This is a genomic window from Clostridium vincentii (assembly GCF_002995745.1).
Lineage (GTDB): Bacteria > Bacillota > Clostridia > Clostridiales > Clostridiaceae > Clostridium > Clostridium vincentii.
Window position 1 is genome coordinate 1 of the sequence record NZ_PVXQ01000008.1, and the last position, 57,671, is coordinate 57,671.

The window sequence follows — 57,671 nt, forward strand, 5'->3', positions numbered from 1 at the left end:
TTTTACAAGTATCATCCATTCTTCTTTAGATCTTCTTTCTGCCATGCAAATTACCTCCTACTAAGTATAGGAGTATTATCACATTAATTTACTGCCAGTCCTAGGTGATGAGTTATTTGACGCTTACGATATATACTACTACATAGATTAGGAGTAAATGTGGAAAAAGATTTTTCGAAGGTTGTTTCTTCAGAAGTTGAAGATATCTTACAAGGAGATGTACCGTATTTTTATTCTTATATAGACTCAAATAAGATAAAAAACTCAAAGGATGAAAACACTGATATATTTCTTGATGAATCTCCTTTAGATAAAGTTCTTATGAAGATAAATAACTTAAGTGGTAAAGATAAGGAAAGGCAACTATATTTTATCCATATGTCATTTTTAGCTAAGACAACAAATTCCCATAAGGATGAAACTAATACGCTTTTTTCTAACAATATAGTAGATAATACTATAAATAATAATGAACTTAGGGAATTAGCTGTACAAATTGGAGACTATATCATTGATAAAAGCATTAGTGGATACAGTGAAAATAGATTAGATAGAACATGGATAAGCACTATATTAATAGGTAGAGATGAATGTAATTGGTCTTTAGCTCCTGTTGGGAATAGCCTTTATGATGGAAATTCAGGTATAGCTCTTTTTCTTGGGCACTTAAATAAAGTAACAGGGAAAAATCGGTTTATACAGGCAGCTAGCGAAGCTATAGAGGGAGTAATACATGAGATAGAGGTGTTAGATACTAAATATCCATTTTTAATAGGTCCTTATAACGGTATTTCAGGTTATTTATATTCTATTTATCAGATTTATAAAATTACAGAAGAACCTAGATTTTTAAATGTTATAAAAGAAAAGATACATTTACTTTATGAATTAATACCAAAAGATAAAAATATTGACGTTATTAGTGGTGTATCTGGAACTATAGGAGTTTTATTATCTATATATAATGATTCTAATGATGAAGATCTTAAAGAAAAACTACTTCATGCATGTAAGTTATGTTTTAAGCATATTAAAGAGTCTAAGATAGAGTTTTTTGGTGATTCTATTGCTTGGGGTAGTGGAGGAATATATGTTCCTTGTACTGGTTTTGCTCATGGTAATGCAGGCATTATTTCTTATCTTATAAAGCTATATAAAATAGTAAAGGATGAGGACATACTAGATATTATAAAGAAAGCATTAAATTATGAAAGACATTTTTATGCTCATGAACATAAAAATTGGTATTCTAGCGAAGAAAATAAGCACGTTAGTTTAGCTTGGTGTCATGGGGCTCCTGGTATACTTTTGAGTAGATTAATACTTAAAGAAAGTGGATATAATGATGACTATATAGACCATGAAATTAAAATAGCATTGGAAACAACTATGGAACAGGGCTTTGGTAACAATCCTAGCTTCTGTCATGGTGACTTAGGAAATCTTTCTATAGTTGAATATGCAGCAAAAGTATTGAAGGATAAAGACCTTCTGAATAGATGCACAAATACTTTTAATTTTATGTTTAATAATGTTTTAAAAGATAGATGGGGTAATGGAGTATTTAGTGGAACTGAATCTATGGGCCTTATGATAGGACTAGCTTCTTTTGGTTATGGATTATTAAGAGAAATAGATAAATCCTCAGTTCCAGAAATATTATGGTTTTAATAATAATTGCAAATTTTTGATGCGTAAATAATTATTTAGGAGGAGTTTTTATGACAAAGGTTCTAGAATTAAAGAATATAAGTAAAAAATATAAAGATTATTCGGCTTTAAATAAGGTGTCATTTTCATTAGATGAAGGAGAAATAATAGGACTTGTAGGACCAAATGGTTCAGGAAAAACAACACTTATGAGAATAATCGTAGGTCTTACTAAGAATTTTGAAGGGGAAGTTCTATTAGAAGATGGCACTGCTATAGGATGTGTAATAGAAACACCAAGTTTTTATCCATTTATGACAGGCTATGAAAATTTAAAGTACTTTGCAAGTATAAATGATGTAAGTATAGAAAAGGTAATGGAGACTACCGAGTTATTGGGATTAAAGGATGCTTTAAATAAGAAGGTTAAAGACTATTCTTTAGGGATGAAACAAAGATTAGGTATATTAGCAGCGCTTCTTAGGGATCCGAAGCTTCTTATTTTAGATGAACCGACTAATGGATTAGACCCAACTGGAATACATGAACTTAGAGAATATATAAAGGGAATAGCAAGAAAGAAGAAAATAACTGTTCTAATATCAAGTCATATATTATCTGAGTTAGAAAAGATATGTGATAAGGCTGTAATAATAAAGCATGGTGAAATAGTAGATGTATTAAAGATTGATGACTTTAAAAATTCAAGTGAAGTTATATTAACTATAGGAATTGAGAATGTAATAGATGCTTCAAAAATATTTAAAGATAATAATATTGCTATTTTCAAGAGTGATAAAGATAGTATATCTATATCGGTAAACAAGGAAGAATCAAATGGAATAGTAAATTTTTTAAATAATAATAATATAAAGTTTAATAGTTTATATGAGCAAAAGAGAACATTAGAAGATAAGTTCCTTGACTTAATGGAAGAAAATAACATTAAATAAAGTTTAAAATAGCCTTAGCATAATATGCTAAGGCTATTTTTATAGTACGTCCATCATCGACGGACTATAATGGGTAGAAAGTCACCAGTGCTTAAGATCAAACACATACATGAACACTAAGGGTGTCTATTAGGCGGTGAAATTTAAAGTCCAGTGTAGGTAAATTTCTGGCCTGACGGACATAAAATCTGATACACGGATTGGCGTGTATCAGACGGCGGGTAGTCACCGTCTCCTACTTGATTAAACATATATAAGTAGAAGAAATTATTACCTTTCAAAAACTACATATTTTTTGAGTTTATTAGAGTACATTAGTTCACAAATTACTTTTATTTAATAGTTAAGTATATAAATGATTTCTACCTTACAGATGAATATATAATTTAATCAATGAATGAGTTAGACAAAAGTAATTCATTAAATATTAAAAACAAAGGGGAAAAATCACATGAATAATAAGTTAATAAAGGATCCCGTATTAAGAGAAAAGATTAAAAACATAGAAGAAGATCCATCAGGAGATGCTATAGCGGAGTTAACTGAACAAGATTTAAATTCTTTAGCAGGGACAGGCTATTTATCTTACCTAAGTGTTTACCTTGGAAATAAAGGCGCGTACTGTACTTTAACTTTAGAATGCGGTTGTAGGCGTTAGAGTATTGAAAGATCAGTAATGTAATATTACTGATTTTTTTGTTTGTATCTGTAAATCATACTTTCAAAAATTACGTATTTAGTGATTAAATTTCTTATATGAAACTCAAAAATTATATAAATATAACATATAACTACATAGACCAAAATTTGAGGTTTATATGTTTTATAATTTAACTATAAATAGAATTAGTTAAAATAATAGATTAAAAGGAGGGAAAGTAATGCTAGATATAAACGCTTTTCTTGAAAATTCAAAAAGATTAGATAATAGTATAAATGATGATGTATTAACTGAATTGAGTAACGAAGAAGTTGATATGATTATGGCAGTAGGTAATTCAATTGAAGGTGGCAAATGGTTTTTAAATGAAGATATGAATTACCTAATTAATAAAAATATGATTTGAAGGGAGGAATAACTTTGATTAAGTTATTTAAATTATCAGTATTAGAATTACAAAAAATATTTAAGACTAAAGGTATATATTTGGGTATAGTAATAGCTATGCTTTTTTCAATAGCTATTGGTATTCAAGCTAAAATAGCACCTGAATCATTTAATAGTAAACATGTAATGAGTTTTTTCTCAACTATTTCAAATTTAGTTTTTATGGTATATGCTTCAAAATCTTTAGGGGATGAATTTCAACTTAAGACATCCACACAATTATTTACAAGTAAGCAATCAAGAGTAACAATAATACTTTCAAAAATCTTAAGTATTATATTATTATCATTAGTTATGGCCATTATAAGTGCTGTAATAATTATACTATTCAAATTTGTACTAAAAGAGCAACTAACAGTTACAATAGTTTTAAGCGATTTATGGGTTCAAATATATACTTTTGCAGTATATGCATTTGTTGTAAGTACTTTTGCTATTTTAGTAACTACGATTACTTTAAATACAACATCTACTATAGTAACGACATTAGGAGCATTTTTTATTGCCCCAAGTATAATTGCTATGATTATAGATAAGTTCCCAGAATTTGAAAATGAACTAAAGTTAATTCCATTTTATTCAGCAGATAGTCTTACAGCTTATCACAACGTAGGACTATTTGGAGTTATATTAATTATAGCTTTTGGAATTATAGTTCTTATTTCAAATATTATGCTTATTAAAAACATGGATTTAAGATAAAAATATACCTTGAAAGGGTTGGGAAAATGAAAGAACTTAAATATAAAGAATTTATAAATGAAATACTAAAAAATGATTATTCTAATCATTTATATGTGGAACAGGGTGTATTTGATAACTTTTATGTGCCTTTTCTAAGTTATATGGAAAATAAAGTGTTTGAGTTTCTACAACATAATATTTCTAATTTAAAGGTTAAGGAAGATACAGTACTTGAAAGTATACTATGTTCAAGTAAAGAAAGTTTAATAGAAGTAGCTTTAAAAACACTTATAACTGAATTTTATCAGAAGAAGTCAAATGAACGTTTAGGTGGGACTAGTTCTAAAGAAATTTATGAATCTTATAACTTATCCCTTAAAAATGTAGCTAATATAAAAGAGATTTTAAATAAGTATGAAGTTTTAAGTTATCTTATATATCAAAGAATTACAGCTAAGTATAATCTTATAGAAGAATCTATAACAAACTTAGTTAAAGATATAAGTAAACTAAGAATTAAGTTTAATAAAAAGTTTAGTAGTCTTGAAAGTATAAGCTTAAATAATGGAGACACTCATAATGGGGGCAAAAGTGTTCTGATATTTAATTTTGATAATGAAGAAAAGTTAGTGTATAAACCACATGGTCTTGAAGGTGATGAGGCCTTAAATAATATATATGAGTATATAAATGATAAGAAAACTTTAAAGACAAAGCTTTATAATACAAATATAATAAATAAAGGAATTTATGGATGGCAAGAGTTTATAAAATATGAATGTTGCTTGAATAGGGAAGAGCCTTCAAATTACTATTATAAAATAGGAGCTATCTTAGCTATATTTAATATATTAAAAACTGGAGATATACATTCTGAGAATATAATAGCTTCAAAGGATAATCCTGCATTAATAGATCTTGAAACCTTACTTACCAATGATAATACAGAAGGTTTAGAAGATAATTTGCTTTTAGCATACTTTTTAGAAATAAACGATTCTGTTTTAGGTTGTTATATTCTACCTCAAAATCTTGAATACTCAACAATCGATATAGATTTAAGTGGACTTTCTGGCGATGCTGGAAAAAAATCGAGTAAGATTACTTACTTAGAATTAAAGGATGCAGGTACTGATAAAATACGATTTGAAAAAGAGTTTGTAGTATCAACTGAAAATAATAATAAGCCTATAATGAATGGAAAAAAGTTAAATGCGTTAGAATTTACTTCCGAAATAGAGAGTGGATTTAAAGAGGTCTATTCCTTAATAAAGAATAATAAGCAAGAATTTTTAACGTTATTATATAGAGTTTTAAATAGAGGGGTATATCGTCAAGTTCTTAGACCAACATTTATATATAGTAAGTATCTTCAAGCTTCATACCATCCAAAGTATCTTAAGACATTTGAAGCTAGACTTAATTTATTTAATATTATAAAAGATAGTGATGCTAGAACCTTTAATAATAATAAGATAAAAAATGAAAAATGTCTTAAAGAAATTGAAAGCCTTATGGAAGATGATATTCCATACTTTGCTTCCGATTTTTCATCTAAGGCGTTATATGTAAATAGCAGTAGTATAATAGATAATTATTTTGTAACAACAATAAAAGACATAATAACAAAGAGAGATATTAATGATTTAACTATGAAAAAGCAAGTCGCTTATATTAGAAATTCTTTATTAACTACTAAAGAAGACATATTTCATAATGATTCATATAAAGGTGAACGCATAGCTATATCAAAGGATAATATAGATTTTTCTTTAAGATCTATCGGTGATTATATATATGATAGAGCCATATTTAATACAAATAAAACATCATGTACTTATCCTAATTTAAATATGCATGGAAATAAGATGTTAATAGGACCAATTAATTATTCATTGTATGATGGTGGCGGTCTTATACTTTTCTTATATGCCCTAGGAAAAGAACTTAAAAGTGATAAATACTTATCTTTAGCAAAGGCATCTTTAAAAGGGGTAGAAGAACTTACTATACAGGATAGTAATACACCTATGGCATCATCAGCATTTTCAGGAATAGGCTCATTAATATACATTTACTTCAATCTTAGTCATTTAATGAATGATGATAGCTTTCATGAGAAGTATATAAAATATATTAATGAATTTAATAATTATGAAATAGGTAAAATTGATAGTTTTGATTTGATTGGAGGAGCATCAGGCATTGTAATCTTAGCTTTAAATATATATAAGCAGTCAAAAGATGAAGTAGCTTTATCTGTAGCAAAGAAGTATGTTACATACCTTTATGATCATCTAAAATATAGTGAAAGATGGAATTATCTATCAGGATTTGCTCATGGATATAGCGGGTTTGCATTAGCTTTATTAAAGGCAGCATCTATATTAAAAAATGAAGATTATTATAATCTTTCGTTAAAAATAATTAAAAAAGAAGATTCTTTATATAGAGAAGATATTAAAAATTGGATAGATTTAAGAAGTAAAGATAATTCAGCTTTAAATTATTGGTGTCATGGAGCTGCTGGAATACTTTTAGCAAGAGTAAAGATGTCTAATTATATAAAAGAAGAACATAAGGAAATTGTAATGTGTAAAATTCCTGAAGCTTTAGAAGCATTTATAGCTAATGGATTTAAGAAATCATCAAATCATAGTTTATGTCATGGTACATTAGGCAATATAGATATATTAAGGACTATAGCCAAAGAACTTAATTTGCCAGAATTAGAAAATAAAAGTGAAAAAATATTTAAAGAGTGCATAAATTATATGGCAGAAGATGGTGTGAAGTATGGACTGTACGGTGCTTTAGGAATGGTAAACTTTATGACAGGGATTTCTGGTATAGGCTATAGTATTCTTCGCAAAAAAAATCCAACACTCCCGTCTGTATTAGCGCTTGAAGTTGTACGTAGGGAGATGATTAATAGATGAATATAAAACATCAAAAGAAAGTGCCTTATATTGAGCAAATGCAACAAACAGAATGTGGTTTATGTTGTGCTGCTATGATTTTAAGGTATTATGAAAGTAATGAATCATTATCTGAATTTAGAGAATATCTTGAAGCTGGAAGAGATGGCCTTAAAATCTCTCAAATAAGTGATTATCTTAAGAATAGGTCATTTGAGACACATATTTATAAAGCAAGCGTGAATAACTTAAAAAAACTTCCTATGCCATCTGTGGTATTTTGGAACAATGAGCACTTTGTAGTATTAGAAAAAACTACAAATTCTTATTTTGTAATAGTAGACCCTGCCTTTGGTAGAAGAAATATTAATATAACTGATTTTAAAGAACAATATTCTAATATAATTTTAACTATAACTCCTACAAAAGAGTTTGTTCCAAAAACAAAGAAACAAAATATATGGAAACCTATATTAAAGAACTTGTTAGAAAAAAAAATATTGTTTTTAAAAGTAATGTTACTTTCGGTAGTGACTTATTTTATAAGTATATCGATTCCTATGATGGTTCAATATCTAATAGATGAAATTGCATTGAAAAATAATCCTGCATTATTAAGTAAATATATTTTAATGGTTGTAGGGATAATTTCAATATTTGGAGTATTAACTTTAGTAAGAGGAAATAATCTTATAAAACTTCAAGTGGATTTTGATAAATATCTTAATAAGAGTACTATAAAAAAATTGCTTAAATTACCATATAAGTATTTTGAAGTTAGATCTAATGGTGATTTGTTATTTAGGTTAAATAGTTTGCATGTAATTAGAGATATTATGTCAGAGCAAGTGCTTCAAGGGGTACTAAATATAGGTGCATTAGTCTTCATATTAGTATATATGTCTCAACAATCAATAATACTTACTTTAGTAGCCATCGGTTTATTTTTAATAACGGGCCTTTTTATCCTTTATATGAGACCCATTATGATGGAAGCAAACCAATATGAGATAGTTGAAAGTACAAAGCTTCAATCACTTCAAGTAGAAACAGTTTATTCTATCCTTGGAATAAAAACTACAGCTATTGAAAAAGAAATATATAAAAATTGGGAAAATAAATATGAAAACGCTGTGGATAAATATAGTTATAGATGTAAAACTTTAAATATCTATAGTACAGTACTTTCGTTAACACAAACCATAAATCCTTTTATACTATTAACGCTCGGTATATATGAATATTTTATTGGTAAAGTTAGCGTAGGTGAGGTTATTGCCTTTTATTCACTAGCTAATACCTTCTTCTCAGCAGGAGTATCATTATTTCAAACATGGAATAACTTCCTTTTATCAACATCTTATCTAGAAAGATTAAAGGATATTACAGATGCAGAATCTGAATATAACCCTGAAAACCCACAAGAGTTAAAAGTATCTGGTGATATAAAGCTAGATAATGTTTCTTTTGCTTATACTAATACATCGGAGAATGTGATAAAAGATTTAAGTCTTCATATAAAGAAGGGACAAAAAGTTGCTATTGTAGGCGCATCAGGCTCTGGTAAGAGTACCTTAAGTAAGATTCTTTTAGGTCTTTATGAGACTTCAAAAGGAGATATTTATTATGATGATATTAACTTTAAATGTTTAAATAAACAAGCTATAAGAAGGCAATTAGGTGTAGTTCCACAAGATATATCTTTATTTAATAAATCTATATATGAAAATATAAAGATGAATAAAGAAAATGTAACTATGGATAATATAAAACATGCAGCAAATATTGCTCAAATAGCAGATGAAATAGAAAGTATGCCTATGGGATATCATACATTAGTTTCTGATATGGGACTTAACCTTTCAGGAGGACAAAGACAAAGAATAGCTTTAGCTAGAGCCATTTTAAGTAACCCTAAGATTATAATTTTAGATGAATCTACAAGTTCTTTAGACTCTGTAAATGAAATGAAAGTATCGAATTACTTTAAAGATATAGGATGTACACGTATAGTAATAGCTCATAGATTATCAACAATTATTGATTCAGATGTTATATATGTTATGAATAAAGGAAGAATAGTTGAATCAGGTACACATGGAGAATTAATGCTTTTAAATGGATTATATACAAATCTATATAGAGCTAAAGAAGAAAAAAAGGTAAGTTAAAAATAGAAGGTTAGATGTTAAAATCATTATTTTAACATCTAACCTTCTTTAAATATAATCCTTAATAGCAGATTTAATATATCCTGTTTTCTTTATTAAAAATTTCATCTAATAAAAGACTAACCACATTAGTAGGCTTTCTATTGGATTCATTAACTAGAACTGCTATATTATCATTAACTACTTTTCTAATACTAATAGTTGTACAAGGTATTCTTTTCTAGTTAATTTACTAGCCTTAAATAATCCATATTTATATTAGTTCTATAAATGTCTATATTGTTTGTAAGCTCTTTTTAAAAAAGTATCTATTTAAATTAGAAGATTTCTAAGGACTCTATTAGAAAATACTGAGGCTTCCATAGGTGTTAGTATAACATCTGCTAATCCAGTAGTAACTAAGGTACTATGACCTTGACGGTAATTATCTACTAGTAGTACCTTTTGAAAGACAAAGACTACTACTAGTGAATGTGTAAAGTTAACATAAAAAAAACCACCTATAAAAATAGGTGGTTTTTTGTTCTAAAGAATTAGCACTTAGAAGAACATTTAGTTGTTGGACAGAATGAAGCTGATACTGCTATTGAGATTGCTACTGTTACTGTTGGAGAAATTCCTCCTGTAGCATCTTTAACTTCAGTAACTTCCTTTAATTCATCTTCGTTAATTTCTCCTGCTGGATCTATAATCTTCTTTATATCTGACATATTATTTTTCCTCCTTAAAAATTAAAAATATTAGTTGCAATTTGCTTGACATTCTTTAGTTATAGTACAGAATGCACCTTTATTTCCAAGGTAAGCACTTATTGCAGAATATATACCTGCACCTGCTAAAGAGTTTAAATCTTGTTCATTTAACTCTGCTATAGCATCTCCTGATGGATTTTCTGCTATATTTTTAATCTTTGCTCTTAATACTGGGTCTTTTAATAACGTGTTATACATGTAGTTTTCCCCCTTACTTTTTATAATTAATGAATTATTTTTGTTTAACTCATTCATTAATTAAATTATAGATTAATATGTAAGGCAAAAAGCATTTATATACTGAACCATAAAATAAAGGTAATTTATGAAGAGAAGTGCTGAACTTGATGCGAAAAATATGTAGTTTTTGGAAGAAATTTTATTTTTCTATGGGCTAACATAGATTTAAATATTAGAATTGTTTTATTATACATATAAAAAGATAAGAATGCTTGCTACTAAGTTTAGCAACAAGCATTTAATTAACCTATTAAATTTTTTATACCCCTAGTAGAGATAAGACATTCTTCTCCATTTATCATATAAGCAATACGCTTTTTTCTATCTATTTCTTTAACGTTATCTTTATTAACTATAAAGGAATTATGACACCTACAAAATCGATTATCTAGCCTATCTTCTAATTCTTTCATGTTACTATAAAACTCTACTTGTCTATTTTTAGAACATAAGATTACTTTATGAATAGTTGAAGATGTTTCAAAAAAGATAATTTCATTAAAATCAACATTAATTATCTTATCTTGAACTTTAATAGAAAATACTTTTTGAAGCTCAGATGACTTAGTTTTATATTTTTCATGAGCATTTTTTATACATTCACTTATTCTTTGTTGTATATTATTATAATTATCTTTTATAATATAGTCCATAGCTTCAACTTTATATAGAAAAGTTAAATAACTCATTTCAGCATGGGTAGTTACAAAAACTATAAATCCTCTAGGATCATAATTTCTTATCTTTTCAGCTAAGGTAATTCCATTAAGATCAGAATGTAAATCAACATCTAAAAAGTATAAACCTGAAATGTTATTATACTCTATTCTATTTAGTATTTCATAAGGATCATTAGTACTTAACTCTAGTTCCATATCATAATTTTCGATTAGTATAATATCTTGTACAATATGTTCTAATTTTTCTTTTTGAGCTGCATTATCTTCACAAATAAAAATTTTCAGCATGCTTGTCCCCTTTTATTACTATATTTTTATGAAAATTTATCATAGATAAAATTTTGCTTTATTAAAATATTGTACCATAAACAATCTATATATTTTCAATTTTTATGCAAAAATAGCCAGTTTTTACTTATATCAGATTAAATATAACATTTTTTAGGTAAATGAAGGATATTTTTATTTTTTTATAAAAATAACTGTGGACGACGGTATACTGAATACATACAAAACAAATTTATTTTATAAAAGGTGGTTTTAATTATGAAGACTTCAGAGAAAGATAGTGTATTTTTAAAAAAGTTAGCTACAGGGTTCATAAAATTAGGGGATATTCATGCAAATAAATTCTCTACTTTGAGCTTTTTTTATGAACCTAAGATACCTACAAATTTATTGAAAAGTAATAAATAATATAATTACACGTATAGGGCGGATATTATTTATTATAAGCGGAGGATAATATGAAAATACAAATTCAACTATATTTTGATTTTTATGAATTTATAACAAGTAAATTATTAAATTACTTTAAAAATCATTTGATTTTAAAGTCATCAGAAATTGAAAAACTATATTTAGGCCTTATGGTTATATTGATAAATGTATTCAAGTTGATCTTTATAGCTACAGTGGCATTTCTTATAGGGACTATAAAAGAAGTACTTATATTATTTGTTATGTTTGGAGCATTAAGATTAACTGCAGCAGGTATACATTTAAAAAGCAATTTCGGATGTACTATTGCAAGTTTAGTTGCTTTTATTGGTAGTGCATATATAGCTGTAAATTATCCCTTAAGTCTTTCTTTAACATGTATAATAAGTATTATTTGTACAGTTTTTTTATATAAATATTCTCCAGCTGATACAGAAAATCGTCCTATATTAGGAAAAGAACATAGAAAAAAACTTAGAATTAAAGCAACAGCAACAGCAACAGCAACAGCAACAGCAACAGCAACAGCAACAGCTTTAACTTTTATATTTATAAATCTATTGTTATTAAATAAGGGGTTATTTAATTTAACAATGTTCACGTTAATCCTTCAAAGTATATGTGTTTTACCTTGTACTTATAAATTACTCAAAATAAGTTACAATAATTATGAAAAAAATGATTTTATTTAGTTTTAAGTACACATAATCTGGAATTATTCCTAATATTATGTGTATTTTTAATTTATTTTAATGTAATTTATATCTATTTTATACTATAATTAAAATAGAAGGGTGGGGAGAGAGTGAATGAATTTTTTTTGTTTCTATTATCAGTAATTCTAATGTTAATTACATTTAGAAATATTAGTCCATATAAATTTAACATTAAAGAATATATTATTATGGGGTTAACTATAGTATTTATTAATAGACTAATATTAATGTTTTATCCTAGACTAGCTTCTATATCGATGTATTTCACACCTATATATTTTCTTTGCAAAAAAAGTAACAAGATAATAAGAAGTTTTATGATTCAAATATTTGTATGTTTAGTAATTGTATTTATAGATAGTTTTACTTCAATCATACTCTTAAATATATTGGGAATAGAGTATTCTTCCTCTACTTTAGGATACTATACTATTTTTGCTAGTATAGCATTACTACTGTATTTCTTCAGTAAATTTATAGGTAAATTACTAATTAAATATAATGGTTTCATATTTGAAAATTGGAAGTCTAAATATATTATTTTAATTAATCTACTGTTAGTACTTACCTTCGGTTCATTTTATATAACTTATAATTGGAATGAATTAACTGACAATAGTTATCTATCACAAGAAAATGGAGTTATTTTTACAATATATGGGTTTGTGATAATGGTTATATGTGGTTCTCTATTTTTTATGTCAAAGAAAGAAGAAAAATTCAAGTATAAGCAACTGCAATTAGATAATCTTGAAGAATATACTGAAAACTTAGAAAAGTTATATATGGATATGCGTAAATTTAGACATGACTATATAAATATAATTTCATCTATGGCAGGATTTATTGAAGAAAGAGATATAGATTCTCTAGAAGATCATTTTAATAAGCACATATATCCTTTAAATAACAAAATGAATAAAAATAATTATAAACTAGATCTATTAAAAAACATAAAATTATCTCAAATTAAAGGGCTAATATCAGGGAAAGTAATTAGGGCTCAAGAATTAGGGGTAGAGACTATAATTGATATAGTAGAACCTATAACAATTATTAAGATGGATATAATAGATATAAGTAGATGCGTAGGAATAATTTTGGATAATGCTATTGAAGCAGCATTAGAAAGTGAAAAGAAAGTAATGGATATTGCATTAATAAATAAAAACAATTCTGTAATCATAGTTGTAGCAAATACCTTTAAAGGAGAGATCCCTTCTTTATCTAAATTATTTAAAGATGGATTCTCTACTAAAGGTGAAAATAGGGGATTAGGATTAAGTAATTGTAAAGATATAATAGGTAGATATAAGAATATTTCATTAGATACAGCTATAACGGATGTACAATTTATTCAAGAAATTACTGTAAGTAATAAATAAGTATTAAAATAAAACTAGATTGGAAATTTAATATTAAAAATCACTTCGTATAAGAAGTGATTCTACGAACTTCGTTTCTTCAAATCGTTTGACGACGATTCGAGTGAACTTAAAGGTATAGAAGTACCAAGAAGCTAAGAATGAACCCAACCAAAGGCTCATAATAAATATACGGGTACAGTCATATAAGTACAAAAATCAGCCGCCTTATGGATAATATTTCCTTGAGGTGGCTTTTTAAGCGTATGCGGTCTGTACCAGGATTAGTAAACGATAATAGCTTAATTGATCAATACATGAATAGAGAGAGTGAACTTCAAGTTGGAGTAATAGGATTTAATTTAATGATTCCAATTCTTGCAGGACTTATTGTATTTTCAATTGTAGGAGTTTTAGGTGCAACAAATAATTTATTAGTTCTGTGTTTTTAAAGAATCCAAATCACTACTATCATTTAATATAATAATTAATTTTTTACCATCCTTAAAACTTATTTCTTTAACGGATTTATCGGGTTTAGTAAATTTATTTATTAACTTAGATAAAATATAAATTAATCCTATAGATAAAAATGATGATAATAAAAAGGTAAGAGTACTATTAGTAAAAGATTCTAGAACTATGAATATCGGAATTAAACCTCCAGTATAAACTACATATCTTAATTTAACTTTTTTCTTATCTTCAAAATCATCAATATTTACAATATCCTCTCTATTATAGATTTTATAAGAAAGAATTAGATTAAATGAATTCATATTACCTATAAAGACTCGTTTATTAGTTATAACAAATGAATACTTAAATGAATAATCGTAAGTCATTATAAAAGAGTGGGGACCTACTGTAAGATCTGGGATTCTCTCGATCATATCATAGTTTTTTGAGACGAAACTTTTTTCAATTATTTCATCCGATTCTAATTTAGAATTCACTTCAGAACTAAAATTTTCAATCATTCTTACCCTCTTTTCAAAGAAATACTTTACAAAATTATACCACTTAGCTTGTTTTCTTACAACGTTTACAGTATTTATTAATTCAAAGTAGATACTACATTACATAAATATTTATCAGAAAATTTTTCTTTTTAGGTTTACAATAAGAACATATGTTTGGTTATTGGTTGTATACTTTACTTTAAAGGGGGAAGTTTTTCTTATGAAGTTGAATGAATTGTTAATATGCTCTGAGGATAGTAATAAAAACTTTGAAGACATCTATCTTAAATTCAAGAAAAAAATAAATTTTTTAGTAATGAGTTTTAATATTGAGTTATATAAAAATGATATTTTATTATTTCTTTGGCAACTTATTAAAAAAACTGATATTTTAAATTTTAAATCTGAACAAGCTTTATATGCTTATATATCAATAGCTTTGAAAAATCACTGTATAAGTATTTATCATAATCAATCTAAAAACAGTAAAATTTGTTATAATTCAATACTTACAAATATTGAGATGGATAAAAATTGTTCTTATAACTATATAGATAATTCTATATTTGTTTTTAGTGATTTGATTTCTAGCTTATCAGCTTATCAGAAAAAAATAATAACTATGAGATATAAAGACTGCTTATCTGATTTTGAAATAGCTACTTATCTAAATATCTCAAGACAAGCTGTTTTTAAAAATAGAAAGGCTGCTTTAAATAAGTTGCAGGAAACATATAAATATTTTCTTGATAATGGAGGTGATTTACATGAGTACGCAAATTATTGAACTAATTTCTTCTCAGGGGATATGGGCTTTATTAAGTTTTATTCTTATTTCTTATATTCTAAAAGCTCAAGAGAAAAGAGATTTGAAACAAGGCGAAAGAGAAGATAAATACCAAACTATAATTTCACATTTAACTATGGAATTTGAATTAATCAACTTATCTGTAACTGAGATAAGAAATAAATTAAAAAAAAGATAAGTCTCCATTTATAAAAGTTACACTTTCACTTAATTTATTCACAACAAACTATCATTAGCATAAATTATTAATAAGTATGAATAGGAAAAAAACTTAAGAACTATGATAAATACATGATTTACAGGGATATAACAAGGAGGAAACTTTATATGAATTTAGGGGATGCAAAAGTATTATCAACTGTTAAGGTTGTTAATATAAATGCACAGGGTGAACTTAGAAGGAGATTTTTTGATTTAGGAATAATAGATGGGACTCAGATAGAAGTATTATTTAGAAGCCCTTTTGGAGATCCAACAGCTTATATGATAAGAGGAGCTGTAATCGCAATAAGGAAAGAAGATGGGGCGAAAATTGAAGTAGCAAGTGGTAACTAGGAGGGGGTAATGGGCTTAAATAAAAACTCAACAGGTAGAAATATTTTAGCTTCAGATAAGGGGGTGAGTGGCAAGAAAGTAGAGTATGAAATCGCCTTAGCCGGAAATCCTAACGTGGGAAAAAGTACTGTATTTAATGCGCTTACTGGGCTTAATCAACATACAGGAAATTGGCCAGGAAAGACAGTAGGTAGTGCACAAGGGTATTATGAATACCAGGGTTCTAAAATAAAGGTTGTTGATTTACCAGGAACCTACTCTTTATTATCTAATTCAGAAGAAGAGGAAATAGCTAGAGACTATATATGCTTTAATAATCCTGATTTGGTTGTAGTTATAGCGGATGCTACAAATTTAGAAAGAAATCTAAATCTGTTTTTTCAAATAGCAGAAATTACAGAGAAGGTAATTCTTTGTGTAAATTTAATAGATGAGGCTAAGAAAAAAGATATTGTAATTGAATATAATGAAATTATACAACAAATCGGACATTGTGTAGTATTAGCAACTGCAAGAGATAATATAGGAATTGAAGAATTGAAGGCTAAAGTGGATAGAGAAATAAAGGGCAAGAGAAGTTGCCTTAGCCATATTAAATATGATTTAGATATAGAAGAAGGAATTTATGCAATAAAAGATATTTTAAGGGCTGAATTATCCATAGATGATGCGAAACTTACATGGATAGCATTAAGATTTGTAGAGGGAAATAAAAATATAGTTAATAGAATAAAAGAAAAATTATCTATACGTAATGAAATTATGCAAAAAGTAGAGGAGATTCAAGTTCAGATTAGCTCTAGAGAAAGGGAGAAGCCTGTAGAGGATGCAATTACTGAAACTTTAGTTAACACGGCTGAGGATATAGCTAGCAAAGTGGTAAAGAAAGGTAGCAAAGAAAGTAAAAAAAACGATTTAAATACAAAGATAGATAAGATTTTAGTATCAAAGATAACAGGAATACCAATAATGATACTCTCCTTATTATTTATATTATGGGTGACTATTACTTTAGCCAATTATCCGTCTCAATTATTAACAATTATTTTTAAAAGCATAGAAGAGTGGCTTAGGGTAGCATTTAGTTTAACTTCTATGCCAACTTGGGTTAATGGAATATTATTGGATGGATTATATGTTACTGTAGCCTGGGTAATCGCAGTAATGCTACCCCCTATGGCAATATTTTTTCCAATGTTTACTTTACTTGAAGATTTAGGGTATCTACCAAGGATAGCCTTTAATTTAGATAACTGCTTTAAAAAAAGCTGCTCCTGTGGTAAGCAAGCTTTAACTATGTGCATGGGGTTAGGCTGCAATGCAGCGGGAGTTGTTGGATGTAGAATAATTAATTCGCCAAGAGAAAAACTTATAGCTATAATAACAAATGTGTTTATGCCCTGTAATGGGAGATTTCCGACTCTTATTGCTGTAGCGAGTATATTTATAGGTGGAAGTGTGCTTGGGGGAGCAAAGGGAGGATTAATATCAGCTTTAGCTGTAACCTGTATTATAATTTTAGGAGTATTTATGACCTTACTAACATCAAGAATATTGTCAAAGACAATATTAAAGGGAGTACAATCTGGATTTATTTTAGAATTGCCACCATATAGAAAACCTCAAATACGAAAGGTATTAGTAAGATCTATATTCGATAGAACATTGTTTGTTCTAGGGCGAGCCATTTCAGTGGCAGCACCAGCGGGTATTGTTATATGGATATTTGCAAACGTACAAGTAACAGGAGGCACCTTACTAAGCGTATGTGCAGAGTTTCTAACACCTTTTGCAGGGACTATTGGCTTAGATGGATATATATTAATGGCATTTATTTTGGGATTTCCTGCTAATGAGATTGTTTTACCTATTATTATAATGAGCTATTTAAGAGCAGGTACAATTGTAGGAATGGACAGTTTGGCTGATTTAAAAGAACTATTGATCTCAAATGGATGGACATTACTGACAGCAATCAATATGATGATTTTATGCTTAATGCACTATCCATGCGGAACTACATTATGGACTATTAAAAAGGAAACTGGAAGTTTTAAATGGACTGCTATAGCATTTATAATTCCAACTATTGCTGGAATAGGAATGTGTTTTATAATAACTCAGATCTGGAGAATAGTTTTTTAATTAATTAATAAAATGAGCAGTATAGAGATTATTTATTCTGCTTATTCTATTTATAATAAAGTTACTTTGTTATAATTAAGATATTATAATAAAAGAGGATTGATATTATGGACAATAAATATACCCTAATTACAGGGGGAACTGAAGGTATTGGACTTGAAATAGCCAAACTATTTGCAAAGGATAAACATAATTTGTTTATTGTAGCAAGGAATAGGGATAAGCTAGAAGCAGCTAGGAATTTTTTAGAAAGAGAATATAAAATAATAGTCTTTATTTTAGATATAGATTTAACTGTGGATAACTCCTGTGAAAAGATATATGAATTTGTGGATAAAAATAATTTGATTGTGGATAATTTAATTAATAATGCTGGAATTGGGTCCTTTGGACTTTTTAATGAAGAGAAAGAGGGCTTTGAAGAGAAAATTATAAAAATAAATATAATATCATTAACCAAGTTAACCAAGCATTTTATAAAAGATATGATAAGAAGAGGTGAGGGTGGAATTCTTAATGTTGCTTCTACTGCAGCTTTTGTGTCAGGGCCAAAAATGGCTATGTATTATTCTACTAAAGCTTATGTATTATCTTTAACTGAGTCTCTTCATGAAGAGGTCAAGGCTCTAGGCGTAAGGATAAGCTGTCTTTGTCCAGGTCCAGTTAAGACTAGTTTTCAAGAAAAGGCTGGAGTGAAAAAGTCTGAAAAGATGAAAAAGCTAATGATGTCACCAGAGGATGTAGCAAAGGCGGCCTATAAAGGCTTTAAGCATGGAAAGTGTATTGTAATTCCAGGATCCAAAAATAAGATATTAGTTTTAGGAAATAAGATTTTGCCAAGAGCTCTGGGAAGAAAGTTAGTAGCAATGAGCAACAAGGGATAGGGGGATACAATGGGAAATATTTTTGAAGGATATCTATTGGTATCAGATATGGATGGGACATTATTAAATAGTGAAAAAAGAATTTCAAAGAAAAACTTAAAGGCAATAGAGTATTTTGTTAATAAGGGAGGAAAATTTACAGTAGCCACAGGAAGAATGGTTCAATCTGTAGAATTGTTTATAGATCAACTAAAAATAGAATTACCTACAATATTGCATAATGGTGCAAAGATATATGATTATAAAAATAATAAGATAATTTCACAATATACTATAGAAGAAGATAGGAAAGAGGCTTTTCGAAGAATAAAAGAGGACAAGCCTAATCTAGGAATCGAAATTTTTGCAGACGAAGTAGTTTATATATATAGAAACTGTGAGTTAACCAAGAGATATGAAAAACATAATTTTAATGTAGTATATAATATGCCAGAGGAAATTTGGGACAAAGAATGGCTAAAGGTATTACTAATTGGAGATAAAGAGGAATTAGATGAATTAGAAAAAGAATATAAAGAGATATATGATACTGGAACTGTATTTAGAAGTGGATCTAATTATCTTGATGTAGTTTCTAATAATGTGTCAAAGGGTAAAGCTTTGAAAGAGTTGATAAAAATATATGATATAGATCCTAAAAAAGTTATAGCTGTCGGAGATAATATGAATGATATTGAAATGCTAGAGAGAGCTAGATATGGATTTTACATAAAAAATGGAGAAAAAAGAGCCTTAAAAAATGCTAAACATATAGCTCCTTCAAATGATGATAATCCCATGGATTATGTAGTTAAATGGATTGAAAATAATGTAATAAATAAAAATTAAATATTGAATTTTTTGAGCCAATTTTACTAATACTAATTTTAAATTAGAAAGGAGTTTTAGTATGAATTGGCTTGTATATTTAATCTTCAATTTTATTTTATATTCTTTTTTAGGATGGTGTTTAGAAGAGGGGTATTCATATTTTAAAACAGGACAGTTCAAGAAAGAGGGGTTTTTAATAGGAGTGTTTAAGCCTATGTATGGGGTTACTATAAGTGTTTTAATTTATACTTATTCTGTGCTTAAGGTTGAGGGATTATTATTGATTTTTTGTTTTATTGTAGTTCCAACTACAGTGGAGTATATAAGTGGATATATATTAAAAAGGTTATTTTATAAAGAGTATTGGAATTATAAAGGGATTAAATCTAATTTTCAAGGAATTATATGTTTAAAGTTTTCTTTGTATTGGAGCATCCTTACGTGCTTTGTTATTATTGTAATGCAACCAGTGGTAGAGACAATATATATAAAATTCGTGAATTTTATATATTTTCTAACACCAATATTTATTATATATATAGTGATAGATTTTCTTATAACATTAAAGTTGTTGAGTTATAAAAGGACTATGTATATAAATAAATTGTAAAATATTAGCTCCTCAAAAGATAAAAATCTTATTTGAGGAGCTAATGTTTTTAGAGGTCTAAAAGTCTTCCCTTGCTTTTTAGATGAGGGATTAATTTTTCTGGGTCATTCATAATTAAGTCTTCAGGGAAATTAATAGACTTAAGCATTTCTATAGAACTATCAAAGTTACCAATAGCAAAGCATATATGAGCATCAGAAGTTAAGATTATTTTAGTGCCATATTTCATGCAAAGCTTAGCAATTTTAGTACAGGTAATAGCACTACCGTTTCTAGAAACTCCCAACATAGAGGAATTATTTATTTCTATCATAATATTTTTCTCTTTAGCCTTTTTAACTAAGGCTTCATAATCAAACTCATAGCTAGGATTACCTAAATGTCCTAATATTTCAACTTCTTTATTATTATCTACAGCATTTAGGATAGCTTTTGTATTTTCCTCTAAGGATTTAGAAGGAAATAGAGGTTCATGTAGGGATGCTATCATATAATCTATAGATTTTCTTTCATCTTTAGGTATATCAATAGTTCCAGCTACATCTAGAACATTAACTTCACAACCTCTTAAAATAGTAACTCCATTAATTTCACGAGGAATAACTCGTAAATTCCCAAAATACCATATATGTGGAGCATTAGGCATAGCAGGCCCATGATCTGAAGTCCCAAGAACCTTAAGTCCTTTTTTAGCACAAAAGTCTACATTTTCTAAAAGTGTTGAATAAGCGTGGCCACTTACAATTGTATGTGTGTGTAAATCTGATGAATAATTCATGAAAGCCTCCTTTAAAAAATTTTTTTCTCTATACTTAGTATAATCCACCTATGTTAAATAATCCAATAATCATTCAATGGATTTTATTTCATATAAAATTTTAATGTTTTATCTTGACAGTAAATAATCAATAAACTATTATAATAGGTAGGTAAAATTATTAATAAAGTAAAGATACACTTTAACTTGGTCCCGTGAGGCCAGAAGGAGTCTGCAACTATGGAGAATTTTAAAGCTAATAGCATAGCTTTGTCTATGAAGAAATTTAAAAACAAGAATTATAATAGGGTAATGAGGAGACCAGTCTTTCTGTCGTCTTTTTAGTATCCTTTTTTTTATAATCATTTAGTAGATTTTAAAGTGTATTTTGTTTAAATATAAATATTGAGGAGGGCTAAACATGAAAGCAAAACTTATTTTAGAGAATGGAATGGTTTTTGAAGGTACAGCCTTTGGATACCTAAAAGATAGCGTTGGGGAAGTTGTATTTACAACAGGTATGACTGGATATCAAGAAGTCCTAACAGATCCATCCTATTACGGACAAATAGTAACTATGACATATCCTTTAATAGGAAACTACGGAATAAACCTTGAGGATGTAGAATCAGATGGTCCAAAGGTAAGTGGATTTATAGTAAGGGAAAAATGTAATTTACCAAATAATTTCAGATGCGAATTAGAGCTAGATGATTACTTAAAGCAAAATAAGATAATTGGTCTTGAAGGTATAGATACTAGAGCACTTACAAAAGTACTAAGAAATAAAGGTACAATGAGGGGTATTATAGATATAGACGAGATGGATGAAGAAGATATTAAGGATAAAATAGAAGGATTTACAAATGTAGACGCAGTTAAAAATGTTACAACTAAGAATGTACATATAATAGAAGGAACAGGAAAGCATGTCGCTGTACTAGATTTTGGAATAAAAAATAATATTATAAGATGTTTAAAAAAGAGAAATTGTAAATTAACAATATTTCCTGCAGATGCAACCGTTGAGGAAGTATTAGCAATTAATCCTGATTTAGTATTCTTATCAAATGGTCCTGGAGACCCTGAAGATATACCTAATGTAATAGAAAATATTAAGAAAATTGCAGTGAAAAAACCTTTAGTTGGTATATGTTTAGGGCATCAACTTTTAGCATTGGCATTAGGAGGTACAACTACAAAGTTAAAGTTTGGACATAGAGGTTGTAATCATCCGGTTAAGGATTTGCATACAAATAAGGTTACAATAACATCTCAAAACCATGGTTATGTGGTAGAAACAGTACCTCAGGATGTAGAGGTAACTCATATTAATATAAATGATGGAACTATAGAAGGATTAAAGCATAAGACTTTACCTATATTCTCAGTTCAATTCCATCCAGAAGCATCTTCTGGACCACAGGACAGCGAATATATTTTTGACAAATTCATGGAATATTCATTATAGGAGGGTTAAGATATGCCATTAAATAAAGATATTAAAAAGGTTTTAGTTATAGGATCAGGTCCTATTATAATAGGGCAAGCAGCAGAGTTTGATTACTCAGGGACTCAAGCTTGTCAAGCACTTAGGGAAGAGGGTATAGAAGTAGTACTCGTAAACTCTAACCCAGCAACAATAATGACAGATAAAGAAGTGGCAGATAAAGTTTATTTAGAGCCACTAACAGTGGAATTCGTTGAGAAGGTAATAGCTAAGGAAAAACCAGATAGCTTGCTTGCTGGAATGGGAGGTCAAACAGGACTTAATCTTGCTGTAGAATTGCATGATGCTGGAATATTAGATAAGTATAATGTAAAAGTAATAGGTACTTCAATTGCTTCAATTAAAGAAGGTGAAGACAGAGAATTATTCAGAAATATGATGCACAGAATAAAAGAACCTGTAATCAATTCTGAAATAGTTACCCAAATGCAACCAGGTTTAGATTTTGCTGAGAAGATTGGTTACCCAGTAATAGTTAGACCTGCATATACACTAGGAGGAACTGGCGGAGGAATTGCTGAGACTAAAGAAGAATTAGAAGAAATATTAGAATCAGGATTACAATTAAGCACAATAGGTCAAGTTCTTCTTGAAAAATCAGTTAAGGGTTGGAAAGAAATAGAATATGAAGTAATGAGAGATTCTTATGGTAACTGTATAACTGTATGTAATATGGAAAATATTGATCCAGTTGGAATACATACAGGAGATAGCATAGTTGTAGCACCTTCTCAAACTTTATCAGATAAGGAATACCAAATGCTAAGAACTTCATCAATACATATTATAAATTCAGTAAAAATAGAGGGTGGATGTAATGTACAGTTTGCTTTAAATCCAAATTCCTTTGAATATGCAGTAATTGAAATAAATCCAAGAGTCTCTAGGAGTTCAGCTTTAGCATCAAAGGCAACAGGATATCCAATAGCAAAATTAGCTGCAAAGATATCATTAGGATATGGTTTAGATGAAATAAAAAATGCAGTAACACAAAAGACGTATGCATGTTTTGAACCTTCTTTAGATTATGTTGTATGTAAAATACCTAAGTGGCCATTTGATAAGTTCTTTGGAGCAAATAGAGCACTAGGAACAAAGATGATGGCAACTGGTGAGATAATGGCTATAGGGTCTAATTTTGAGCAAGCACTTCTTAAGGGAATAAGAAGTTTGGAAATAGGAAAATATTCTCTAGAACATAAAAAGTTTGAATCATTAAGCATGACAGAATTGAAGAAAAGAGTAGTCACTCCTGATGATGAAAGACTTTTTGCTCTAGCCGAAATGTTAAGAAGAAATTATAGAGTAGATAAAATTTCTAAGATTACAGGAATAGATATATTCTTCATAGAAAAGATTAGATGGATTGTAGATGAGGAAGAAAAATTAAAGTTAAGTAAAATTGGAGATTTAGATAAAGAATGGCTACATAAGCTTAAGAAAAAAGGCTTTTCAGATAAAGCTTTAGCTGATATGCTAAAGGTTTGTCCAGAGGATATATATAGATTAAGAGATATATGGAACATAAAACCTTCGTATAAAATGGTTGATACATGCGCAGGAGAATTCGAAGCATTATCACCATATTACTACTCAACCTATGATCAATACGATGAAGTAGAAGTTTCGGATAAAAAGAAGGTTATAGTTTTAGGTTCGGGTCCAATAAGAATTGGTCAAGGAATAGAATTTGATTATGCATCAGTACATTGTGTATTAGCATTAAAGAAGTTAGGAATTGAAACTATTATTATTAATAATAATCCTGAAACTGTAAGTACAGATTTTAATATATCGGATAAGCTATATTTTGAGCCGTTAACAGAGGAAGACGTATTAAATATAATAGAAAAAGAGAAGCCAGATGGAGTTATACTTCAATTTGGCGGACAAACAGCAATTAAGCTTGCGAATTTCTTAAAAGAAAAGAATATACTAACATTAGGAACAACAGCAGATCAAATTGATTTAGCTGAAAATAGAGAAAAATTCGATGCTTTACTTGAAGAACTTGATATAGCAAGACCTAAAGGAAAGGGCGTTTGGTCTGTAGCGGAGGGTTTACAAGAAGCTGGAAGATTACAGTTTCCAGTGCTTGTTAGACCTTCCTATGTAATTGGTGGTCAAGGAATGGAAATAACTCATGATGCGGATGAATTAACTTACTACTTAAAAAATGCTTTTGATAAGGACTCTAAGAATCCAATCCTTATAGACAAGTATTTAATGGGTAGAGAAATAGAAGTAGATGCAATTTCTGATGGAGAAAACATATTAATTCCAGGAATAATGGAACACTTAGAGAGGGCAGGAGTCCATTCTGGTGATAGTGTAACTATGTATCCAAGTCAAAATATAAGTGATGAGATAAAAGCAAAGGTACTACAATACACCAGAAAATTGGCTATAGCAATAGGTATAAAGGGAATGATTAACATTCAATTTATAGAATTTGAAGGACAACTTTACGTAATTGAGGTTAACCCAAGAGCATCAAGAACAGTGCCATATATAAGCAAGGTAAGTAAGGTCCCAATAGTAGAGTTGGCTACAAAGGTAATGTTAGGTGCAAAAATAACAGACCTAGGATATGGTGTTGATGTGTATAAAGAACCAAAATTAGTGTCAGTAAAGGTACCTGTATTCTCAACACAAAAGTTACCAAATGTAGAAGTCTCTCTAGGGCCAGAAATGAGATCAACAGGAGAAGTGCTAGGAGTAGGTAGGAATGTTAAGGAAGCTTTATATAAGGGTTTTGTAGCGGCGGGAATGATGCCTGGAAAGGGAGATATCTTAGCTACAATTGATAAGCATAATAAAGAAGAATTTTTACCAATGGCAATTGCACTTTCAAAGTTAGGATATAAATTTGTAGCTACTGAAGGTACATGTGAATTTCTTCTTGAAGCAGGAGTAGAAGCTAGAATGGTAAGAAGACTTGGAGAAGAAAGGCCTAATATATTAGATGTAATAAAGAATCAAGAGGTTGATTTAGTAGTTAATACTCCAACTAAAGCTAATAACTCAAAGAGAGATGGCTTCTTAATAAGAAGAGCGGCTGTTGAAAGGAATATTGGAATTATTACATCTTTAGATACTTTAAGAGCTATAGTGGATGTAAAAGCTGCCGGGCTAGAAAGTGAGAAAGATTTAGAAGTATTTAATATAGCAGAATAATTACACCGAAGGCGCGTAGGGACAGAAATAGGTAGTAAGAATAAAATTGAACTTATAATATAGATAATGTAAAAATAATCTATTATTATAGGTTCTTTTTTTATAATGTATTGACATGAGAACATAGGTTTGTATATAATGAGCCTATAGAACAAATGTTTGCATGGAGGCTAAAATATGAAAAACAATGATGTATTTGTAAAATTAAATTTAAAGAATATTGGAGAAGTGAGAAGTCTTATTGTAGATAAGGGTGGCTCAGAGGAATGTAATAATGGAAGGTACATGATCTGTGCTGGTAAGTATGACAAAACTGGTTGGACTATAGTTTTTAAGGCGAAAAATTATAAAGAAGCAGAATACATAATTGAAAATACCCCTTTTAATAAAAGGACATATTCCCCAGAAATAATGATAAAAGAAAAAATAGTATGTTAATAAAAAAAGAGTGAATAAATCACTCTTTTTATAGATTATACTCAATATTTGATATAACTAAAGAAAGTTCCTTAACTAAGCTAACACAATTACCCTCAGATTCATGATTTAAACTTTTAACTATTTTAATTGTAGGGCGTAGTGGGTAGCTTATAGGCGTTTCTTGAACAATTCCTATATCTCCATTACTAAGTCTTACAATAGTTCCAAATGGAAATGGAACTATCAATTTAGTAAAGATAGTAACCATTTTATAATCAAACATAGTACCAACATTAGCCATAATATATTCTAATGCATCACTAGCACACATTGCTCGTCTGTAAGAACGATCAGAGGTTAGTGCATCATAGACATCTGCTATAGAAACAATTTTTGAAAGATAATTAATTTTATCTTCCTTAAGGGCCTCCGGATATCCACAACCATCAATTCTTTCATGGTGTTGGAGAGTTATAATTTTACACACACTATTTAATTGATAATATTTACTTAAATAGTCATATCCTTTCTTAGGATGCTTCTTCATCAAGGCATATTCATTAGAGGTAAGAGGTCCATTTTTATTTGTAATTTCTTTTGGGACGAAAACCTTACCAACATCATGAACTAAAGCTCCAACACATAAATTTAGTAAATCTCGTTTATGTAACCTAAGGCCTATCCCCATTATTAATGAAAGAATTGCAACATTAACGCAATGTTGATAAGTATAGTTATCCATACTTTTAATATCTACTAAATTTACTAATATATTTTTATTGCTAAGAATATTTTCTAAAAGTTCTTCAGAAACTGAAGCTATCGCGTCAAAATATTTTGAATCTTGTTTTGTTACTTTAATGTTAGTAACAGCCGTGTTATTTATACTATTAAAACGATTAATATTAGCAAAAGTAGCTTTAAGTATTGATATAGTTTTTTGCCTAAGCTCGGGTTTTATAATATCGTCAACTTCACCATCGCTATATTCATCAAGTATGTATAAGGAGAGTATTTGAAGCTCTTTTATTTTGTTTAAAATTGTATCAGTTAGTTCTGCGCCTGTTTTTAATAATACCCTACCGCTATTATCATAAATGGTTTTACCTAAAAAAGAACCATCACGAATACATTCTATAGGAATAATTCTCATAAATAACACCTCATATTGTCGATAAGTAAAGTATAATTCAAAATTCGAAAAAATTCCATATATTAATAAAAAAATGTTGATACATATCGAAAAAAATGCCTAACTTAAGAGTTAGGGCATGTAAAAGTATACTATTGTAAGTAAGTCGGAGTAACTTACTTATTAAATATAGATTTCTTTAATAGAAAGGACTAAAATAGTTATAGATAAAGAAGAAATTGGAGTGATATACAGTGGATAGAAAAAATAGGCCCATAGGCTTTTTCGATTCAGGTGTAGGTGGTCTTAGTGTATTAAAAGAAGCTATGAAACTTATGCCAAAGGAACATTATATATATTTCGGAGACTCAAAAAATGCACCCTATGGAGTTAGAGAAGTCGAGGATGTAAGAAATTTAACATATAAAGCAGTAGAATTTCTAATGAAAAAAGGAACAAAGGCCATAGTAATTGCATGCAATACAGCGACTAGTGCAGCTGTTGCTGCGTTAAGAATAACCTACCCCGGAATACCTATAGTTGGAATAGAACCGGCTGTAAAGCCAGCTGTAAACTTAAAAAAGCAGGGGCCAATAATAATAATGGCTACCCCAGTCACCCTAAGGGAGAAAAAATTTAATAATCTAATGGAGAAATATAGAAATCAGGCAGAGATAATTCCAATGCCCTGTCCTGGCTTAATGGACTTTATTGAAAGTGGGAAGATAAAGGGTAAGGAAGTGGAAGAATATATTAGACATAAATATGAAGATTTTAATGGAAATAAAATAGGTGCAATAGTGTTAGGTTGTACCCATTATCCATTTATTAAGCCAGTTATAGAAGATATTTTAGGCCGAGATATACCTATAATAGATGGAGGGTTAGGAACTTCAATAGAATTAATGAGAAGATTAGAGATAAAAGGTTTAATTAATGATTCAGTAATGGAAGGAAATGTAGAAATATATAATTCTTTAAAAGAAGAGAATATATTAAAAATAAGTAAAAAGTTATTATATGGTAATGACTGTAGATAAAATCAATTAAATATAATTTGAAGTAATATAAAAGCAGTATTCTGCTATGGATTAATATAGTGGAATATTTTTCATTTATAAAACACAATAAATAAGATATAATGGAAAGAATGAATGTATAACAAGAAATATGATAACAATAGTTATTATAACAATTGAAGGGAGAAATATAATATGAAAAATCCAATAGTTACTATTAATGTAGAAAATAGAGGGGTTATTAAGGCAGAGCTTTATCCAGAAATAGCGCCAAATACAGTAAATAACTTTATAGATTTAATAAATAAAGGATTTTATGATGGATTGATTTTCCATAGAGTAATTCCAGGTTTCATGATTCAAGGGGGATGCCCAGAAGGATCAGGAATGGGAAATCCAGGATATAGCATAAAGGGAGAATTTTCTCGTAATGGATTTAAAAATGAATTGAAACACAAAAAGGGAGTATTATCGATGGCTAGAGCTATGGATCCAAATTCAGCAGGAAGTCAATTCTTCCTAATGGTTAATGATTCTCCTCATTTAGATGATCAATATGCTTCTTTTGGAAAAGTTATTGAAGGAATAGAAATAGCTGATGAAATAGTAAATACTAAAAGGAATCGTGATGATAGACCTGCTGAAGATCAACTAATAAAGAGTATGACAGTAGAGACTTTTGGAGAAACTTACAAACAACCAGAAATAATAGAGTAATAGGGGTGAAGGTATGCTAGATAATAAGAAGTGCATTTTAGTTTATATACTTACAAATGAAGAGCTAGAAGGTCTTAAAAAAGCAAACCTAGAAGTGATTGTAATAACAGATGATATGGCAGATATGAAACTTGACGATATAATAGGTGGTTTAAAAATATTGAATTATAATGATAGATTGCCAGAACAAAAACTTATGCTTTTTAACAATTTTGATGAAAAACTTTTAATGAAGAGCATAAAAGAAGTTAGGGCTGTGGTTACTGGAGGAATATTGGCAACAGTGACACCAACATCAATTGGATGGACCTTTGAGTATCTTTTGAATCATTTAATAGAGGAAAGGGAATGGATAGCCACAAATCAGAAAGGAAGATAAGGATTTTGAGTAGAGTAGGGGAAAAGATTAAAGAAGAAAGAGAAAAAGCAGGGATCTCCCAAAAAGCGTTAGGAAAAAAGCTAGGAGTATCTGATAAGTATGTTAATGAGGTTGAAACCGGAAGGAAAGTTCCTCAGGAAAACTTCATTGATAGAGTCGCTAAACTTTTAAAAGTAGACTTAAATGATATAAGTATGATTGCAACAGATGAAGGTTTAATGGAAGAAAGAAAACAAGACAAATATGTCGAAAAAGAACAAAAGAATCAACCTAGAATTTTAGGAAAGGCATCAGATGTGTGGACAGATGCATTTTCTTCAGTTTTGAAAAAGGTTAATATTTATGAATATAGCTTAGAAAAAGTGCTAGGGGAAAGAGAACTTCCTATTTACTCTAATAAAGTAGAAGGATATCCTGCAGATAAAGTTTTATATATAAAAATATCTGACAACGATATGTCTGGATTTAGAATAATGAAGGGTGATATAGCTTTTGCACATTTAGTTAAGGATGTAAATAATGGAATTTTTCTTGTAGAGGAAAAAGAGAAGAGAGTTATTAGACAAATAAAACTTATAGGAAATTCTAGAGCCCTTCTTATTAATAATGAAGGAACAGTTGTAACTGAGACTGTAGAATTGAATAATATTAATGTTATTGCTAAGCTAGAAAGATTAGAAATAGCGTTATAGAAATAAGACAGGTGCTATATATGTAGGAACATATAGCACCTGTTTTTTCATATAATATTAGTATTAATCTCTAGGGGTGATAAATATAGAGAATCTTAATATTAAAACAAATTTGTTTAAAAACATACCTAAACAACTCTTCGGAAAATTAAATTTTGCTGCAAATGTAGATCCAGATACACAAGGAAATATAGAAGTAGTTATTCTCTATGGAGATGAGTTTCAAGCAGTAAATGATTATGTTAATAAAATAGGAGCAAAGCTTGAAAATTTAGGATATGGATTTGGAATAGTAACAATAAATGTTAATAATATAGTAGAGCTTGCTAGAAGTCCTAATATACAGTATATAGAGCTACCTAAGAGCTTATACTTAACAGATGTGAGAAGTAATGGAGCTGCTTGCGTACCGAGAGTACAAAGTGAGTATGGATTATTAGGAGATGGAACTGTAATTGGATTTATTGATTCAGGAATAGATTATACTCATCCAGCTTTTAGAAATGAGGATGGAAGTACTAGGATAGATTATATATATGATCTTAGTTTAAGCGGAGCCATATATAATAGGGAATTAATAAACCAAGCTTTAAATAGTCCGGATCCATCAACTGTTGTACCTTCCTATGATTTGCAAGAACATGGAACCCATGTTGCTGGTATAGCCTGTGCAGGTGGAACTATAGCTCCTCAATACTATGGAGTAGCTCCAAAAAGTTCAATAATAATGGTTAAATGCACAAGAGGAAATTTTGCCTTAAGCACTCAGATTATGAGAGGTATGAAATTTTTAGTAGATAAAGGTAAAGAATTAAATAAACCTTTAGCTGTTAATATTAGCTTAAGCACTAATGATGGGGCACATAATGGGAGTAGTCTTTTAGAGCAATATATAAATACTGTAGCAACACTAGAAAGAATAACAATTGTAATTGCAGCTGGGAATGAAGGCGATGCAGGCCATCATATTGGTGGAACTTTATTGCAGGAGAAAACTATTAGTTTTAATGTTGCAGATGATGAAACTGCTGTAATAATCAATTTATATAAATCAGTTTTGCCTAAGGTAAGTATAGAGCTAATAACTCCAATGGGAAAGTCTACTGGGGCTTTAATTGTTGAAGAGGGATATGAAGATGGGGTAATATCGCAAAATAGATATGAAATTTATAATACTGGTCCAAAGCCTTTTGATATTAATGGTGAGATAGGAATATCTTTAGTTAGTGGTGGAAATTATATTGTTTCAGGACAATGGACAATTAAACTTAAGGTAATTAATGAGTTTCAAGGACTTTTTGATATGTGGTTGCCTATAGTTGAAGGGCTAAATCAAAGGACTAGATTTCTTCAACCAACATCTAATAATACCTTGGGTATTCCCGCAACAGCAAAGTCAATAATATCGGTGGGGAGCTATAACTATATAACTCAGACTGTATCTTCCTTTAGTGGACGTGGGAAAATTACATTATATGAAGAATTTAAGCCAAGTGTGGTAGCTCCGGGGGAGGGAATAGTATCAACTATACCTAATGAGTCATTTGATACAAAATCGGGAACATCTATGGCTACTCCACATGTGACAGGCATTGCTGCACTTATGATGGAGTGGGGAATAAGTAAGGGAAATGATCCTTTTTTATATGGTGACAGATTGAAATATTATTTAATTGTAGGGGCAGTAAAGAATAGGTCCAATAGCATCTATCCCGATATTAGTTGGGGGTATGGTGAAGTTTGTGCTTATAATAGTTTAAGAGAAATAATTGAGGTTTTAAATATTATTAATGTGGTAGCCCCCAGCTTAAGAGGTAGAGAGCTATTAAGAGAGCCTTTAGAAAATAAGTTAGGAGATGTAGAGGAATATAAGATAGGCGCTTTATTTATAAGAAAACCATTATAAGGTTATTCACAAAAAAGTATATGGTAGCATAAATTATAATTAATCAATATATTAGGAGTATTTAATGGAATATAGAGGTAGATTAAAAGTTCAATGCTTTAATGGAGAAAGTTATGTTCCAGTGGATAAGTGTAAGGTGACAATAAACCCATCTGAAGCAAATAACTTAGTAGTATCTTCGGGTATTAATCTTGAAACAGATTCTATTGGACTAACAGAACCATTAGATTTGAGTACACCTCCTCTTGAATATTCACAAGAACCTTCTGATAATGTACCCTACAGCATTTATGATGTAATCGTAGAGAGAAGTGGTTTTCAGGATGTTTTGATAAGAGGAGTTCAAGTATTTCCAGAGGAAATGGCCCTTCAGAGGGTAAACTTAATTGAAATGGGAAATAGGGCAAGTCGGGCAGAGACTATTATTATTTTGCCAAACAGACTAAATGGCAATTATCCAGAGAAGATACCAGAGGAAACAGATAAACCTTTACCACCACCATCAAGTGGAGTAGTTCTTCCAAGGCCAGTAATACCTGAATTTATTACAGTTCATCAAGGTGGTCCTGAGGATGCATCTGCACCTAATTACAGAGTTATGTACAAGGAGTATTTAAAAAATGTTGCATCCTGTGAAATTTATCCAACATGGTCGCAAAGTACAATAAGAGCAAATGTGTTATGTATAGTATCCTTCACATTAAATAGAATATATACAGAATGGTATAGAGGTAAGGGTAAGAACTTTGACATAACTAGTTCAACTGCATATGATCATGCTTTCAATTATGGAAGAAATTTTTATGATAGTATAAGTGAAATAGTTGATGAAATATTTTCTACTTATGTTAGAAGGTTTGGGAGAAAGCAACCTCTTTTAACTCAGTATTGTGATGGTAAAAATGTTATATGTCCAGAATGGCTAAGTCAATGGGGGAGTAAAGCTTTAGGAGATCAAGGTAAGGTTCCTTATGAAATATTAACTCAATACTATGGGAATGATATTGAATTAGTAACTGCAGATCAAGTTAAGGGGAGTCCATCCTCCTATCCTGGATATAATTTAACTATAGGTTCAAGAGGAGTACCAGTTAGGTCAGTTCAGGAGTATTTAAATAGAATTTCTGACAATTATCCTTTAATTCTAAAGGTAGCTATAGACGGGGTGTTTGGAGAAAGTACAGCTAGTTCAGTTAAAGTATTTCAAGAAGTATTCAATTTGCCTATTACAGGAATAGTAGATTATGCTACCTGGTATAAAATTTCTGATGTTTATGTAGGAGTTACAAGAATAGCGGAGCTTAGGGGGAATAGTAGATTTTACCCTCCAATGGAAAATAGGTTAAGGAGTGGAGCAAGACCCTACTTTAGTTACCCGAAAAATTAAGGCACAATCAAAAAATAACAAATCAGTATGTTATCTTCTTTCATGTACCTAAAACAAATAGGATAAATGAGTTTAAATTTCATTTATCCTATTTATTTTATATCCTAAAGGATTAAAATATTCATTTAAAATTTTGAGAGTTACATTTATTTTTATCTTTGAAATAAAATATTATACATTGCACAATGAAGATTAAGCTCAATACACCAAAAATAGGATAGAGAGTTGTAATTAAATTAGTAAAGCCTATCTGAGAAATTGGCAGAGCTAAAGCTAAAACAATAAAAATACCATGTTTAAATTTGATGTTAAAGCTCTGTTCAAGGGTTTTACTTATGGAATACACATCAGATACTTCAGTTGAGAACATTTCAAGCCAAATAATAACTAAAAGCAAGGCTTGCATAATTGGTCCAAATCTTTGGGCCACAAATAGTAAGGGTATTTCATATTCATAAATATAAGGTTGATTTATAGTTAGCATAAGATTAATCATAGTACAAAGTATAGTTAAGCCTAAGGTACCCAATATTATTCCTCTAACCATAGTTTTTGAATTATTCATTTTGCTACTTAACGGGACTAAAACCCCGGATGATGAAAGTACGTTATAACCAGCATAAAGAATGGTAGAAATCCAGATGTTTCCCTTCTTTGCTGGGAAACTTGCTATAGAATCAAAGGTAACCATATCACTACAAAATAAGAAGTAGAACAAAGTTATAGTAGTGATTGTAATTAACAAGGCAGGAACTATAAAAGAATTGACTTCTATTAGTCCATTAGTTCCTCTAAGTAAAAAAAACAGAGCCAAAGCTAGCATAATAAGAGAACCTATAATTTTAGGGATGCCAAAAAATTGATTTATTAAGGCCCCGCTACCTGCAAGAATAATTGAAGCACTGGATATTAAATAAAGTGTAGTAATTACTCCGGTAAGCTTACCAAAAATATTAGGGCTAATAATATTCATTACATCACTGTAGGAATTTAAGCTATATTTGACACTTATCTTTGATATTACACTTCCCATGACTATGTAAAAAGCACCACAAAGAATAATACCAATAAAACTCTTTATTCCAAAGAGAGTAAAAAATTGAGTTATTTCTTTACCCGAGGCTAACCCTGCACCGACGATGGTACCAATAAAAACTACCGCTACTTGAAATATTTTAATTAATTCTTTTTTCACAATCTACCTACTTTCTAAAACTTTTCTATTAACAATATATTAATGAAGTATAGTGATTTATTCTATTTTTGAAGTATAAGGAAAAATTTCTTAGGAAAACTAAATTTATGAGACAAGGAAGGGAGAGTTTTTTGTGAAGAAATTTTTTATAGGAATATTATGTTTAATTCTAGTTTTTACCATAGTTGCCTGTAACGCATCTATGGAAGAGGTAACTGTACATCTATTTGACATAAAGGAAGCTATGAACACAGGAAGTGAATATATGAAGAATCTAGCATTAGGAAATATTGAAGAGGCTAATAGCTATTGTCGTAATAAAGATATAAGTGAAGAAGAAGTAGTTAAAATGCAAGAAAATAAAATAAATTCTTATAAGCTAGATCAGGCTGAGGAAGGGGCTAACTATGCCTATTTAAAATATATAGTTCTAAGAGGAAATACAGCAGCTTTAACAGCGGATTTAGATGGAATTGTTTTAAAGATAATGAAGGAAGACGATAAATATTTAATAGATGATATTAAAGTGAGTAGTATTAAACAGGTATATAAAGAAAAAGATACTCTAAGAATTAGAGATGAGGAGTCAGGTAAAACTAAATTATTGTTAAGAATGAGAGATTTACCTCGGGAAATTTATCCTAAGAAGGAGGAAGTAACTTTAAGCAAGGAGACAGTTCCTGAGAGTGAGTTTAATAAAATAAGCATTGGATTTGAAGGGAATAGAGTAGCTATCACATTAACTGAGGGAGATAATACATTTATAGCTGTAGCCATGATAAAGGAGATAGAAGCAACTGTTGGGCAATCTGATGGAAAAGAAAATGTGGATATGGATACTAATTTGGATGAAATTCTAGAGAAACCTATTGCAGAAAGAATTGTAGGATATGATTTTTTACAAGATGAAGAAGTTGAGAAGCTATTATTTTCTAAGGATGATGGAGAATTAATTATACAGGGAAAACAAGAAGGTCTAGGAAATAGGGTTAAAATATACAAAAATCCTAAGGGAGAACTAATGCCATTAAAGCTTGATGAGCTCTTTCCAAGGGAAGCGTATTCAGTTAATATTTTCAGCGTCACAGGAGAAGGAACATTTATTAATGTGGAGGCTATAGGAGAAGAAAAAGAAGCTGCAGGAACATATATAGTGGATGTTAAAGAAGGAAAATTAGTTAAATCTAGCGAGTAAGATTTAGCTTTGGCAATTATAATTTAATCTGTTATGATATTTTCTATAGGAGTGATTGAAGATGACAAGAGAATGGAATGGAAAGAGATATCATAGCTTAAATTATTTTTTAAGAGAAAAATTTGGTGAGAAGGTTTTTAAAATCTCTTTAGATGGAGGATTTTCTTGCCCAAATAGAGATGGAACAATAAGTGAAGGTGGTTGCCTATTCTGTAATGAAAGGGGATCAGGAGATTTCGCAGGAGATAGAGATTTTTCTATAAGCAGGCAATTTGAAGATATAAAAACCATGATGGCGAAGAAGTGGAAGACCGGAAAGTATATAGCTTATTTTCAAGCTTATACTAATACATATGCAACGGTTGATATTCTAAAAGAAAAGTATGAAGAAGCCCTCATGGAAGAGGGCGTAGTAGCTTTAGCTATTGCTACAAGGCCTGATTGTTTAGGGGAGGATGTACTAGACCTGATAGAGGAGATAAGTAAGAAACATTATGTGTGGGTAGAACTAGGGCTGCAGACTTCAAATGAGGATGTGGCTAGAAAAATTAATAGAGGCTATAAACTTCCAGTTTTTGAGGAAGCTATACAGTCGTTAAAAAAGAGAAATATAGATTTTGTTGTTCACTCTATTTTAGGGCTACCTGGAGAAAAGAAAGAGGATATGCTAAAAACTATAGATTATATTGCTCATTCAGGAGCTCAAGGGGTTAAGTTTCATCTGCTACATTTAATGAAAAATACTCCCTTAGTTAAACTATATGAAAGGGGAGAATTAGAATTTCTATCTCAAGAAGAGTATATAGAACTATTATGTAAATCAGTTGAAATGCTTCCAGAAAATATGGTGATACATAGGCTTACAGGAGATGCACCAAGGGAATTACTTATAGGTCCTATGTGGAGTTTAAAGAAATGGCAAGTTTTAAATGCTATAGATAAGGCTATGGTGGATAATGATGTATATCAAGGAAAAAACTTCAGATAGGTAGGGTAGTTTATATTTATAAAGAAAATAACTGGTATTGAATTCTGAAAAATATACTCTAAGTGGTCCCGAATATTTATAAAAGCATATTATAGGAATAAGTTAGACCTTATAAAAATATTTATAAATAATCGGTTAGAAAAGGGGAAGTTCAATGTCAATGTGTAGATGTAAATATCCTAGAGCTATAAAGAAGAAAAATATTACAATTACTGAAGATGAAGAAGGACAAAGATGTTATAAAATTTCATTTGATTTAGGAGCTCAAGGGAGTAACATATTAGTTATATCAAGAGCTCCAAAGGGATTAGAGGAAGATAGTTGTAACAGTTTATATAAAAGAGTAGTTAAGTTTCTAGTAGAGAATAAGGATGAAATTGAGGGTATAAAAAAAGTGACAATTGTAAATCTTTTTGCTTTGTATGAATATGATAAAGGTGATATTTATGAGGAATGTATATTAAAGGGTAAAGAATATGTAGAAGGAAATGATAATGAATTCTATAATGATAAAATAATAGCAGAGGAAATACATGAAGCTAATTATATTATCGCTGCCTGGGGAGAACCTTTAGATGGATTAGAGCAGATATATGCAAGCCGGGTAGAACTAGTTTTAAAGGCACTAAGGCATGAAATTATTAATTGTTCGGAAACGAGATATATACTTAGGGTAGGAGAAGCGAATAAAAAGGGATATCCTAAGCATTGTTTGGCCTGGTCCTATAAGGATAGATTACAGATATTATTTAAATAATTATAGAGCAAGTAAACCGTTGAAATATTAATAAAAAATAGTAGCATCAATTATATTGATGCTACTATTCTTGTAATTCTAACAAAACGAATTATTTCATTCCTAACATTTTCAAATATTCAGGGGATAATCCATTGCTGATAGACGATAGATTACTATTATATTTGTTAGTTAAATAGTCGACGCTGTTAGATAAATCTATTTTATCATAGCCATTATCAACCATTTTCTTAAAGATAATATTAGAGTTATCCATTATAGAAATTACATCCTCAAATAGTGACTCAGAGAATTTTATTCTATATAAAATAAAGATATTAGTTTCATCTACTATATTAGAATCATCAATATATAGATTGTCTACAATCTTCTTATTAGTTTGGAAATAAATATCTCCACATAATACTACGCCAGATTCTTCATAAAATATTGGTATTAATACCCCATCCTTAATAAATAAAGCTCTAGTTATATTTGATAGACCTGTATTAGTTTTTTCTATTAATACTATTTTAAAGTCTTGGGCTTTTAATTTATTATAAAGTAAAGTAATTTGATTACTTTCATTAGATGTTCCAAGCAACATTTCAAAAAGGGACTTATCAAAGTCCATTATTCTATCTATTTTTATAGTGCTTGAATTCTCAGGTGTAATACCTTGTTCTAGATCTCTCTTTGAAAGAAAAATTAATTTATCTAAGTAGATTATTTCATATAAAGTTAAATTCCATTTTAAAAGTGTACTGTTAGTAGATATTATATTTGATATATGCTCCAACAAATCTTCAAAGGCAGTAGCTGTATCTAAATCATAGATATAGGATATAAATTCATGACTTGTATCAAAATACATCATAGTAGCCTCTATTTGTTGTGTTGATAAGTCAATTGTTAATACTAATCCGCTCTTATAGAAAATGTGATAATCATCCTTTTCATAAGAAGCACTAGATAACTCAAATCCCTCTTCCTTTAATCCATCATAAAGTAAATTCATTTTTTCTGTTATCATTGTAAACTCCCCCTATTTTCTATATTTTATTATATTATAACATATCATAGGATGAGCAGTAATTATATAACTTGGAATACAAAGAACTTCAAGTAATAACTTTCATCAGCAGCCCATAGAATTGGATGATCAGCAGATTGAGTTCTGAATTCTACTTGACGTAAAATCTTATGAGCATCATGAGCTGCTTCATTTATAGTTGCTTTTAACATTTCTTCACTCATGTAGTGAGAACAGGAACATGTAATAAAGTATCCTCCTGACTTAACCATTGTTAATCCCCTAAGATTGATTTCTTTATAGCCCCGCTTTGCGCCACTAACAGTGTTTCTTGATTTAGTAAAGGCTGGAGGATCTAGGATAACTACATCAAATTCTCTGCCTTCTTTAGACCAAGTGGATAATACATCAAAGGCATTATGACATTCAAACTTAACCCTGTCCTGTAAATTATTAAGCTCTGCATTTTTTGTTGCACATTCGATTGCATGGGCAGATACATCTACTCCGAGAACAGACTTAGCTCCAGCAAGACCCGCATTAAGTGCAAACGAGCCAGTATGAGTGAAACAATCTAGCACATCCTTATCCTTACAAACTCTATGAATGGCAGCCCTATTTTCCTTTTGGTCTAGGAAAAAGCCAGTTTTTTGACCGTTTTCTAAATCAACTATATACTTAACTCCATTTTCAGTTATTAGAATATTTGTATCAAAGTCTTCTGTTAAGAAACCTTTTTTTTGCTCAAGACCTTCGATTTCGCGAGTTTTAATATCACTTCTTTCATAGATTCCCTTAGCTTGATAATCATTAATAAGAATATCAACAATTATGCTACGATATTGATCCATACCTAGGGTAGAAATCTGTACCACATAATAATCCTCATATTTATCTACAGTTAAGCCTGGAAGTAAATCCGCTTCACCAAAGATAAATCTACAGGATGAAGTATCTATAACTGTCTTCCTATAATCCCAAGCACACTTGAATTTTCTCTTAAAAAATTCTCTATCTATTTCTTCATCTATGTCTCTCGTCATAATCCTGATAGTTAATTTACTTTTGTCATTTATGTAACCTTTTCCTATAAAATAACTTTTATGATTATATACTTCAACTATATCCCCATTTTCATATTCGCCATCATACTCATTAATTTCATCAATATATATCCAAGGACGTCCTCCCTCGGCCTTTCCATTTTTCCCATTATGTAAATAAAATTTACTATTCATAGTTAGCTCCCTTCAAAAATACTCTTATAAGATTATAACAGTATTCAATATATAATTACACAGTGGACAAGCAAGATTTAACTCTTAAAAAAAATAATCAACAAAATCATGATATAATAGATGAAGATATAAAAAAATATTGAAAATATCTTAAAATTTGATAAAATAAATTTTATGAATGCAGTATAAAAATTTGGGGGAAATAAGATGAATATAGTAGTAACGAAATTCGGAGGAAGCTCACTTGCTGATGCTTCACAGTTCAAAAAGGTTAAGAATATTGTTTTAGCAGATAAAAAAAGAAGGTATGTTGTACCTTCAGCACCTGGGAAAAGAAATAGTAAGGATAAAAAGGTAACAGACCTATTATACTTATGCCATGCTCATGTTGAGACTGGTATAGCATTAGACGATGTTTTTAAGTATGTTAAGGAACGATTTATTGAAATAGTTGAAGAGCTTGGTTTAGACTATAATATTGAGAAACATTTGGAAATAGTAAAAAAAGATCTTGAGGCAGGAGCTTCAAAAGGATATGCAGCGAGTCGAGGAGAGTACTTAAATGGATTAATATTAGCTGAGTATTTAGGTTATGAATTTGTTGATGCCCAAAGAGTTATGATATTTGATGAGGATGGAACTTTAGATAGTGAAGCAACCGATAAGGCATTAAAGGATGTTTTGGGAAATATAGAGAGGGCTGTAATACCAGGATTTTATGGAGCAGATAGGAACGGGAAGATAATTACTTTTTCAAGAGGTGGATCTGATGTAACTGGAGCTTTAGTCTCAGCTGGTACCGGGGCAGAATTATATGAGAACTGGACAGATGTATCAGGATTCTTAATGGCGGACCCGCGAATAGTAGAAAATCCAGAAACTATTAGCCACATTACATATAAAGAACTTAGAGAATTATCTTATATGGGAGCTTCAGTACTTCATGAAGAAGCTATATTTCCAGTTTTAGCAGCTGGAATTCCTATAAACATTAAAAATACAAACAGCCCTGAAGATAAGGGGACATTTATTATAGAAGAGACTAACGAAAAGCAAAGTAAGACAGTAACGGGTATTGCTGGTAAGAAGGACTTTACTGTTATTTCAATAGAGAAAGCTATGATGAATTCAGAACTTGGATTCTGTAGGAAGGTTCTTTCAATATTGGAAATGAATGATGTATCCTTTGAAAACATGCCATCAAGCATAGATACGGTTTGTGTTGTTATTTCAGATAGTGAACTTAGAAATAAAAAAGATAGAATAGTACAACAAATAAAGAAAGCTTGTGATCCAGATTCAATAGTCGTCCATCCTAACATGGCATTAATAGCTACAGTTGGTAAGGGTATGGCTCAAAATAAAGGGGTAGCTTCTAAAGTTTTTACCGCTTTAACAAAAGCTGATGTAAATATTAGAATGATTGATCAAGGTTCGTCAGAAATTAATATACTAGTTGGAATAGAAAATGATGATTTTGAAAAAGGAATAAAAGCTATTTACAATGCTTTTAAGTAGAACTATATTTTAATAGAGTATTAAAATAAGAAATGTAATTAAAAGGAGGAAATGTTTTCCTCCTTTTAATTAATAAATTAAGCTTCTTCAGATACTATAGCTTCAGCAGCTTCAACAGTTTCACTATCTTCAGGCGCATTACTTAAATTAGCTACTATAGCTAATAAAATTTCAGGGTCTGACGTTAATGAGATACCTTTAGGTAATTTAATATCCTTCGCTAGTATCTTATCGTCTAAATTCAAATTCTCAACATTAAAGTCTAAAGTTTCAGGCATCTTTGATGCAACACCTTGAAGTTCTAATTCAGGAGAGAATGTCTCTAAAATCAATTTCTTAATATCTAAATTATCGTGTCCAAAAAAGGTTACAGGAAGTTTCAATTTAAGAACATCACTTTTATTAACTGCTTGGAAATCAACATGCATAACTTTTCCATAAGTATCTTTTTGTAATTCTTTTACTACACAAGTTTTTGTTTTTCCATTAAAACTTAAAGGTATTAAAGAACTTGATGTATTTGAACTTATTAAATTGAGTAAGTCGGTCTTCTTTATTTTTGCAGAAATTGCTTCTTCTAAATCTACTCCATAAATCACACAAGGAACTTGTCCATTTTGTCTTATTTCCTTTGCTTTTTCATTAGATAATCTTTCGCTAACGTTAAATTTTAGATTTGACATTATAAAGCCTTCTTTCAATATTTTTTTATTTTTAATTATGTACTGTTATTCATGGATATTATTGAATTCCACCTTAAGTATAACACTATTGGCAAGTTATTCAATGAGAGCAGCGTGTAATTGACAAATATTGAAACTCAGGTATATAATAAGATGAATAAAAATTATGATTAGGAAAAGTACTTAAGTTTTCTACTTTAAGAGAATAACTGGTTGGTGGAAAGTTATAGAGGAACTTAAGAAAAATCACCTAGGAGTTGGTAATTGAAAGGCTTAAGCTTAGTAGGTTTTCTCGTTTTTGCCTGCGTTAAAGGATAGAGTATGAAAGTACTTGAAGAGACATCTTAAAATATGAGATGTAATTACTATAGGTGGTATAGCGAATATAACTTCGTCCTTTTGGATGGAGTTTTTTTATTTTTTATTACTACTAAAATAGTGATTAATAGAGAACTTAAAGGCAAATAATTTTAAGAAAGTTAATTATATAAAAATAGAGAGGAGAATGAAATAATGTACAAAAAAGTTGAACTTCCAAAGGGATTTGTAGGGATGGAAAAGAATGTTGCAGAGTTTTGGAAAGAAAAAGATGTTATTAAGAAGAATTTTAATATGAATGAAAATGGTGAGTATTTTACATTTTATGATGGTCCACCAACAGCAAATGGTAAACCTCATGTAGGACATATACTAACAAGGGTTATGAAGGATATTATCCCAAGATATAAAGTTATGAAGGGGTATAGAGTTATAAGAAAAGCTGGCTGGGATACTCATGGACTTCCAGTTGAACTTGAAATAGAGAAGAAACTTGGAATTTCAGGAAAAGGTCAGATTGAAGAATATGGTGTTGAAAAGTTTGTAACTGATTGTAAGGAAAGTGTATTTTCCTATGTATCAATGTGGGAAGAAATGACTACGAAGATTGGATATTGGGTTGATATGGAACAGCCTTATGTAACTTATGATAATTCATACATAGAATCAGTATGGTGGGCATTAAAACAAATGTGGAATAAGGATCTTTTATATGAGGGACATAAAGTTATGCCATATTGTCCAAGATGTGGAACCGCTCTTTCTTCTCATGAGGTTGCACAAGGATATAAGGATGTTAAGGATTTAACTTGTATTGCAAAATTTAAGGTAGAAGGACAAGAAAATAAATATATACTAGCTTGGACAACGACTCCTTGGACATTGCCATCAAACTTAGCTTTATGTATAAACAAATCATATATATATATTGAAGCTAAAGTTGGAGAAGAAATTTTCATAATTGCTAAGGAACTTGCAGAAAAAGTACTTGGAGAAGATTATGAAACAATAAAAGAATTTAAGGGAATCGAGCTTCTTGGAATGAAGTACGACCAATTAATGCCTTTTGGTAAGGTAGAAGGTAAGGCTTTTGAAGTAATTCATGGCGATTTTGTTACTTTATCAGATGGTTCGGGTATAGTTCATATTGCTCCTGCTTATGGTGAAGATGATAGTAAAGTTGCAAAGGCTAATGGAATTGACTTCATTAACCTAGTAGATAAGGAGGGTAAATTTGTAGAAGAAGTTACTCCTTGGGCTGGAAAATTTGTTAAGAAGTGCGATGAAGGCATTGTTAAATACTTAGAGGAAAATAATAAGTTGTTTAAGGCTGAAAAACATCTTCATTCATATCCACACTGCTGGAGATGTGACACGCCACTTTTATACTATCCAAAGGAAAGTTGGTTTGTTGCAATGTCTACTCTAAGGGATAAGCTTGTGGCTAATAATAATTCTGTTAATTGGTATCCTGATAATATTAGAACAGGTAGAATGGGTAATTTCTTAGAAAATGTTATTGACTGGGGTATTTCAAGAGACAGATATTGGGGAACTCCACTACCGATTTGGGAATGTGAATGTGGACATCAAGAATGTATAGGTAGTATTGAAGAACTTAAGCAAAAGGGTATAGATGTACCTGAGGGCATAGAACTTCATAAGCCTTATATTGATAATGTTTATTTGAAGTGTGAAAAATGTGGAAAGGAAATGAAGAGAACTAAAGAGGTTATAGATTGTTGGTTTGACTCAGGTTCAATGCCGTTTGCACAATTACACTACCCATTTGAGAATAAAGAATTATTTGATAACAATTTTCCAGCTCAATTTATCTCAGAGGCTGTTGACCAAACAAGAGGATGGTTTTATACCTTGTTAGCAATATCTACTGCTATTTTTGAGAAGAGTCCTTTTGAAAATTGTATAGTATTAGGTCATGTTCTTGATAAGAAGGGCTTAAAGATGTCTAAGTCAAAGGGAAATGTAGTAGATCCAATTTCGGTACTCGATGCTCAAGGAGCAGATGCTACAAGATGGCATTTCTACACAGCTAGTGCGCCATGGTTACCAACAAGATTTTCAATTGATGATGTTGCAGAAGCTCAAAGAAAGTTTTTAAGTACATTATGGAATGTATATTCATTCTATGTGCTTTATGCAGAGATAGATGGCTTCAATCCATTAGAATATGATGATTTCAAAGCAGATAATGTAATGGATAAGTGGATAATGTCTAAGTTAAACACCTTAGTTCTTGATGTTGATACTAAATTAGGAGCTTATGATATAACAGGTGCGGCTCTAGCAATAGGAGACTTCACTGATGAATTATCAAATTGGTATGTAAGAAGAAACAGATCGAGATATTGGTCAGAGACTTTAACTGATGATAAAATTGGAGCTTATGTAACTTTATACAGAGTAATTGTAACAGTATCTAAGGTTGCAGCACCATTTATACCATTTATAACAGAAGAGATTTATCAAAACTTAGTAGCTAATTTAGATAAAAATGCAGCGGAAAGTGTTCATTTATGTACTTGGCCAAGTGTTGATGAAGAGGCTATAAATAAGAATTTAGAAAAAGAAATGGATTTAGCTTATAGTATTGTTAAGCTTGGACGAAGTGCTAGAAATGCTGCTAATATTAAAAATAGACAGCCGCTTCCAGAAATTTTAATTTCAGTTAGCTCTTTACCAGAATATTATGGAGAGATTATAACTAATGAGTTAAATATCAAAAACATTAAGTTTGGTGCAGATTTATCACAACATGTTAATTTTGAACTTAAGCCAAACCTACCTGTACTTGGTAGAGCTTATGGTAAATTAATACCAGGAATTAAAAAAGAAATATCAGCTAGAAATCAAATGGAGCTAGCTCAAAAGATTAGAAATGGTGGCACTGAAATTATTAATGTTAATGGCACTGAAATAGAGTTAAATTCACAAAGTATTCTTGTAACAATGCAGGGCTTAGAAGGATATGCCTTTGCAGGTGAAGGTGAAATCGGAGTTGTTCTCGATACTCATATATCAGATGAGTTAAGACAAGAAGGACATTTAAGAGAAATGATTTCAAAAATTCAAACTATGAGAAAAGAAAAAGGCTTTCAAGTTGCAGATAAGATTAAACTATATGTGGCTAATAATGATATGCTAATTGATGTAATTAAAAAATATGCAGATAATATTAGGAAAGAAACATTAACAGTGGAGGTGGTATTTGGAGCAGAGGATGCTGATTATACTGAAACTGTTATAAATGGTGAAACTCTTAGTATGGATGCTAAAGTAGTTTAATAATTTTAGAGGACTAATGTGGAGTAAAATCTGCGTTAGTCCTTTTTCTGTCCTTAGATCAGTTATATTCATTGAAAATCTGCAGAAACTATATAAAATAAGATATCTATTTAATAAGATAAAAAGAAAAGAAGATAAGAAGTTATAGGAAATCTGAGGATTTGGAGCTGATTTTTTAAAAATAGAAGTATTTAATGCGAATAAAGAGGAACTTATAGAAATGTAGAGAATTTTAACGTCCTCAACTTATAAAAAAGAAGAACTCGTTCTAATTTAAGTAGGGCGAGTTCTTCCTTTTTTTATTATATATAGCTCTAATAAAAATACCAAAGAAGAATTGAAAATCAGGTCTCTATGCTACATCACAAATATCACTACCTTATTATATAATATCAAAATTAGTGAAGCTAAGATTATATTAATAAATAATATAAAGCTTGTTGCAAATTTATAGGGCTTCTTCATAATTTAAAATATCCATATTTATAAAGATATACCCTTGTAATTAAAAAACCTAAAAAGTATCCTTTTTAATATTTTTATAATGTGTGTAAGAACTAATAGCAAGTACTGCTAACACCATTATTCCTAATAAAATCTTCTAATATATTACAACGAGATGAGTATGCCATAAAAAAATACATAAATGTTAATTAATAAAGTCGAACCCTTTAAGACCTTATATAAATAATCTAATAAATATTAAATTAAAAGATACAAATTAGTTCTTTATATCTTTAATTTCAATAATTAAATAAAAAATTATTGATATTTCGACAAAAACTATAAAAAAAAGAGATAATTGCTTGTTATTGGGAGGATATATAGGTATAATTAAATGATGAAAATAAATAAAAATGGGAGTGATAAGAAAATGGCAACTTCTATTAAAGATGTAGCAAGAGAAGCAGGTGTATCTATAGCAACCGTTTCAAGAGTGTTAAACGATATCGATGTTGTAAACGAAGACACAAAAAAGAGGGTTACGGATGCTATAAAGATGCTGAAATATAGACCTAATATTGTAGCTAGAAGTCTGAAAACACAAAGAACTAAGACTATAGGAATATTAATTCCGGATATATCAAGTCAATTCTATCCTGAGATTGTAAGAGGAGCAGAGGATGTTTCAAATATATATGATTATAATGTTATACTATGTAACTCTGACTTTGATCCAGAAAAGGAAAAAGAGTACTTAAGGGTTCTTAGTGAAAAAATGGTTGATGGAATAATTTATATGAGTAGTTCTCTTAATGAAGAAATATTAGAGCTAATTACTGAATTAAATATAAGGACAGTTTTGGTTGAAACTAAGGATGAAAAAGGCACATTGCCAAGTGTTACTATAGATAATGTTAGTGCGGTATATGATGGTACTAAATATCTTATTGAAAAAGGCATTAAAAAGTTAGCGTTCATAGGCGTGGAAGAAAATGCTAAGAATGCTTGGGGAGACAGGTTTGCTGGGTTTAAGAAAGCTGTAGAAGAATCTGGATTATCATTAGATGAAGATTTAATGCATTTTGACTCTTTAAAGGTTAAGGCTGGATTTGATGGCGTGGTAAAATTCGTTGAGAGCAAAAAAGAATTCGATGGTATTGTTTGTGCATCTGATGAAATTGCAATGGGTGTTATAAATGAGTTAAGAGAAAGAAATATTAATGTCCCAGATGATGTTAGTGTTATAGGATTTAACAATAACTTTACAGCCTCAATATTCTATCCAAAGATAACAACAATATCTCAACCTAGCTATGATATGGGATCTGTTGCTATGAGAATGCTTATTAAGATGCTTAATAAGAAGGAATTAGAACAAGAACATTATGTTCTTGATTATGAAATAATCAAGAGAAATAGCACAAAATAAAAAATGTTTAAAGGACTAAATTATAAGCATAAGCTTTATAATTTAGTCTTTTTTTATGTAAATATATAGTTGTACCAACTATTATATATTGATATAATAGTCGCTGGTGCAATTAATAAATTCAAGGACAAGGGTAATATTGTAAGGGGAGAAAATTAGAATAAGTTATCCCTTAAGGAGGAATTAAAATATGAAAAAGCAAAATATTCTTGGAGAAGAAAAAATATCAAAACTTTTACTAAAATTTTCAATACCAGCTATTATTGGAATGCTAGTAAATGCTTTATATAATGTTGTAGATAGAATATTTATAGGTAATATACCTGATGTTGGAGGCATAGCGCTAACAGGCGTAGGGTTAACAATGCCAATTATGACTATAATTTTAGCTTTTGGTATGCTAATTGGCATAGGCACAAGTGCTAGAATTTCATTGAAGCTTGGAGAAGGTAAAAAAGATGAAGCTGAAAAGCATATTGGTAATGCATTTATACTTATATTAATAATAAGTGCAGCAATAACAATATTAGGACTTATTTTCTTAAATCCAATTTTAAATATTTTTGCAGCTAGTCCAGAAACAGAAGGCTATGCAAGAGATTACATGGGAATAATATTTGCAGGAACTATTTTTAGTATGATGAGTTTCGGATTAAATCACTCTATAAGAAGTGATGGAAGTCCTAGGATAGCAATGCATTCTATGTTAATTGGAGCGATAATTAACATAATTTTAGATCCAGTATTTATATTTACATTTAATATGGGAGTAAAAGGTGCAGCTATAGCAACTGTTATATCTCAAATAGCTTCAACGATTTGGGTAGTTTATTATTTTACAAAGGGTAAGTCAAATATAAAAATTAAAAAAGAAAATCTAAAATTAGATAGGACAATTATAATTAGTATATTTTCAATTGGTATGAGCCCATTTAGTATGCAGGTAGCTCAAAGTGTAGTTCAAGTATTAGCTAATAATGCACTAAAAGAGTACGGTGGAGATTTAGCCATAGGGGCAATGACAATAATAAATAGTATAGCAATGATGTTCTTAATGCCTATATTTGGATTAAATCAGGGTTCACAGCCTTTAATAGGATATAATTATGGTGCTAAAAAATACGATAGAGTAAAACAAACTGTTAAATATGCAGCAATAGCTGCTACTATAATGGTGACTTTAGGTTGGGCTGCAACTCAAGCTGTACCTGAACTTTTCATAAAAGTCTTTAATAGCGATCCAGAGCTTATTGATATAGGTAAAAATGGACTAAGAATATTCTTATTTATGCTACCTGTAATAGGATTTCAGGTAATTAGTAGTAATTACTTTCAATCTATAGGTAAGGCAAAAGTATCCATGTTCTTAAGTTTGTTAAGACAAGTTATATTAATGATACCTTGTATGATAATATTACCAAAGTTTTTTGGATTAAATGGAGTATGGTTATCAGGACCTGTATGTGATTCTATTGCAAGTGTGATCACAGGGATAATGTTCTATAGGTCGGTAAAGAGATTAGGAAAAGAGAAATCTATAGATCAAGTAAAAGCAATAGCATAACAAAGAAAGGAAGTAAGATATTAAAGATATCTTACTTCCTTTTGAGGTTTGAAATGATATAGTTATTTCCAAGCAACACTAGCAAATTTTAATTCATTTTTGAAAGTTGAAATTTTAGTATCATTATTAATTAAGACACATTCGATACCAATCATGTCAGCCCAATCCACTAATTGTTCTTCATCAACTACGAATGAGAAGCTAGTATGGTGAGCACCCCCTGCAATAATCCAAGCTTTTGCTCCTTCTTTCAATGATGGCTGGGGCTTCCAAAGAACGCTTGCTACTGGTAAGTTAGGCATATCTTCAGTCATTTCAATAGCATCGACACAATTAACAATTAAACGGAATCTGTTACCCATATCTATTAATGAAGCAGCAACTGCAGGTCCAGAAGCTCCCTTAAATACTAAACGGGCAGGATCTTCTCTATCTCCAATTCCAAGTGGATGTACTTCAATAACTGGTTTTGTTCCAGCAAGTGTTGGACACACTTCAAGCATATGTGCACCAAGTATCAATCCATTTTCAGAATCAAGATTATAAGTATAATCTTCCATTAAGCCTGTACCTTTTCCGCTGGCCATAATCTTCATAGCTCTAAGCAGTGCAGCAGTTTTCCAATCTCCTTCAGCACCAAATCCATAGCCTTCAGCCATTAAATGTTGAACGGCAAGACCTGGAAGCTGTTTTATTCCATGAAGTGCTTGAAAATTAGTTGTGAAAGCGGTATAACCTTTGGCATCTAAAAAGGTTTTTAAACCAATTTCAATTCTAGCTTGTTCACGGATTGAATCTATATGAGCTTTCGGATCAGTATCATATAATGTGGCGTATTCAGCCATAAGTTCATCAACTTGATCTTTAGTAACTTTATCTATTGATTCAACTAAGTCACCAACACCATAATAATCCACAGTCCAACCAAATTTAATTTGAGCTTCAATTCTATCCCCATCAGTAACAGCAACATCTCTCATATTATCACCAAAACGAGCAACTTTAATTGCGGATCCTTCAGTAACAGCAACGGCAGGAGCCATCCATTTAGCTATCTCAGCTGAAACAGAATCATCTGTCCAGTGTCCAACCACTATTTTACGAGCTATATCAAGCCTAGCTCCAATATATCCAAATTCTCTATCTCCATGAGCAGATTGGTTTAAGTTCATGAAGTCCATATCAATTGTTCCCCAAGGAATCTTTTTATTAAATTGAGTATGAAGGTGAAGTAGTGGCTTTCTAAGTTGAGTTAATCCGTGAATCCACATTTTGGCTGGTGAGAATGTATGCATCCAAGTAATTATACCAGCACAGCTTGCATCGATATTGGCATCGTTACATACCTTTCTGATTGAATCAGAAGTAGTTGCAACTGTTTTAAATACAATTTTATAAGGTAAATTTTTAGTGTTTAACCCTTCAACAATTTTTTTAGAGTTATCTGATACTTGATCTATTACTTCAGGACCGTAAAGAGATTGGCTTCCTGTAACAAACCAAAATTCATAGTTTTTTAATTTTAACATTCAATATTCCTCCTATATAATAAATAATTATTTGATTAAGTATACCTTTTCATATGTACAAACAAATCTTAGATGTATGCACAACAATATTATATTACAACTGACTTGTACATACAACATAAAATAGTAAAATATTTTTTGCAAGGGAGAAATAGGATATAAGATGAAATATAAATTATATAAAACAACCTAGTAATGAGCCCTTAAATAGGATATTCATGATGAAATATTAAAATGTAATATATATAACATGAAATATATTTAAATATATTTATAAAAGCTATTGATATAATAGAAAAATAGATATATAATAAAAAACATTAAGTACGTACAACTATTTCAAGCTATTATTTTATAAAGGATAGTAACTCAAGAATGTACGATATATTTTATTTGATGAAAGCAGTTGAAGATAATGAAGGAAGCTGAAACAAAACACGAGATTATTGAACAATATTATATCAACACGGTAGAAGAGAAAAAAGTTTCTGCAGGAGATCAATTACCTTCTGAAAATGAAATGGCAAGTATATTTAATGTAAGTAGGCATACTGTAAGACAGGCACTTACTTATTTAGTTCAAGAAGGTTGGATATATAAAGAAAGAGGAAAAGGAAGTTTTTACGCTAATAAGAAATTAAAAGAAACTAAAAAAAACATTGCAGTACTTACAACTTATATATCGGATTATATTTTTCCTAAAATCATATCAGGTATAGAAGAGGAACTTAGGAAAAAGGGATATAATTTATTGCTATTCAATAGTAATAATGATATTGAAAATGAAAGAATTTGTTTTGAAAATATAATAAATCAAGATATAGCTGGATTGATAGTAGAGCCAGCACAAAGTACTATAAATAATTTGCATCATGAAAGCATTAAAAAATTAGAACACAACAATATAAAATATATTGCAATAAATGCTAATTGTGATGAAGAAAATTCTGCTTTTATTATAGTAGACGATGAACAGGGCGGTTATAAGATAACCAATTATTTGTTAGAGCTTGGTCATAAGAATATAGCTGCAATATTTAAAGCAGATGATTTACAAGGTGAAAAACGTAGAAAAGGTTATATAAAAGCTCTTAAAGAATATGATTTGAGCCTAAACAAAAATATAGTAGGAGAATATATAACAGATAATGAGGAAATGTACATAGATCAATTTACTAAAAAGATATTAAAGCTTGAAAATAGACCAACGGCAATTGTTTGCTACAATGATAAAGTTGCCTTAAGGGTTATAGATAATTGCAGAAAAGAAGGTATAAAAATACCTAAAGATTTATCAATTGTAAGTTTTGATGATTCTAGTTTAGCTGTTTCATCAGATGTTAAACTTACAACAATAAAACATCCAAAGGAAGAAATGGGAATAAGGGCAGCAAAATGTATTATTGATATGATTGAAGGAAGAATAGACAAGCCTCAATATACATATAGTGCCGAGCTTATTGTTAGAGATTCATGCTCTAGAGTTTAAATTTTATCTTTGTTTCATAATAATTATAATGTTCAAGTTACTGAAGCAAAGATGAATTTTAATATTATTATGCGTATACTTGTACGTACATACATAAAACAAGGAGGTGGAGTTAAAGTGTCAAAGTCAGAATGTGTTATAGGAATTGATTATGGAACTCAGTCAGGAGGAACAGTAATTGTTGATATAAAATATGGACGTAAAACTGCAATCTATGTAACCGTATACCGGATAGGAGTTATAGATGATTATTGACCATAAATAAGATCTACAGTTTAGAGGTAGACACTAAAAGTAAAGAACCTATCAATTAAAATCAAATGGTTATAATTTCATTAATATAACAGTAATCAAGCCAAAATTTGTAGGGGGTATTTAAAATGAAAAAAAATTTAATTAAGAGAACGTTATCACTAATAGCAATTTCAACCATGGGTTTTGGTCTTGTAAGTTGCGGAACGTCAGGAGAATCAAGCGATAAGAAATCAATCGCATTTATCCCACCAACAATGGTAAGTTCATTTTATGAACAAACAATAGCCGGTGCAAAGGAAAAGGCAGAAGAGTTAGGTTATGAAGTAAGTGTTACTGCACCACAAAAAGAAGATGATTATGAAGGTCTATTAAAGAATGTTGAAGATTCAATTACAAAAGGAGTATCAGCTATAGCAATATGTACAACAGATGATAAGACAATGGCAGTTGCAGTAGAAAAAGCAAATGCAGCTAATATACCAGTTATAATATTTAATTCACAAAGTGAAGTAGAAGGAACCGATGTATATTCATATGTAGGATATGACCAAAGAAAAGCAGGAGAAAGTGTTGCTGAATATTTAGGAACTAAGTATAAGGATACAAAATTTAAAGTTGGTGTTTTAGAAGGCCTTCCAGGAGTATTTACTGAAAATAGAGAAGGTGGATTTTTAGAAAAAATGAAAGAATATTCTAATATTGAAATTGTAGCAACACAAGCAGCAAACTGGGAACGTGAAAAAGGAATGAATGCAGCAACTAATATGTATCAAGCAAACAGTTCAATTAATGTCTTTTACGGATTAAGCGATGAAATGGCATTAGGTGCAGCTCAAGCATGTAAATCTTTAGCTTTAACAGATGTACTTACAATTGGGATTGATGGAAATCCTAATACACTAAGTGATATAGCAGATGGGATTTGTACAGCAAGTGTTTATACAAACCCACATAAAATTGGTGAAGAAACAATTGTAGATTGTGATAAAGCAATTAATGGGGAAGAAATTGAAAATAAAATGCATGAAATTGAAACTATAATTGTGGATAAAGAAAATGTATCAGAATATCTAAAATAATAACTCAGGGATAATTTAAAATACATGATGCATAAATAATTTGCATCATGTATTAAAAAAGGGAGGGAGACCATTGGCAGAGATTATATTACAAATGAAAGGAATCCAAAAGAGCTTTTCAGGTGTAAAGGTATTAAAAAATGCTGGAATTGAAGCGGTGAAAGGTGAAGTTCAAATTCTACTTGGTGAAAATGGAGCTGGCAAATCTACTTTAATGAAAATTCTTGCTGGTGCATATTCAAAAGATGAAGGTGAGATTATTTATAAAGGAAAGAAGGTACAAATAAATAATCCAAAGGATGCCGAAAAATTAGGAATAGCTATCATATACCAAGAATTTAACTTAATACCATATTTATCAGTAGCAGAAAATATGTTTTTGGGAAAAGAATCAATGTCCAATATACCTGGAAAAATAGATTTTGAGGATATGTATAAAAAAGCACAACAGATGCTAGATCATCTAGAAGTTGATATTGATCCAAAAGGAATGGTAGCAGATCTTGGAATAGCACAACAGCAAATGGTTGAAATTGCAAAAGCATTATCTGTTAATGCGGATGTTATAATCATGGACGAACCAACAGCTGCTTTAACAGATAAGGAAATCAATAGCTTGTTTAAAATAATACACACAATCAAGTCAGAAGGTGTATCTATAATTTATATATCACATAGACTTGAAGAGTTCAAAATAATAGGGGATAGAGTTACTATTATGCGTGATGGAGAAACTGTTGGTATGGTTAATATGAATGAAACAACCATAAATGAGCTAATTAAGCTTATGGTTGGACGTGAAATTGGAAATAAGTTTCCTAAGATAGATATCGAAAAAGGTGATATTTTACTAGAGGTTAAAAATTTAAAAAGAAAAGGATCTTTTGAGAACATTAATTTTACATTAAGAAAAGGCGAAATACTTGGAGTATCAGGACTTATGGGAGCAGGACGAACTGAGGTTATGAGAGCTCTTTTTGGAATAGATCAAATAGACTCTGGTGAAGTGTATTTAGAAGGAAAAAAAGTAAGTATTAAATCCCCAGCCGATGCTATAAAAAATAAAATTGGATTTATTACTGAAAATCGTAGAGATGAAGGATTAGTTTTATCTATGGATGTAAAGGAAAACATAACACTTTGTACACTTCCAAAGTTTCTATCAAATCCAGCTAAATTAGATTTAGGTGAAGAGATTAATGAGGCAAATTCATTTATAGATAAGCTAAGAATAAAATGTACGGGCTTTACACAAAAAGCAGGAACTTTATCAGGTGGAAATCAACAAAAGATAGTTATAGCAAAGTGGCTATTAGCAAATTCAAAAATATTAATTGTAGATGAACCAACAAGAGGTATTGATGTTGGAGCTAAACAAGAGATATACAATATTATGAATGAATTACTCAAAAGTGGAGTTGGAATAATAATGATTTCATCCGAATTACCAGAGGTCCTTGGAATGAGTGATCGAATACTAGTAATGTGTAGAGGTGAAATTTTAGGAGAACTAGATAGAAAAGAAGCAAGTCAAGAAAAAATTATGCACTATGCTACTGGAGGAGGAAAATATGATGCTAAATAAAACAATGACAAATAGCACGGAAAAGAATAAATCAAAAATTAATATGAATAATGTATTTGATAAGTTAGGGGTGTTAATAGCATTAATCATTTTAGTAGTAGTAATGTCGATATTTGCACCTAATTTTCTTACAACAAGTAATCTCTTCGGGGTCTTACAACAAATTGCAGTAATTGGGATAATTTCTGTAGGAATGACCTTTGTAATCCTTTTAGGTGGAATCGATCTATCGGTAGGTTCAACAGTTGCTTTCACAGGACTAGTTATAGGACTAGCTATGAGAGCTGGAATTCCAGTAGTAATTTCATTGTTAATAGGTATTGCAATTGGGGCAGTGATTGGATGTCTTAATGGGTTCTTAATTGCAAAAGTAAAACTACAACCCTTTGTAGCTACATTAGGTACAATGACAATGGTAAGAGGGTTAGCATACACAATTACAAATGGACAACCGGTATATCAATTGCCAGACTTCTTTAAAAATATGGCAGGATTCATTGGTCCAATTCCAAAGCCAGTAGTAGTGATGATAATAGCATTTGCACTTGGTGTGTATACACTGAAATACACAAAATTTGGTAGATATATGTTTGCAATTGGAGGAAATAAAGTAGCTAGTAAACTTTCAGGTATAAATGTTACAAAATATGAAGTTTTGGTTTATGTAACTTCAGGGGTATGTTGTGCTGTTGCTGCAATACTTTTAACAGCTAGAATGGGATCGGCAGTAGCAACTGCGGCTGATGGATATGAACTAGATGCAATAGCTGCAGTAGCAATAGGTGGTACAAGTATGACTGGTGGTAGAGGTAGTATTGTTGGTACATTAATAGGAGTATTAATAATTGGTGTAATTGCAAATGGTCTTAACTTATTGAATGTACAACAAGGGCCACAAAGATTTGTAAAAGGCGCTATAATCATATTTGCTGTTATGCTAGAAGTAATAAAAAAGAAAAAAAGAGGTGCTAACTAAGCGTTAAAATGAAGTAATGGCAAGAAAAAGTATACCAATGCGAAAATATTTTTTAGTTGAGGAGGTGACTGTTGCAAAATAATATGAAATATATAAAAGTTCATAAAGTTTTAGCAGCATGTTTTATGTTAGATAAATTAAAAGAAAAAGTGTATAAAGCGAACATGGAACTTAGAAGTAAAGGCCTTGTAATTTATACATGGGGAAATGCAAGTGAAATTGATAGAGAGAAAGGACTAGTAGTAATAAAGCCAAGTGGTGTAGATTATGATACTATGAAAGTAGAGGATATGGTAGTTGTAGATTTAGACGGGAATGTGGTAGAAGGTAAATATAAACCTTCAACCGATATGCCAACCCATTTAGTAATGTATAACACTTATTCTAATATAGGCGGAGTTGTCCACACTCACTCAGAATGGGCGACGACTTTTGCACAAGCAGGAATGTGTATACCAGCATTTGGAACAACTCATGCAGACTATTTCTATGGAGATATTCCTTGTACTCGAGACCTAAGTGATGAAGAAATTAGTGGAGAGTATGAAAAAGAAACAGGGAATGTAATAGTGGAGACAATTGGAGATAAAAATCCATTAGAAATTCCTGCTATTGTAGTTAAAAATCATGGACCATTTACTTGGGGGAAAGACGCTGATTCAGCAGTTTATAATGCAGTAGTATTAGATAAAGTAGCTGAAATGGCATATAAAACAATTACGTTAAACAAGGATGTAAAAGCTGTTAAACAGCACCTTTTAGATAAACACTATCTTAGAAAACATGGTGAAAATGCATATTATGGACAATAGAAAATAAAAAAATAAAGAGGAGATGTATTAAAATGAGATTTTTTTTAGATACAGCAAAAATAGAAGATATAAAAGAAGCAAATGAAATGGGAGTAATTAGTGGGGTTACTACAAATCCATCATTAATTGCTAAAGAAGGTAGAGATTTTAATGAAGTTATAAAGGAAATAACAGAAATAGTTGATGGACCAATAAGTGGAGAAGTTATAAGTGAAGATGCTCAAGGTATGATTAAAGAGGGAAGAAAAATTGCAGCAATTCATAAAAATATGATTGTAAAGATTCCAATGACAGCTCAAGGGCTTAAAGCTACTAAGGTTTTAGCTAGCGAAGGGATTAAAACAAATGTAACTTTGATTTTTTCAGCAACACAAGCATTGTTAGCTGCTAATGCAGGGGCGACATATGTAAGTCCATTCTTAGGAAGAATAGATGATATTTCAATGGATGGAATGGAACTAGTTAGAAATATT

General features: G+C 30.1%; 52 protein-coding genes and 1 other annotated feature (1 of these 53 running past the window's edge). Of the genes, 41 read left to right on the plus strand and 11 right to left on the minus strand.

What is annotated here, in order from left to right; genetic code table 11:
• Positions 1–132 precede the first annotated feature (132 nt).
• The 7 genes from lanM (CLVI_RS05135) to CLVI_RS05165 all read left to right on the plus strand — a co-directional run bounded on the left by lanM (CLVI_RS05135) (position 133) and on the right by CLVI_RS05165 (position 9,484).
• Positions 133–1,671, plus strand: coding sequence for a type 2 lanthipeptide synthetase LanM (gene lanM, locus CLVI_RS05135; RefSeq protein WP_278320503.1), 1,539 nt, complete (start codon positions 133–135; stop codon positions 1,669–1,671).
• A gap of 50 nt (positions 1,672–1,721) precedes the next feature.
• Positions 1,722–2,603 (plus strand): ABC transporter ATP-binding protein, encoded by an 882-nt coding sequence (locus CLVI_RS05140; protein ID WP_106059052.1) that lies wholly within the window; start codon positions 1,722–1,724, stop codon positions 2,601–2,603.
• Between the two features lie 451 nt (positions 2,604–3,054).
• A complete protein-coding gene (locus CLVI_RS05145) occupies positions 3,055–3,261 on the plus strand; it encodes a plantaricin C family lantibiotic (RefSeq protein WP_106059053.1) in 207 nt (68 codons plus the stop codon).
• 223 nt (positions 3,262–3,484) lie between these two features.
• Complete coding sequence (locus CLVI_RS05150) at positions 3,485–3,670, plus strand: hypothetical protein (RefSeq protein WP_106059054.1); 186 nt, start codon at positions 3,485–3,487, stop codon at positions 3,668–3,670.
• A 14-nt stretch (positions 3,671–3,684) separates the two neighbouring features.
• Complete coding sequence (locus CLVI_RS05155; protein ID WP_170065597.1) at positions 3,685–4,413, plus strand: ABC transporter permease; 729 nt, start codon at positions 3,685–3,687, stop codon at positions 4,411–4,413.
• Positions 4,414–4,439: 26 nt separating this feature from the next.
• Positions 4,440–7,334: a type 2 lanthipeptide synthetase LanM gene (gene lanM, locus CLVI_RS05160; protein ID WP_106059056.1), complete on the plus strand. Its 2,895-nt coding sequence runs from the start codon at positions 4,440–4,442 to the stop codon at positions 7,332–7,334.
• The gene (locus tag CLVI_RS05165) at positions 7,331–9,484 is read left to right on the plus strand and encodes a peptidase domain-containing ABC transporter (RefSeq protein ID WP_106059057.1); all 2,154 of its coding nucleotides are present in this window, start codon (positions 7,331–7,333) and stop codon (positions 9,482–9,484) included. Before lanM (CLVI_RS05160) ends, CLVI_RS05165 begins: the two co-directional genes overlap by 4 nt.
• Positions 9,485–10,017: 533 nt before the next feature.
• Here the strand turns inward: CLVI_RS05165 and CLVI_RS17380 are convergent.
• From CLVI_RS17380 to CLVI_RS05175, 3 genes are all read right to left on the minus strand, one after another.
• Positions 10,018–10,194: a class II lanthipeptide, LchA2/BrtA2 family gene (locus CLVI_RS17380; RefSeq protein ID WP_170065598.1), complete on the minus strand. Its 177-nt coding sequence runs from the start codon at positions 10,192–10,194 to the stop codon at positions 10,018–10,020.
• Positions 10,195–10,224: 30 nt separating this feature from the next.
• Complete coding sequence (locus CLVI_RS05170; RefSeq protein WP_106059058.1) at positions 10,225–10,434, minus strand: plantaricin C family lantibiotic; 210 nt, start codon at positions 10,432–10,434, stop codon at positions 10,225–10,227.
• A 284-nt stretch (positions 10,435–10,718) separates the two neighbouring features.
• Positions 10,719–11,444, minus strand: a complete 726-nt coding sequence (locus CLVI_RS05175) for a LytR/AlgR family response regulator transcription factor (protein WP_106059059.1) — start codon at positions 11,442–11,444, stop codon at positions 10,719–10,721.
• Positions 11,445–11,702: 258 nt separating this feature from the next.
• Here CLVI_RS05175 and CLVI_RS05180 point away from each other — a divergent pair, with 258 nt between their 5' ends.
• From CLVI_RS05180 to CLVI_RS05195, 4 genes are all read left to right on the plus strand, one after another.
• Positions 11,703–11,852, plus strand: coding sequence for an AgrD family cyclic lactone autoinducer peptide (locus CLVI_RS05180; RefSeq protein WP_106059060.1), 150 nt, complete (start codon positions 11,703–11,705; stop codon positions 11,850–11,852).
• A 50-nt stretch (positions 11,853–11,902) separates the two neighbouring features.
• Positions 11,903–12,568 (plus strand): accessory gene regulator B family protein, encoded by a 666-nt coding sequence (locus tag CLVI_RS05185; RefSeq protein WP_106059061.1) that lies wholly within the window; start codon positions 11,903–11,905, stop codon positions 12,566–12,568.
• Positions 12,569–12,681: 113 nt separating this feature from the next.
• Positions 12,682–13,977, plus strand: coding sequence for a sensor histidine kinase (locus CLVI_RS05190; protein WP_106059062.1), 1,296 nt, complete (start codon positions 12,682–12,684; stop codon positions 13,975–13,977).
• Positions 13,978–14,222: 245 nt separating this feature from the next.
• Complete coding sequence (locus CLVI_RS05195; protein WP_106059063.1) at positions 14,223–14,408, plus strand: hypothetical protein; 186 nt, start codon at positions 14,223–14,225, stop codon at positions 14,406–14,408.
• Here the strand turns inward: CLVI_RS05195 and CLVI_RS05200 are convergent.
• A complete protein-coding gene (locus CLVI_RS05200) occupies positions 14,391–14,936 on the minus strand; it encodes a hypothetical protein (protein ID WP_106059064.1) in 546 nt (181 codons plus the stop codon). The two genes, CLVI_RS05195 and CLVI_RS05200, sit on opposite strands and share 18 nt — an antisense overlap.
• Positions 14,937–15,138: 202 nt before the next feature.
• Between CLVI_RS05200 and CLVI_RS05205 the strand changes: the two genes are divergently transcribed.
• The 7 genes from CLVI_RS05205 to CLVI_RS18110 all read left to right on the plus strand — a co-directional run bounded on the left by CLVI_RS05205 (position 15,139) and on the right by CLVI_RS18110 (position 20,730).
• Positions 15,139–15,705: a sigma factor-like helix-turn-helix DNA-binding protein gene (locus tag CLVI_RS05205; RefSeq protein ID WP_106059065.1), complete on the plus strand. Its 567-nt coding sequence runs from the start codon at positions 15,139–15,141 to the stop codon at positions 15,703–15,705.
• Positions 15,686–15,904: a BhlA/UviB family holin-like peptide gene (locus CLVI_RS05210; RefSeq protein ID WP_106059066.1), complete on the plus strand. Its 219-nt coding sequence runs from the start codon at positions 15,686–15,688 to the stop codon at positions 15,902–15,904. Before CLVI_RS05205 ends, CLVI_RS05210 begins: the two co-directional genes overlap by 20 nt.
• Before the next feature lie 149 nt (positions 15,905–16,053).
• Entirely contained in the window at positions 16,054–16,281 is a 228-nt protein-coding gene (locus CLVI_RS05215; protein ID WP_106059067.1) for a FeoA family protein, read from the plus strand.
• Positions 16,282–16,290: 9 nt separating this feature from the next.
• Positions 16,291–18,426 carry a ferrous iron transport protein B gene (gene feoB, locus CLVI_RS05220; protein WP_106059068.1) on the plus strand — a complete coding sequence of 712 codons (2,136 nt, stop codon included), beginning with the start codon at positions 16,291–16,293 and terminating at the stop codon, positions 18,424–18,426.
• Between the two features lie 107 nt (positions 18,427–18,533).
• Entirely contained in the window at positions 18,534–19,310 is a 777-nt protein-coding gene (locus CLVI_RS05225) for an SDR family NAD(P)-dependent oxidoreductase (protein ID WP_106059069.1), read from the plus strand.
• 9 nt (positions 19,311–19,319) lie between these two features.
• Positions 19,320–20,138: an HAD family hydrolase gene (locus tag CLVI_RS05230; protein ID WP_106059070.1), complete on the plus strand. Its 819-nt coding sequence runs from the start codon at positions 19,320–19,322 to the stop codon at positions 20,136–20,138.
• Positions 20,139–20,199: 61 nt separating this feature from the next.
• Positions 20,200–20,730, plus strand: a complete 531-nt coding sequence (locus CLVI_RS18110) for a putative ABC transporter permease (protein ID WP_106059071.1) — start codon at positions 20,200–20,202, stop codon at positions 20,728–20,730.
• A gap of 49 nt (positions 20,731–20,779) precedes the next feature.
• Here CLVI_RS18110 and CLVI_RS05240 read toward each other — a convergent pair whose 3' ends face one another.
• A complete protein-coding gene (locus CLVI_RS05240; RefSeq protein WP_106059072.1) occupies positions 20,780–21,508 on the minus strand; it encodes a phosphatase in 729 nt (242 codons plus the stop codon).
• A 400-nt stretch (positions 21,509–21,908) separates the two neighbouring features.
• Here CLVI_RS05240 and carA point away from each other — a divergent pair, with 400 nt between their 5' ends.
• From carA to CLVI_RS05255, 3 genes are all read left to right on the plus strand, one after another.
• The gene (gene carA, locus CLVI_RS05245) at positions 21,909–22,958 is read left to right on the plus strand and encodes a glutamine-hydrolyzing carbamoyl-phosphate synthase small subunit (protein ID WP_106059073.1); all 1,050 of its coding nucleotides are present in this window, start codon (positions 21,909–21,911) and stop codon (positions 22,956–22,958) included.
• A gap of 12 nt (positions 22,959–22,970) precedes the next feature.
• Positions 22,971–26,174: a carbamoyl-phosphate synthase large subunit gene (carB, locus tag CLVI_RS05250; RefSeq protein ID WP_106059074.1), complete on the plus strand. Its 3,204-nt coding sequence runs from the start codon at positions 22,971–22,973 to the stop codon at positions 26,172–26,174.
• Between the two features lie 177 nt (positions 26,175–26,351).
• Positions 26,352–26,612 (plus strand): hypothetical protein, encoded by a 261-nt coding sequence (locus tag CLVI_RS05255; protein WP_106059075.1) that lies wholly within the window; start codon positions 26,352–26,354, stop codon positions 26,610–26,612.
• A gap of 28 nt (positions 26,613–26,640) precedes the next feature.
• On the opposite strand, the gene CLVI_RS05260 is transcribed toward CLVI_RS05255, so the two are convergent.
• Entirely contained in the window at positions 26,641–27,747 is a 1,107-nt protein-coding gene (locus tag CLVI_RS05260) for an HD-GYP domain-containing protein (RefSeq protein ID WP_106059076.1), read from the minus strand.
• A gap of 233 nt (positions 27,748–27,980) precedes the next feature.
• On the opposite strand from CLVI_RS05260, the gene murI reads away from it, so the two are divergent.
• The 6 genes from murI to CLVI_RS05290 all read left to right on the plus strand — a co-directional run bounded on the left by murI (position 27,981) and on the right by CLVI_RS05290 (position 33,826).
• Entirely contained in the window at positions 27,981–28,766 is a 786-nt protein-coding gene (gene murI / locus CLVI_RS05265) for a glutamate racemase (protein WP_106059077.1), read from the plus strand.
• A gap of 174 nt (positions 28,767–28,940) precedes the next feature.
• A complete protein-coding gene (locus tag CLVI_RS05270) occupies positions 28,941–29,462 on the plus strand; it encodes a peptidylprolyl isomerase (protein ID WP_106059078.1) in 522 nt (173 codons plus the stop codon).
• A 13-nt stretch (positions 29,463–29,475) separates the two neighbouring features.
• Positions 29,476–29,841, plus strand: a complete 366-nt coding sequence (locus tag CLVI_RS05275; protein ID WP_106059079.1) for a DUF3783 domain-containing protein — start codon at positions 29,476–29,478, stop codon at positions 29,839–29,841.
• Positions 29,842–29,846: 5 nt separating this feature from the next.
• The gene (locus tag CLVI_RS05280) at positions 29,847–30,533 is read left to right on the plus strand and encodes a helix-turn-helix domain-containing protein (RefSeq protein ID WP_106059145.1); all 687 of its coding nucleotides are present in this window, start codon (positions 29,847–29,849) and stop codon (positions 30,531–30,533) included.
• Between the two features lie 112 nt (positions 30,534–30,645).
• Positions 30,646–32,439, plus strand: coding sequence for a S8 family peptidase (locus tag CLVI_RS05285; protein WP_242980569.1), 1,794 nt, complete (start codon positions 30,646–30,648; stop codon positions 32,437–32,439).
• Positions 32,440–32,503: 64 nt separating this feature from the next.
• Complete coding sequence (locus tag CLVI_RS05290; protein ID WP_106059081.1) at positions 32,504–33,826, plus strand: peptidoglycan-binding domain-containing protein; 1,323 nt, start codon at positions 32,504–32,506, stop codon at positions 33,824–33,826.
• 121 nt (positions 33,827–33,947) lie between these two features.
• On the opposite strand, the gene CLVI_RS05295 is transcribed toward CLVI_RS05290, so the two are convergent.
• Positions 33,948–35,021: a YkvI family membrane protein gene (locus tag CLVI_RS05295; protein ID WP_106059082.1), complete on the minus strand. Its 1,074-nt coding sequence runs from the start codon at positions 35,019–35,021 to the stop codon at positions 33,948–33,950.
• A 133-nt stretch (positions 35,022–35,154) separates the two neighbouring features.
• On the opposite strand from CLVI_RS05295, the gene CLVI_RS05300 reads away from it, so the two are divergent.
• The 3 genes from CLVI_RS05300 to CLVI_RS05310 all read left to right on the plus strand — a co-directional run bounded on the left by CLVI_RS05300 (position 35,155) and on the right by CLVI_RS05310 (position 37,961).
• The gene (locus tag CLVI_RS05300; RefSeq protein ID WP_106059083.1) at positions 35,155–36,216 is read left to right on the plus strand and encodes a nuclear hormone receptor family protein; all 1,062 of its coding nucleotides are present in this window, start codon (positions 35,155–35,157) and stop codon (positions 36,214–36,216) included.
• 61 nt (positions 36,217–36,277) lie between these two features.
• Positions 36,278–37,204, plus strand: coding sequence for a tRNA modification radical SAM protein MnmL/YtqA (mnmL, locus tag CLVI_RS05305; RefSeq protein WP_106059084.1), 927 nt, complete (start codon positions 36,278–36,280; stop codon positions 37,202–37,204).
• A 154-nt stretch (positions 37,205–37,358) separates the two neighbouring features.
• A complete protein-coding gene (locus CLVI_RS05310) occupies positions 37,359–37,961 on the plus strand; it encodes a DUF1643 domain-containing protein (protein WP_106059085.1) in 603 nt (200 codons plus the stop codon).
• A 91-nt stretch (positions 37,962–38,052) separates the two neighbouring features.
• Here the strand turns inward: CLVI_RS05310 and CLVI_RS05315 are convergent, their stop codons facing one another.
• A complete protein-coding gene (locus tag CLVI_RS05315) occupies positions 38,053–38,973 on the minus strand; it encodes a hypothetical protein (RefSeq protein ID WP_106059086.1) in 921 nt (306 codons plus the stop codon).
• Positions 38,974–39,035: 62 nt separating this feature from the next.
• On the minus strand, positions 39,036–40,211 hold the full coding sequence (locus tag CLVI_RS05320) for a class I SAM-dependent rRNA methyltransferase (protein ID WP_106059087.1): 1,176 nt from the start codon (positions 40,209–40,211) through the stop codon (positions 39,036–39,038).
• Positions 40,212–40,418: 207 nt separating this feature from the next.
• Between CLVI_RS05320 and CLVI_RS05325 the strand changes: the two genes are divergently transcribed.
• Positions 40,419–41,729 carry an aspartate kinase gene (locus tag CLVI_RS05325; RefSeq protein ID WP_106059088.1) on the plus strand — a complete coding sequence of 437 codons (1,311 nt, stop codon included), beginning with the start codon at positions 40,419–40,421 and terminating at the stop codon, positions 41,727–41,729.
• A 77-nt stretch (positions 41,730–41,806) separates the two neighbouring features.
• Here CLVI_RS05325 and CLVI_RS05330 read toward each other — a convergent pair whose 3' ends face one another.
• On the minus strand, positions 41,807–42,412 hold the full coding sequence (locus tag CLVI_RS05330) for a 50S ribosomal protein L25 (RefSeq protein WP_106059089.1): 606 nt from the start codon (positions 42,410–42,412) through the stop codon (positions 41,807–41,809).
• Positions 42,413–42,569: 157 nt separating this feature from the next.
• Positions 42,570–42,814: a binding site (T-box leader), on the plus strand.
• Positions 42,815–42,925: 111 nt separating this feature from the next.
• Here CLVI_RS05330 and ileS point away from each other — a divergent pair.
• The 3 genes from ileS to CLVI_RS05345 all read left to right on the plus strand — a co-directional run bounded on the left by ileS (position 42,926) and on the right by CLVI_RS05345 (position 49,473).
• Positions 42,926–46,036, plus strand: coding sequence for an isoleucine--tRNA ligase (gene ileS / locus CLVI_RS05335; RefSeq protein ID WP_106059090.1), 3,111 nt, complete (start codon positions 42,926–42,928; stop codon positions 46,034–46,036).
• 874 nt (positions 46,037–46,910) lie between these two features.
• A complete protein-coding gene (locus CLVI_RS05340; protein WP_106059146.1) occupies positions 46,911–47,909 on the plus strand; it encodes a LacI family DNA-binding transcriptional regulator in 999 nt (332 codons plus the stop codon).
• A gap of 190 nt (positions 47,910–48,099) precedes the next feature.
• Complete coding sequence (locus CLVI_RS05345; protein WP_106059091.1) at positions 48,100–49,473, plus strand: MATE family efflux transporter; 1,374 nt, start codon at positions 48,100–48,102, stop codon at positions 49,471–49,473.
• A gap of 62 nt (positions 49,474–49,535) precedes the next feature.
• Here the strand turns inward: CLVI_RS05345 and araA are convergent, their stop codons facing one another.
• Positions 49,536–51,002 carry an L-arabinose isomerase gene (gene araA, locus CLVI_RS05350; protein WP_106059092.1) on the minus strand — a complete coding sequence of 489 codons (1,467 nt, stop codon included), beginning with the start codon at positions 51,000–51,002 and terminating at the stop codon, positions 49,536–49,538.
• A gap of 415 nt (positions 51,003–51,417) precedes the next feature.
• Between araA and CLVI_RS05355 the strand changes: the two genes are divergently transcribed.
• From CLVI_RS05355 to fsa, 7 genes are all read left to right on the plus strand, one after another.
• Positions 51,418–52,491 (plus strand): GntR family transcriptional regulator, encoded by a 1,074-nt coding sequence (locus CLVI_RS05355; RefSeq protein ID WP_106059093.1) that lies wholly within the window; start codon positions 51,418–51,420, stop codon positions 52,489–52,491.
• A gap of 117 nt (positions 52,492–52,608) precedes the next feature.
• Positions 52,609–52,746 (plus strand): hypothetical protein, encoded by a 138-nt coding sequence (locus CLVI_RS17385; protein WP_170065599.1) that lies wholly within the window; start codon positions 52,609–52,611, stop codon positions 52,744–52,746.
• Positions 52,747–52,871: 125 nt separating this feature from the next.
• A complete protein-coding gene (locus CLVI_RS05360; RefSeq protein WP_106059094.1) occupies positions 52,872–53,825 on the plus strand; it encodes a sugar ABC transporter substrate-binding protein in 954 nt (317 codons plus the stop codon).
• 73 nt (positions 53,826–53,898) lie between these two features.
• The gene (locus CLVI_RS05365) at positions 53,899–55,410 is read left to right on the plus strand and encodes a sugar ABC transporter ATP-binding protein (RefSeq protein WP_106059095.1); all 1,512 of its coding nucleotides are present in this window, start codon (positions 53,899–53,901) and stop codon (positions 55,408–55,410) included.
• Positions 55,397–56,386 carry an ABC transporter permease gene (locus tag CLVI_RS05370; RefSeq protein ID WP_242980570.1) on the plus strand — a complete coding sequence of 330 codons (990 nt, stop codon included), beginning with the start codon at positions 55,397–55,399 and terminating at the stop codon, positions 56,384–56,386. Before CLVI_RS05365 ends, CLVI_RS05370 begins: the two co-directional genes overlap by 14 nt.
• 125 nt (positions 56,387–56,511) lie before the next feature.
• Positions 56,512–57,198 carry an L-ribulose-5-phosphate 4-epimerase gene (locus CLVI_RS05375; protein WP_106059147.1) on the plus strand — a complete coding sequence of 229 codons (687 nt, stop codon included), beginning with the start codon at positions 56,512–56,514 and terminating at the stop codon, positions 57,196–57,198.
• Positions 57,199–57,230: 32 nt separating this feature from the next.
• Positions 57,231–57,671, plus strand: the 5' portion of a protein-coding gene (fsa, locus tag CLVI_RS05380) for a fructose-6-phosphate aldolase (protein WP_106059097.1). 207 nt of this gene lie beyond the right edge of the window; the window shows 441 of its 648 coding nt (coding positions 1–441); it begins with the start codon at positions 57,231–57,233; its stop codon lies off the right edge, out of view.

What these genes read in the sequence shown, in the direction of transcription:
- CLVI_RS05185 (WP_106059061.1), top strand. Translation starts at nt 11,903, where the DNA reads ATGAAAATACAAATTCAACTATATTTTGATTTTTATGAATTTATAACA.
- CLVI_RS05270 (WP_106059078.1), top strand. Translation starts at nt 28,941, where the DNA reads ATGAAAAATCCAATAGTTACTATTAATGTAGAAAATAGAGGGGTTATT.
- CLVI_RS05260 (WP_106059076.1), bottom strand. Translation starts at nt 27,747, where the DNA reads ATGAGAATTATTCCTATAGAATGTATTCGTGATGGTTCTTTTTTAGGT.
- mnmL (WP_106059084.1), top strand. Translation starts at nt 36,278, where the DNA reads ATGACAAGAGAATGGAATGGAAAGAGATATCATAGCTTAAATTATTTT.
- CLVI_RS05275 (WP_106059079.1), top strand. Translation starts at nt 29,476, where the DNA reads ATGCTAGATAATAAGAAGTGCATTTTAGTTTATATACTTACAAATGAA.
- CLVI_RS05345 (WP_106059091.1), top strand. Translation starts at nt 48,100, where the DNA reads ATGAAAAAGCAAAATATTCTTGGAGAAGAAAAAATATCAAAACTTTTA.
- CLVI_RS05180 (WP_106059060.1), top strand. Translation starts at nt 11,703, where the DNA reads ATGAAGACTTCAGAGAAAGATAGTGTATTTTTAAAAAAGTTAGCTACA.
- CLVI_RS05340 (WP_106059146.1), top strand. Translation starts at nt 46,911, where the DNA reads ATGGCAACTTCTATTAAAGATGTAGCAAGAGAAGCAGGTGTATCTATA.
- CLVI_RS05310 (WP_106059085.1), top strand. Translation starts at nt 37,359, where the DNA reads ATGTCAATGTGTAGATGTAAATATCCTAGAGCTATAAAGAAGAAAAAT.
- araA (WP_106059092.1), bottom strand. Translation starts at nt 51,002, where the DNA reads ATGTTAAAATTAAAAAACTATGAATTTTGGTTTGTTACAGGAAGCCAA.
- CLVI_RS05255 (WP_106059075.1), top strand. Translation starts at nt 26,352, where the DNA reads ATGAAAAACAATGATGTATTTGTAAAATTAAATTTAAAGAATATTGGA.
- CLVI_RS05150 (WP_106059054.1), top strand. Translation starts at nt 3,485, where the DNA reads ATGCTAGATATAAACGCTTTTCTTGAAAATTCAAAAAGATTAGATAAT.
- feoB (WP_106059068.1), top strand. Translation starts at nt 16,291, where the DNA reads ATGGGCTTAAATAAAAACTCAACAGGTAGAAATATTTTAGCTTCAGAT.
- CLVI_RS05370 (WP_242980570.1), top strand. Translation starts at nt 55,397, where the DNA reads ATGATGCTAAATAAAACAATGACAAATAGCACGGAAAAGAATAAATCA.
- CLVI_RS05140 (WP_106059052.1), top strand. Translation starts at nt 1,722, where the DNA reads ATGACAAAGGTTCTAGAATTAAAGAATATAAGTAAAAAATATAAAGAT.
- carB (WP_106059074.1), top strand. Translation starts at nt 22,971, where the DNA reads ATGCCATTAAATAAAGATATTAAAAAGGTTTTAGTTATAGGATCAGGT.
- CLVI_RS05290 (WP_106059081.1), top strand. Translation starts at nt 32,504, where the DNA reads ATGGAATATAGAGGTAGATTAAAAGTTCAATGCTTTAATGGAGAAAGT.
- lanM (WP_106059056.1), top strand. Translation starts at nt 4,440, where the DNA reads ATGAAAGAACTTAAATATAAAGAATTTATAAATGAAATACTAAAAAAT.
- CLVI_RS05355 (WP_106059093.1), top strand. Translation starts at nt 51,418, where the DNA reads ATGAAGGAAGCTGAAACAAAACACGAGATTATTGAACAATATTATATC.
- CLVI_RS05210 (WP_106059066.1), top strand. Translation starts at nt 15,686, where the DNA reads ATGAGTACGCAAATTATTGAACTAATTTCTTCTCAGGGGATATGGGCT.
- CLVI_RS05325 (WP_106059088.1), top strand. Translation starts at nt 40,419, where the DNA reads ATGAATATAGTAGTAACGAAATTCGGAGGAAGCTCACTTGCTGATGCT.
- CLVI_RS05315 (WP_106059086.1), bottom strand. Translation starts at nt 38,973, where the DNA reads ATGATAACAGAAAAAATGAATTTACTTTATGATGGATTAAAGGAAGAG.
- CLVI_RS05225 (WP_106059069.1), top strand. Translation starts at nt 18,534, where the DNA reads ATGGACAATAAATATACCCTAATTACAGGGGGAACTGAAGGTATTGGA.
- CLVI_RS05175 (WP_106059059.1), bottom strand. Translation starts at nt 11,444, where the DNA reads ATGCTGAAAATTTTTATTTGTGAAGATAATGCAGCTCAAAAAGAAAAA.
- CLVI_RS05215 (WP_106059067.1), top strand. Translation starts at nt 16,054, where the DNA reads ATGAATTTAGGGGATGCAAAAGTATTATCAACTGTTAAGGTTGTTAAT.
- CLVI_RS05320 (WP_106059087.1), bottom strand. Translation starts at nt 40,211, where the DNA reads ATGAATAGTAAATTTTATTTACATAATGGGAAAAATGGAAAGGCCGAG.
- CLVI_RS05330 (WP_106059089.1), bottom strand. Translation starts at nt 42,412, where the DNA reads ATGTCAAATCTAAAATTTAACGTTAGCGAAAGATTATCTAATGAAAAA.
- CLVI_RS05145 (WP_106059053.1), top strand. Translation starts at nt 3,055, where the DNA reads ATGAATAATAAGTTAATAAAGGATCCCGTATTAAGAGAAAAGATTAAA.
- ileS (WP_106059090.1), top strand. Translation starts at nt 42,926, where the DNA reads ATGTACAAAAAAGTTGAACTTCCAAAGGGATTTGTAGGGATGGAAAAG.
- CLVI_RS17380 (WP_170065598.1), bottom strand. Translation starts at nt 10,194, where the DNA reads ATGTCAGATATAAAGAAGATTATAGATCCAGCAGGAGAAATTAACGAA.
- CLVI_RS05205 (WP_106059065.1), top strand. Translation starts at nt 15,139, where the DNA reads ATGAAGTTGAATGAATTGTTAATATGCTCTGAGGATAGTAATAAAAAC.
- CLVI_RS05375 (WP_106059147.1), top strand. Translation starts at nt 56,512, where the DNA reads ATGTTAGATAAATTAAAAGAAAAAGTGTATAAAGCGAACATGGAACTT.
- CLVI_RS05240 (WP_106059072.1), bottom strand. Translation starts at nt 21,508, where the DNA reads ATGAATTATTCATCAGATTTACACACACATACAATTGTAAGTGGCCAC.
- CLVI_RS05195 (WP_106059063.1), top strand. Translation starts at nt 14,223, where the DNA reads ATGCGGTCTGTACCAGGATTAGTAAACGATAATAGCTTAATTGATCAA.
- CLVI_RS05360 (WP_106059094.1), top strand. Translation starts at nt 52,872, where the DNA reads ATGAAAAAAAATTTAATTAAGAGAACGTTATCACTAATAGCAATTTCA.
- carA (WP_106059073.1), top strand. Translation starts at nt 21,909, where the DNA reads ATGAAAGCAAAACTTATTTTAGAGAATGGAATGGTTTTTGAAGGTACA.
- CLVI_RS05165 (WP_106059057.1), top strand. Translation starts at nt 7,331, where the DNA reads ATGAATATAAAACATCAAAAGAAAGTGCCTTATATTGAGCAAATGCAA.
- CLVI_RS05200 (WP_106059064.1), bottom strand. Translation starts at nt 14,936, where the DNA reads ATGATTGAAAATTTTAGTTCTGAAGTGAATTCTAAATTAGAATCGGAT.
- CLVI_RS18110 (WP_106059071.1), top strand. Translation starts at nt 20,200, where the DNA reads ATGAATTGGCTTGTATATTTAATCTTCAATTTTATTTTATATTCTTTT.
- CLVI_RS05230 (WP_106059070.1), top strand. Translation starts at nt 19,320, where the DNA reads ATGGGAAATATTTTTGAAGGATATCTATTGGTATCAGATATGGATGGG.
- CLVI_RS05170 (WP_106059058.1), bottom strand. Translation starts at nt 10,434, where the DNA reads ATGTATAACACGTTATTAAAAGACCCAGTATTAAGAGCAAAGATTAAA.